At 73.0% G+C, this 54,810-nt stretch carries 59 protein-coding genes (1 of these 59 only partly in view); 30 read left to right on the forward strand and 29 right to left on the reverse strand.

The genetic code is table 11. The features are described from left to right. Nucleotides 1–22 precede the first annotated feature (22 nt). Nucleotides 23–709: an SRPBCC family protein gene (locus Pta02_RS31275; RefSeq protein WP_203878581.1), complete on the reverse strand. Its 687-nt coding sequence runs from the start codon at nt 707–709 to the stop codon at nt 23–25. A gap of 263 nt (nt 710–972) precedes the next feature. Here Pta02_RS31275 and Pta02_RS31280 point away from each other — a divergent pair, with 263 nt between their 5' ends. Further along, the gene (locus tag Pta02_RS31280) at nt 973–1,443 is read left to right on the forward strand and encodes a hypothetical protein (RefSeq protein WP_203878582.1); all 471 of its coding nucleotides are present in this window, start codon (nt 973–975) and stop codon (nt 1,441–1,443) included. A gap of 125 nt (nt 1,444–1,568) precedes the next feature. Here the strand turns inward: Pta02_RS31280 and Pta02_RS31285 are convergent, their stop codons facing one another. Continuing rightward, entirely contained in the window at nt 1,569–2,663 is a 1,095-nt protein-coding gene (locus Pta02_RS31285; protein WP_203878583.1) for a GRAS family protein, read from the reverse strand. A gap of 288 nt (nt 2,664–2,951) precedes the next feature. On the opposite strand from Pta02_RS31285, the gene Pta02_RS31290 reads away from it, so the two are divergent. From Pta02_RS31290 to Pta02_RS31315, 6 genes are all read left to right on the forward strand, one after another. After that, nucleotides 2,952–3,251, forward strand: coding sequence for a hypothetical protein (locus Pta02_RS31290; RefSeq protein ID WP_203878584.1), 300 nt, complete (start codon nt 2,952–2,954; stop codon nt 3,249–3,251). Between the two features lie 99 nt (nt 3,252–3,350). After that, nucleotides 3,351–3,881, forward strand: a complete 531-nt coding sequence (locus Pta02_RS31295; protein WP_203878585.1) for a MauE/DoxX family redox-associated membrane protein — start codon at nt 3,351–3,353, stop codon at nt 3,879–3,881. Nucleotides 3,882–3,933: 52 nt separating this feature from the next. Beyond that, nucleotides 3,934–4,512 carry a thioredoxin domain-containing protein gene (locus tag Pta02_RS31300; protein WP_203878586.1) on the forward strand — a complete coding sequence of 193 codons (579 nt, stop codon included), beginning with the start codon at nt 3,934–3,936 and terminating at the stop codon, nt 4,510–4,512. A 3-nt stretch (nt 4,513–4,515) separates the two neighbouring features. Further along, entirely contained in the window at nt 4,516–6,339 is a 1,824-nt protein-coding gene (locus Pta02_RS31305; RefSeq protein WP_203878587.1) for an ABC transporter ATP-binding protein, read from the forward strand. Then, the gene (locus Pta02_RS31310) at nt 6,336–6,818 is read left to right on the forward strand and encodes a S26 family signal peptidase (protein WP_203878588.1); all 483 of its coding nucleotides are present in this window, start codon (nt 6,336–6,338) and stop codon (nt 6,816–6,818) included. Before Pta02_RS31305 ends, Pta02_RS31310 begins: the two co-directional genes overlap by 4 nt. Nucleotides 6,819–7,005: 187 nt before the next feature. Beyond that, nucleotides 7,006–9,624, forward strand: coding sequence for a helix-turn-helix transcriptional regulator (locus tag Pta02_RS31315; protein WP_203878589.1), 2,619 nt, complete (start codon nt 7,006–7,008; stop codon nt 9,622–9,624). Here Pta02_RS31315 and Pta02_RS31320 read toward each other — a convergent pair. Beyond that, nucleotides 9,615–10,502, reverse strand: coding sequence for an AfsR/SARP family transcriptional regulator (locus Pta02_RS31320; RefSeq protein ID WP_203878590.1), 888 nt, complete (start codon nt 10,500–10,502; stop codon nt 9,615–9,617). The genes Pta02_RS31315 and Pta02_RS31320 overlap by 10 nt on opposite strands. A 151-nt stretch (nt 10,503–10,653) precedes the next feature. Further along, nucleotides 10,654–11,085: a DUF8744 domain-containing protein gene (locus Pta02_RS31325; protein ID WP_203878591.1), complete on the reverse strand. Its 432-nt coding sequence runs from the start codon at nt 11,083–11,085 to the stop codon at nt 10,654–10,656. A 274-nt stretch (nt 11,086–11,359) separates the two neighbouring features. Here Pta02_RS31325 and Pta02_RS31330 point away from each other — a divergent pair, with 274 nt between their 5' ends. Next, nucleotides 11,360–11,770 (forward strand): pyridoxamine 5'-phosphate oxidase family protein, encoded by a 411-nt coding sequence (locus tag Pta02_RS31330; protein WP_203878592.1) that lies wholly within the window; start codon nt 11,360–11,362, stop codon nt 11,768–11,770. Here Pta02_RS31330 and Pta02_RS31335 read toward each other — a convergent pair. From Pta02_RS31335 to Pta02_RS31345, 3 genes are all read right to left on the reverse strand, one after another. After that, nucleotides 11,757–13,130: a TIGR04053 family radical SAM/SPASM domain-containing protein gene (locus tag Pta02_RS31335; protein ID WP_203878593.1), complete on the reverse strand. Its 1,374-nt coding sequence runs from the start codon at nt 13,128–13,130 to the stop codon at nt 11,757–11,759. The two genes, Pta02_RS31330 and Pta02_RS31335, sit on opposite strands and share 14 nt — an antisense overlap. Beyond that, nucleotides 13,127–14,599, reverse strand: coding sequence for a nitronate monooxygenase (locus Pta02_RS31340; RefSeq protein WP_239131365.1), 1,473 nt, complete (start codon nt 14,597–14,599; stop codon nt 13,127–13,129). Before Pta02_RS31340 ends, Pta02_RS31335 begins: the two co-directional genes overlap by 4 nt. 240 nt (nt 14,600–14,839) lie before the next feature. Next, nucleotides 14,840–15,334 (reverse strand): hypothetical protein, encoded by a 495-nt coding sequence (locus tag Pta02_RS31345; RefSeq protein WP_203878594.1) that lies wholly within the window; start codon nt 15,332–15,334, stop codon nt 14,840–14,842. A 449-nt stretch (nt 15,335–15,783) separates the two neighbouring features. On the opposite strand from Pta02_RS31345, the gene Pta02_RS31350 reads away from it, so the two are divergent. The 6 genes from Pta02_RS31350 (at nt 15,784) to Pta02_RS31375 (ending at nt 20,460) form a co-directional block, all read left to right on the forward strand. Next, nucleotides 15,784–16,554, forward strand: coding sequence for a DsbA family protein (locus Pta02_RS31350; protein ID WP_203878595.1), 771 nt, complete (start codon nt 15,784–15,786; stop codon nt 16,552–16,554). Next, on the forward strand, nt 16,551–17,171 hold the full coding sequence (locus tag Pta02_RS31355) for a vitamin K epoxide reductase family protein (protein ID WP_239131366.1): 621 nt from the start codon (nt 16,551–16,553) through the stop codon (nt 17,169–17,171). The genes Pta02_RS31350 and Pta02_RS31355 overlap by 4 nt, the downstream gene beginning before the upstream one ends. A 102-nt stretch (nt 17,172–17,273) precedes the next feature. Next, nucleotides 17,274–17,720 (forward strand): hemerythrin domain-containing protein, encoded by a 447-nt coding sequence (locus Pta02_RS31360; protein WP_203878596.1) that lies wholly within the window; start codon nt 17,274–17,276, stop codon nt 17,718–17,720. Between the two features lie 312 nt (nt 17,721–18,032). Then, nucleotides 18,033–18,608, forward strand: coding sequence for a serine O-acetyltransferase EpsC (gene epsC / locus Pta02_RS31365; protein WP_203878597.1), 576 nt, complete (start codon nt 18,033–18,035; stop codon nt 18,606–18,608). A 5-nt stretch (nt 18,609–18,613) separates the two neighbouring features. Next, on the forward strand, nt 18,614–19,537 hold the full coding sequence (cysK, locus tag Pta02_RS31370) for a cysteine synthase A (RefSeq protein ID WP_203878598.1): 924 nt from the start codon (nt 18,614–18,616) through the stop codon (nt 19,535–19,537). A gap of 122 nt (nt 19,538–19,659) precedes the next feature. Beyond that, nucleotides 19,660–20,460 (forward strand): DUF2249 domain-containing protein, encoded by an 801-nt coding sequence (locus tag Pta02_RS31375; protein WP_203878599.1) that lies wholly within the window; start codon nt 19,660–19,662, stop codon nt 20,458–20,460. Nucleotides 20,461–20,668: 208 nt separating this feature from the next. Here the strand turns inward: Pta02_RS31375 and Pta02_RS31380 are convergent, their stop codons facing one another. The 3 genes from Pta02_RS31380 to Pta02_RS31390 form a co-directional block, all read right to left on the reverse strand. Continuing rightward, entirely contained in the window at nt 20,669–21,466 is a 798-nt protein-coding gene (locus Pta02_RS31380; protein WP_239131367.1) for a DUF305 domain-containing protein, read from the reverse strand. Between the two features lie 177 nt (nt 21,467–21,643). Next, a complete protein-coding gene (locus Pta02_RS41545) occupies nt 21,644–22,561 on the reverse strand; it encodes a hypothetical protein (RefSeq protein ID WP_307837510.1) in 918 nt (305 codons plus the stop codon). A 150-nt stretch (nt 22,562–22,711) separates the two neighbouring features. After that, a complete protein-coding gene (locus Pta02_RS31390) occupies nt 22,712–22,993 on the reverse strand; it encodes a metal-sensitive transcriptional regulator (protein WP_203878600.1) in 282 nt (93 codons plus the stop codon). Between the two features lie 151 nt (nt 22,994–23,144). On the opposite strand from Pta02_RS31390, the gene Pta02_RS31395 reads away from it, so the two are divergent. Both Pta02_RS31395 and Pta02_RS31400 read left to right on the forward strand, forming a co-directional pair. Continuing rightward, nucleotides 23,145–23,789: an MFS transporter gene (locus tag Pta02_RS31395; RefSeq protein ID WP_203878601.1), complete on the forward strand. Its 645-nt coding sequence runs from the start codon at nt 23,145–23,147 to the stop codon at nt 23,787–23,789. 66 nt (nt 23,790–23,855) lie between these two features. Continuing rightward, on the forward strand, nt 23,856–24,488 hold the full coding sequence (locus tag Pta02_RS31400; protein WP_203878602.1) for a TetR/AcrR family transcriptional regulator: 633 nt from the start codon (nt 23,856–23,858) through the stop codon (nt 24,486–24,488). A gap of 22 nt (nt 24,489–24,510) precedes the next feature. On the opposite strand, the gene Pta02_RS42385 is transcribed toward Pta02_RS31400, so the two are convergent. From Pta02_RS42385 to Pta02_RS31415, 3 genes are all read right to left on the reverse strand, one after another. Continuing rightward, nucleotides 24,511–24,663 (reverse strand): helix-turn-helix domain-containing protein, encoded by a 153-nt coding sequence (locus Pta02_RS42385; protein ID WP_203878663.1) that lies wholly within the window; start codon nt 24,661–24,663, stop codon nt 24,511–24,513. A gap of 19 nt (nt 24,664–24,682) precedes the next feature. Beyond that, a complete protein-coding gene (locus Pta02_RS31410; RefSeq protein WP_203878603.1) occupies nt 24,683–25,297 on the reverse strand; it encodes a DUF1707 SHOCT-like domain-containing protein in 615 nt (204 codons plus the stop codon). Between the two features lie 91 nt (nt 25,298–25,388). Next, nucleotides 25,389–25,988, reverse strand: a complete 600-nt coding sequence (locus Pta02_RS31415) for a TetR/AcrR family transcriptional regulator (protein WP_203878604.1) — start codon at nt 25,986–25,988, stop codon at nt 25,389–25,391. A gap of 112 nt (nt 25,989–26,100) precedes the next feature. On the opposite strand from Pta02_RS31415, the gene Pta02_RS31420 reads away from it, so the two are divergent. Next, entirely contained in the window at nt 26,101–26,763 is a 663-nt protein-coding gene (locus Pta02_RS31420) for a class I SAM-dependent methyltransferase (protein ID WP_203878605.1), read from the forward strand. A gap of 28 nt (nt 26,764–26,791) precedes the next feature. On the opposite strand, the gene Pta02_RS31425 is transcribed toward Pta02_RS31420, so the two are convergent. The 8 genes from Pta02_RS31425 to Pta02_RS31460 all read right to left on the reverse strand — a co-directional run bounded on the left by Pta02_RS31425 (nt 26,792) and on the right by Pta02_RS31460 (nt 35,650). Then, nucleotides 26,792–28,081 carry a YibE/F family protein gene (locus Pta02_RS31425; RefSeq protein WP_203878606.1) on the reverse strand — a complete coding sequence of 430 codons (1,290 nt, stop codon included), beginning with the start codon at nt 28,079–28,081 and terminating at the stop codon, nt 26,792–26,794. A gap of 203 nt (nt 28,082–28,284) precedes the next feature. Then, nucleotides 28,285–29,430 (reverse strand): alpha/beta hydrolase family protein, encoded by a 1,146-nt coding sequence (locus Pta02_RS31430; protein WP_203878607.1) that lies wholly within the window; start codon nt 29,428–29,430, stop codon nt 28,285–28,287. Between the two features lie 125 nt (nt 29,431–29,555). Continuing rightward, entirely contained in the window at nt 29,556–30,491 is a 936-nt protein-coding gene (locus Pta02_RS31435; protein ID WP_203878608.1) for a fumarylacetoacetate hydrolase family protein, read from the reverse strand. Between the two features lie 72 nt (nt 30,492–30,563). After that, nucleotides 30,564–31,502: a VOC family protein gene (locus Pta02_RS31440; RefSeq protein WP_203878609.1), complete on the reverse strand. Its 939-nt coding sequence runs from the start codon at nt 31,500–31,502 to the stop codon at nt 30,564–30,566. A 12-nt stretch (nt 31,503–31,514) separates the two neighbouring features. Continuing rightward, the gene (locus tag Pta02_RS31445) at nt 31,515–32,531 is read right to left on the reverse strand and encodes an amidohydrolase family protein (RefSeq protein WP_203878610.1); all 1,017 of its coding nucleotides are present in this window, start codon (nt 32,529–32,531) and stop codon (nt 31,515–31,517) included. 11 nt (nt 32,532–32,542) lie between these two features. Continuing rightward, complete coding sequence (locus Pta02_RS31450; protein ID WP_203878611.1) at nt 32,543–33,670, reverse strand: FAD-dependent monooxygenase; 1,128 nt, start codon at nt 33,668–33,670, stop codon at nt 32,543–32,545. Nucleotides 33,671–33,677: 7 nt separating this feature from the next. After that, nucleotides 33,678–34,637 (reverse strand): cyclase family protein, encoded by a 960-nt coding sequence (locus Pta02_RS31455; protein WP_203878612.1) that lies wholly within the window; start codon nt 34,635–34,637, stop codon nt 33,678–33,680. Further along, complete coding sequence (locus Pta02_RS31460; RefSeq protein ID WP_203878613.1) at nt 34,637–35,650, reverse strand: fumarylacetoacetate hydrolase family protein; 1,014 nt, start codon at nt 35,648–35,650, stop codon at nt 34,637–34,639. Before Pta02_RS31460 ends, Pta02_RS31455 begins: the two co-directional genes overlap by 1 nt. Nucleotides 35,651–35,765: 115 nt before the next feature. Between Pta02_RS31460 and Pta02_RS31465 the strand changes: the two genes are divergently transcribed. The 4 genes from Pta02_RS31465 to Pta02_RS31480 all read left to right on the forward strand — a co-directional run bounded on the left by Pta02_RS31465 (nt 35,766) and on the right by Pta02_RS31480 (nt 39,899). Then, entirely contained in the window at nt 35,766–36,695 is a 930-nt protein-coding gene (locus Pta02_RS31465) for a LysR family transcriptional regulator (RefSeq protein WP_203878614.1), read from the forward strand. A gap of 268 nt (nt 36,696–36,963) precedes the next feature. Continuing rightward, nucleotides 36,964–38,025: an MFS transporter gene (locus Pta02_RS31470; protein ID WP_203878615.1), complete on the forward strand. Its 1,062-nt coding sequence runs from the start codon at nt 36,964–36,966 to the stop codon at nt 38,023–38,025. A 144-nt stretch (nt 38,026–38,169) separates the two neighbouring features. Then, the gene (locus tag Pta02_RS31475; RefSeq protein WP_203878616.1) at nt 38,170–39,255 is read left to right on the forward strand and encodes an S-(hydroxymethyl)mycothiol dehydrogenase; all 1,086 of its coding nucleotides are present in this window, start codon (nt 38,170–38,172) and stop codon (nt 39,253–39,255) included. Further along, complete coding sequence (locus Pta02_RS31480; protein ID WP_239131368.1) at nt 39,252–39,899, forward strand: MBL fold metallo-hydrolase; 648 nt, start codon at nt 39,252–39,254, stop codon at nt 39,897–39,899. Before Pta02_RS31475 ends, Pta02_RS31480 begins: the two co-directional genes overlap by 4 nt. A gap of 62 nt (nt 39,900–39,961) precedes the next feature. Here the strand turns inward: Pta02_RS31480 and Pta02_RS31485 are convergent, their stop codons facing one another. Both Pta02_RS31485 and Pta02_RS31490 read right to left on the reverse strand, forming a co-directional pair. After that, entirely contained in the window at nt 39,962–40,435 is a 474-nt protein-coding gene (locus tag Pta02_RS31485) for a VOC family protein (protein WP_203878617.1), read from the reverse strand. Nucleotides 40,436–40,548: 113 nt separating this feature from the next. Continuing rightward, a complete protein-coding gene (locus tag Pta02_RS31490; RefSeq protein ID WP_203878618.1) occupies nt 40,549–41,469 on the reverse strand; it encodes an MBL fold metallo-hydrolase in 921 nt (306 codons plus the stop codon). 223 nt (nt 41,470–41,692) lie between these two features. Between Pta02_RS31490 and Pta02_RS31495 the strand changes: the two genes are divergently transcribed. Next, complete coding sequence (locus tag Pta02_RS31495) at nt 41,693–42,016, forward strand: STAS domain-containing protein (RefSeq protein ID WP_203878619.1); 324 nt, start codon at nt 41,693–41,695, stop codon at nt 42,014–42,016. A 129-nt stretch (nt 42,017–42,145) separates the two neighbouring features. Beyond that, nucleotides 42,146–42,997, forward strand: a complete 852-nt coding sequence (locus tag Pta02_RS31500) for a DUF72 domain-containing protein (protein ID WP_377237702.1) — start codon at nt 42,146–42,148, stop codon at nt 42,995–42,997. A 423-nt stretch (nt 42,998–43,420) separates the two neighbouring features. Here Pta02_RS31500 and Pta02_RS31505 read toward each other — a convergent pair whose 3' ends face one another. Continuing rightward, the gene (locus Pta02_RS31505) at nt 43,421–44,317 is read right to left on the reverse strand and encodes a polysaccharide deacetylase family protein (RefSeq protein WP_239131369.1); all 897 of its coding nucleotides are present in this window, start codon (nt 44,315–44,317) and stop codon (nt 43,421–43,423) included. A gap of 244 nt (nt 44,318–44,561) precedes the next feature. On the opposite strand from Pta02_RS31505, the gene Pta02_RS31510 reads away from it, so the two are divergent. Beyond that, nucleotides 44,562–46,538, forward strand: coding sequence for a C1 family peptidase (locus Pta02_RS31510; protein ID WP_203878621.1), 1,977 nt, complete (start codon nt 44,562–44,564; stop codon nt 46,536–46,538). Nucleotides 46,539–46,563: 25 nt separating this feature from the next. Here Pta02_RS31510 and Pta02_RS31515 read toward each other — a convergent pair whose 3' ends face one another. After that, nucleotides 46,564–47,430 carry a DUF4394 domain-containing protein gene (locus Pta02_RS31515; protein WP_239131370.1) on the reverse strand — a complete coding sequence of 289 codons (867 nt, stop codon included), beginning with the start codon at nt 47,428–47,430 and terminating at the stop codon, nt 46,564–46,566. A 214-nt stretch (nt 47,431–47,644) separates the two neighbouring features. Between Pta02_RS31515 and Pta02_RS31520 the strand changes: the two genes are divergently transcribed. From Pta02_RS31520 to Pta02_RS31530, 3 genes are all read left to right on the forward strand, one after another. After that, nucleotides 47,645–48,232, forward strand: coding sequence for a hypothetical protein (locus tag Pta02_RS31520; RefSeq protein WP_203878622.1), 588 nt, complete (start codon nt 47,645–47,647; stop codon nt 48,230–48,232). Between the two features lie 28 nt (nt 48,233–48,260). Further along, complete coding sequence (locus Pta02_RS31525; RefSeq protein WP_203878623.1) at nt 48,261–49,127, forward strand: ATP-grasp domain-containing protein; 867 nt, start codon at nt 48,261–48,263, stop codon at nt 49,125–49,127. Nucleotides 49,128–49,292: 165 nt separating this feature from the next. Continuing rightward, entirely contained in the window at nt 49,293–50,135 is an 843-nt protein-coding gene (locus Pta02_RS31530) for an alpha/beta fold hydrolase (protein ID WP_239131371.1), read from the forward strand. A gap of 65 nt (nt 50,136–50,200) precedes the next feature. Here the strand turns inward: Pta02_RS31530 and Pta02_RS42070 are convergent, their stop codons facing one another. The 4 genes from Pta02_RS42070 to Pta02_RS31545 all read right to left on the reverse strand — a co-directional run bounded on the left by Pta02_RS42070 (nt 50,201) and on the right by Pta02_RS31545 (nt 52,938). Next, complete coding sequence (locus Pta02_RS42070) at nt 50,201–50,470, reverse strand: SIR2 family protein (RefSeq protein ID WP_275423632.1); 270 nt, start codon at nt 50,468–50,470, stop codon at nt 50,201–50,203. Nucleotides 50,471–50,549: 79 nt separating this feature from the next. Continuing rightward, a complete protein-coding gene (locus Pta02_RS42075; RefSeq protein ID WP_275423633.1) occupies nt 50,550–51,152 on the reverse strand; it encodes a Sir2 family NAD-dependent protein deacetylase in 603 nt (200 codons plus the stop codon). A gap of 59 nt (nt 51,153–51,211) precedes the next feature. Next, the gene (locus tag Pta02_RS31540; protein WP_203878624.1) at nt 51,212–52,327 is read right to left on the reverse strand and encodes a cellulose binding domain-containing protein; all 1,116 of its coding nucleotides are present in this window, start codon (nt 52,325–52,327) and stop codon (nt 51,212–51,214) included. A 176-nt stretch (nt 52,328–52,503) separates the two neighbouring features. Beyond that, entirely contained in the window at nt 52,504–52,938 is a 435-nt protein-coding gene (locus Pta02_RS31545; protein ID WP_239131372.1) for a DUF4396 domain-containing protein, read from the reverse strand. Between the two features lie 467 nt (nt 52,939–53,405). Here Pta02_RS31545 and Pta02_RS31550 point away from each other — a divergent pair, with 467 nt between their 5' ends. The 3 genes from Pta02_RS31550 to Pta02_RS31560 all read left to right on the forward strand — a co-directional run. Continuing rightward, on the forward strand, nt 53,406–53,900 hold the full coding sequence (locus Pta02_RS31550; RefSeq protein WP_203878626.1) for a hypothetical protein: 495 nt from the start codon (nt 53,406–53,408) through the stop codon (nt 53,898–53,900). A 106-nt stretch (nt 53,901–54,006) separates the two neighbouring features. Continuing rightward, nucleotides 54,007–54,660, forward strand: coding sequence for a class I SAM-dependent methyltransferase (locus Pta02_RS31555; protein WP_203878627.1), 654 nt, complete (start codon nt 54,007–54,009; stop codon nt 54,658–54,660). A 39-nt stretch (nt 54,661–54,699) separates the two neighbouring features. After that, nucleotides 54,700–54,810, forward strand: the beginning of a protein-coding gene (locus tag Pta02_RS31560; protein ID WP_203878628.1) for a phosphotransferase family protein. 846 nt of this gene lie beyond the right edge of the window; 111 of the gene's 957 nt are visible here — the first part of the coding sequence; its start codon is at nt 54,700–54,702; its stop codon lies off the right edge, out of view.

A 54,810-nucleotide genomic window follows, 5' to 3' on the forward strand; every position in this document is an offset into this window, starting at 1 on the left:
TCCGCACGGCGGAGCCCCGCGGTCAGATCCGCGCGGTCGTCACGGTCCGCTCGGCGTGTGCCTTGATGGTCTTGAGCATCTTGCGTTCCATGATGAAGGAACCGGGGCCGGCGATGAGCGTCCAGAAGAGGGTGCCCACGGTGAGCGGCCAGTTCTGGCGGAAGCGGCACACCAGCCGGGTGCCGCCGTCCCGGGCCGGGTACAGCGCCCAGCAGTAGGTGCCGAGTTCCGCGTCCCCGGACAGGATCCACCGGTTCGGCTCGACGGCGCGGACCTCGGGGCCGTAGCCGGGCAGCATGAGGATCCGGTCGCCCACCTTGAGGTCCTGGAACTCCGGGACGATCCGGTCGGCGCTGGGACGGCCGTCGTTGTCGATCCAGTCATAGCTGTACCATCCCGCGCGGCCGTACCCGATCTGGACCAGCCACGGCCACACCTCGTGCGGCGCCGCGTGGATGGCGATCGCACGGGTGGGCCCCCTGCCGTCCGGGATCACCTTGTCACCGGGCATGGCCCGATCGACTTCGACGTCGGTGGATCCCCAACGGCGTATTCGCGGTTCGATCACCAGCACGTACCCCAGCAGGGCGGCCACCACGAAGGCGAGCGCCGTCCAGAGATCGACGGCCAGCGCCACGGCCGTCACGACGCCGACGGCGACCAGCGCCGCGGCCAGGACCAGCCCCATGACGGTCAGTTTGGTGCGCACGTCTCTCCACCTCCACGCGGGCTCCCCGGCGGGACCCTCCACCTCACCCTCCGCGCCGAGCGCCGGGCCGAGTAGGGGCGAAGGCCCCGCCCGCCGGTGCCTTTCGCCTCCGGCGGCCACGCCCCGCCCTCCGCAAATCGGGCCGGCGCTGCCTGGCCTTGAGTCAACTCTTGATCGCGCTGATGAGCTGATCGATGCTCCCAATGGGAAAGCCGAACGGCTTCGCGTGCTCAGCATCCCCGGCTGAAACCGAAAGAGGTCTCATGGGCGTACAGAGCTGGTGGGGCAACCTCTTGCAGGGTGGCCTCTCCGCGGTGATCGGCGGCATCGTGGCCGCGGTGACGGCATGGGCCGTGGTGACGGCGACGAAGAGGCACGATCGACGTATCGCGCTCGAGTCGGAGGCGCGAGGCTCCGGCATCAGCCTGATGCTCTATCTGGGCGCTGTCAGCGGTCATCTGGACAAGGCGTTGGAGAACGGGACTCCCGTTCCAGTGATCACGACAACGCCGGACTGGCTCACCAACGTCATAAGGGCCGAGATCGCGATGTTCTCGCTGGGCCGCGAGATCGGTAAGGAATTCTCCGGCGGCGTGGGCGATCTCCGACGATCTCTGGAGATCATCGAAGGCCGCACCCCCCATCCGGACCTCATCCAATCCGCCGCGTCTACGCTTGATCGCCTCATTCAACGCCTGTCCGATCGGCTCATGGAGGGCAGGCATCGGCAATGACCGCCGGCAGCTCTGACCTCAGACCGCCCGGCCGATCGCCTTGGAGCCGTACCGGAAGGTGAACCTGGCGGTGAACGAGCGTGGTGTGCTGAGCGCCGGGTCCGGCCTCGCCGCGAGTCTCCGCTTCAACAGCCGGGGACGGCCGCCATCATCGACACGAGGTGGGTCCGCCGGTAGCCGAGTCGCACGTGGTCGGGCCGGACGGAGATGGTGAAGTCCGGAGGGGCCGTCACCGTCCGCTCCACCTCGGGAGTGATCTCCGGGACGGTGGTGCGGAAACCGCACCGGCGGAGCCGCCGGAGCCAGGTGGCGGTGGGCTCGTGCCGTTCGTACCGGCTGCGCTCGTCGACGGCGCCGGTGATGTCGATGATCTCACGGCCGAAGAAGCCTTTCATGGCGTCGTGCTCGGCGCGGGTGAGCGGGGTGGCGTCGATGGCGTCGAAAAGCGCGCTGAACATCCGCCATGAGTTGGCGAAACGCTCCGGCAGGCTCACCCGGTGGTGGTCGGAGTCGGGTTCGCACAGTGTGAGAGCGGCCGGCTCCAGGGCGCGCAGGCGGCGCAGGAAGACCTCGCGCGCGTCCAGCCCCGGGCGGGGGTCGACCATGTGGTGCAGGGCGAACGAGGCCGTCGCCAGCAGCGGGCGGGGTGATCGGCCGATCAGTGCCCAGGCGTCCTGGCCCATCTCCTCGGTGGCGGCCGGTACGGCGTGGAAGGTCACGTCGATTCCGTGTCCGGCGCCGGCGCGCTTCAGGTTGAGTTCGGCGGCGGCCAGGCTGTCCGCGGCGGGATCGACGCCGATGACGACCAGATGGCGCAGGGGCAGACCGCGGGCGGCGGCCCGGGTCAGCAGGGCGCTCTCCTGGTGGCCCTGGCCGATGCCGATCGACAGCACGGTGGCGGCGGTGTGCCGCCGCAGAGCGTCCAGCAGGTGCTCGTTGGCCAGCATGCCCACACGCACGAAGGGCAGGTGCTCGGTGAGGGTGCGGAACAGGTCGATCTGCGGCTGCTCGTACCTCCTCAGATAGGGGTTCGCACTCCGCCGCCCCTCGACGCGGCTGGACAGGCCCGCCAGATAGTAGGCGGCCAGCATGTCCCGGGAGTCGGCGTCGGGATCGATCCCGGAACGCACCTGCGCGAGCAGCGTTCTCAACTCGTGTTCCCGGCCCTGTTCCGCGGCGGTCGCCGCCAGGTGAAGCAGGGTGAAAACGGATCCACTCATCGCGATCGCTCCTCGGCGGGCCGGGTTCTCCGAATGACGGAAAGCCGGAATCCGGCTCTCACGTCCTTCAGGATCTTCAACCGGCGCCGGGCCGGAGCAGAGTAATCACTACTCATTCAGCGTCTTCATCCTGATTCATCCCGAGCGGCGGTCGTCTCCGGCGGACCACACGCGCCTGTTCACGGTCCATGCCGCTTGCATGTCGTCTCCATGCGGGCGGTCCCTAGGTTGGCCTGGGTCGCAGCGTCCGGCTCCCGGCGGGAGCCGTCTAGAGAAAGAAGGCCAACAATGGTTCGAACCATCCGGTCGTTCGCCGACCGGCTGCTGGAGGGCCTGCTCCCCGGCACGCAGGCGCAGGCCATGGCGTGCTACGAGTACTGGCGGGAGGACTGGTGCCCCAACTACGCCAAGGGCAGGACCTTGATGCGGGTCTGCGACGGCCACGCGGTCGCGGTCCGGAGCGAGCCGTGCAGTTACGGGACGCCGACGTGCAACGGGGGCATGGGGCCCTACGGCCCGAACACCTATGGTCCCGCCTCCTCGGGTCCGTGCCCGCCGCCCACCTGCCCGCCGTTCATGATGTGCTGAGCCGGGTCAGCGGCCCGGCCGGATAACCGCCCGCAGGAGGACAACGGGGCGCCGCGGCGAGGGAAGAGCCGCGGCGCCCCTCCCGGAGTAGGGGGTGTCATGGAGTACGTTCTGATCGGCTGCCGGCTTCTGATCGGTGTGGTCTTCGCGGTCTCGGCGGCGGGCAAGATACGCAGCCGCGAGGCCTACGCCTCCTTCCGCGCCGCCGCCGGCGAGCTGGCGCCGCGGGTGCCGGTGGTGCCGGCGGCCCTCGTACCGCCCGCGGTCGTCGCCGGTGAGCTGGCCGCGGCCGTACTGCTCGCGGTTCCGGGCACGGCCGGCGCCGGGTTCGCGATCGCGGTGGCGCTGCTGGGCGTGTTCACGGCCGCGATCGCGATGGCCGTGCGCTCCCGCCGCCGGGTGGCCTGCAACTGCTTCGGCACCTCCGCCGCGCCGGTGGGACCGGCCCAGCTCATCCGCAACGGGGTGCTCCTGGCCGCCGGGCTGATCGGGACGGTGCTCACCGTCGCCGTCCCGCTCCCCGCAGCGGAAGGGGCCGGCGCCGTGACGGCGGCGCTCGTCGGCCTGGCGGGAGCCGCTCTGGTCCTGCTCACCGAAGACATCGCCGGGCTGTTCCGGCCGCTCGTCTGATCACCGTCGCGCGTGCCGCTGACGGTGCAACCATGGAAATCCAGGAGTTGTCGTGTCGAATATCGTGGTGGCGCTCATCGGTGTGCTCGGCGTGCTGGGCGCACTGAACCTCCTGTTCACCGTGGCGGTGGCCAGGCGGCTACGCGCCCAGGGTGAGCTGCTGGCCCGGCTGCCCGCCGCGGCGCCGGACGGTCACCCCCCGCCGGGCGGGTTCCCGCCGGTGATGCGCCGGGCCGGAGAACGGCTGGGGGCCTTCAGCTCCACCACCGTGGACGGCGCACCGATCGACGAGGGCTTCCTCGCCGGGACCGCCACGCTGGTGGCCGCTTTCTCCATAGGCTGCAGAGCCTGTGAAGAGCGACTGCCGGAGTTCGTCCGGTTCGCCGGGGACTTCCCCGGAGGACGGCAGCGGGTGCTGGCCCTCGTGGTCGGCACCGACGGTGTCGCCGACAAGCTCGCGCTGCTGGATCCGGTGGCCACCACGGTGGTGGAGGGCGCCCACGGCGGGCCGGTCTGCGCGTCGCTGGGCGTCACGGCGTATCCGGCACTGGGGATCATCGAGCCCGGCGGCGTGGTACGCGCCTCGGGTTCCCTCCTCCAGGACGTGGCAGTGGCCCTGGAGAAGGTCTGAGCGATGCGGAAGGTCATCATCGCCCTGCGGCTGAGCCGGCAGGCCAGCCCGCTGTTCACCGCGGTGTTCGTCACGCTCACGTTGCTGACCGCGCCGATGCCGGTCGTGACGGCCTGGCTGACCAAGGTGGTGCTGGACGACATCACCGCCGGAGCGGGACCGGGAGAGGTGCTCGGGAAGGGCGTCGCGCTCGCCGCCGCAGGCGTGGTCACCGGGCTGATACCGCACATCAGCCAGTACGCCTCCCGCGAGACCGAACGCCGCGTCGGGCTCCTGGCCCAGGAGCGCCTGTTCCTCGCGACCGAGCGGTTCGTGGGCATGGCCCGTTTCGAGGACCCCGTCTTCCTCAACCGGATGCAGATGGCCCTGCGGCACGGCGGCACCACCCCGGGGGTGGTGGTCTCGGCCGCTCTGTCGATCGTCGGCTCCGTCGTCGGCGGGCTGGGCTTCCTGGGGGCCCTGACGGTGATCTCGCCCTGGATGCCGGTTGTGATCACGGCGTCGGTCCTGCCTGTGCTGGCCGTCGAGCTGTGGCTGGCCCGCGGCCGTGCCGGCCTGTCGTGGCGGCTGAGTCCCGTCGAACGCCGGGAGATGTTCTTCCGCGACCTGCTGACCAGCACCCAGGCCGCCAAGGAGATCCGCCTGTTCGGCATCGGCGCCCACCTGCGCGAGCGGATGACGGAGCAGCGGCGCCTGTCCAACAAGGAGAACCGCCGCCTTGACCACCGCCAGGTCGGCGCCCAGTCCCTGATCGGCGTGGGCGGCACCGCGGTGGCGGGCGGGGCGCTGCTGTGGGCGGTGCTGGCCGCCGCGGGCGGCCGGATCGGCATCGGCGACGTCTCACTGATGGTGGCCTCGGTGGCCGGGGTGCAGAACGCGGGCGTGTCGCTGGTTCACACCATCGCCCAGTGCCACCAGCAACTGCTGCTGTTCGAGCACTACCTGCAGGTGGTCACCGCCGGGCCCGACCTGCCCGTCGCCCGCTCTCCCAGAGCGATCGCGCCGCTGGCGGGCGGGATCGTCTTCCGGGACGTGTGGTTCCGTTACTCCCCCGACCATCCCTGGGCGCTGCGCGGCCTGGACCTGACCATCCCGCACGGCCGGACGGTGGGCCTGGTCGGCCGCAACGGCGCCGGCAAGAGCACCCTGATCAAGCTGCTGTGCCGGATGTACGATCCGGAGCGCGGCGCGATCCTGTGGGACGGCGTCGATCTGCGCGAGCTGGACCCGGCCGCTCTGCGCGCTCGCATCGGCGTGGTCTTCCAGGACTACATGGAGTACGACCTCAGCGCCGCCGAGAACATCGGTCTGGGAGCTCTGGAGCACCTCCATGATCGCGAGCGCGTCACCGTCGCGGCCGCCGGCGCCGGAGCCCACGGATTCGTCGGCCGTCTGCCCCGCTCCTACGACACTTTGCTGTCCCGGCTGTTCTTCCAGGGGGACGACGCCGTCGAGGGCGGCGCCGACGCCGTCGGCGTGACCCTGTCGGGAGGCCAGTGGCAGCGCCTGGCCCTGGCCCGCGCGCACCTGCGGGCCGAGCGCGACCTGATGATCCTGGACGAGCCCAGCTCCGGCCTGGACGCCGAGGCCGAGCACGAGATCCACCGGGGGCTGCGGCGACGCCGCGCGGGCCGTACCAACGTGCTGATCTCCCACCGGCTCAACACCGTGCGCGAGGCCGACCTGCTGGTCGTGCTCGACGAGGGCACCGCCGTCGAGCAGGGCACCCACGAGGAGCTGACGGCCCGCGGCGGCCTGTACGCCGACCTGTTCTCCATGCAGGCCGAAGGCTATGCGGAGGCCGTCGCCGAGCAGGTCCGCCGATGACCGGCCTCCTGGCCCTCGTGCCGCTCGTGGCCGGCGCCGCAACCGTGCTCTGGGCGCGCGGGAATTTCCTGGTGGCGCACGTCCGGGGCGCGAGCATGTCACCCGCCCACCGGCCGGGTGACAAGGTGCTGGTACGGCGGCTGCCGCCCGGCCGGATACGCCCGGGAGACGTCGTCGTGGCCGACGTCGTGGTCACGGGTCTGTGGCCCGGCGCGCCCGGCTCCGTTCCCGGGCGGACCGGCGCACTCGGTTCCGTCCGCGAGCGGGTCGTCAAAAGGGTCGCCGCCGTCCCCGGAGATCCCGTCCCCGCCGCGGTGCCCCGCCGGGCGGATGAGACTTCGATCCCCGATGGGTGTTTCATCCTTTTAGGGGATAATTCCCGATTTAGCATAGATTCCCGCCATTTCGGTTATGTTCCTGCAGCCGCCATGATCGGCAAAGTCGTCCGTCCTCTCGCATCGGCCTCCCGTCCGATATGACATTTGTCTTTTTCGTGTGATGTTTTCGTAGTAAATCGGTCGACTTTCGAATCCTCTTTGACATAACCTCTCACCCTGGTTCCTGAGCACGAATCGCCATGCTGCGGCGTCGGCATGGCGGTATGTCGGCGTCGGCGAAGGTCGGGTGGGGATGGGCCGGGGATATGCGCTGGGACGATGGCCGCTGGTGGGGCGCGGATTCCAGCTTCAGGTGTTCGACGAGCTCTTGCGGGACCCGGCGAGCAAGGGCTTTTTCATCTTCGGCCCCGCGGGAGTGGGAAAGTCCCGCCTGGGTGAGGAATGCCTGAAACGAGCGCAGGAGAGCGGCCGGCGCGTCGGCCGCGCGACGGCCACCGTCGCCTCCGCCTCGGTGCCCCTGGGGGCGGTGGCCCATCTGCTGCCCGCCGGGGTCGACCTGAGGGACCCCGTCTCGGGGTTCTCCGCCGTCACCCGGATCATGTCGCGATCCGCCTCGCGCTCGTCCCCGATGGTGGTCTTCATCGACGACCTGCACCTGCTCGACGCGACCTCGGCGGTGCTGCTGAGACAGTTGATGGACACCGATGCGATCTTCCTGATCGCCTCGGTGCGCTCGGGTGAGCCGCCGAGCACCGCCGTGGCCGCCCTGACCGGTGGCGACGCCGTCCATGATGTCGACCTGGCCCCCCTCGACCGGCCGGAGGTCGAAACGCTGCTGGAACGGGTCCTCGGCGGGCCCGTCGGGAGCAACACGGTCAGCCAGCTGTTCACCGTCAGCGGCGGCAACGTCCTGTACCTGCGTGAGCTGGTGATGGGGATGACGGCGGACGGCAGCCTCGACAGCGACGGTGAGCTGTGGGAGACGGCTCCGGGCCGTGTGTCGGGAACCCGGCGCCTGCGGGACCTCATCATCCGTCGCCGGCTGTCGGCCGCGCCTCCCGCGAGCCGGCGCGTGCTCGACCTGCTGGCGCTGTGCGAGCCGTTGTCGATGGCCCGGCTGGCCAGGGAGGTCTCCCCGCACACACTGCACCGGCTGGAGGAGCAGGGACTGATCGTCGTCAGCCGTGACGGGCGCCGTACCGCGGTCCGGCTGGCCCATCCCCTGTACGGCGAGGTCCTGCGCGACGACATGACCGCGGTGCGCCACCGGGAGACGCTGCTGGGCCACATCGCCGCGCTGAACGACAGCGGAGCCCGCCGGCGCGAGGACGCGATCCACCTGGCCACCTACCAGCTGGCGGCCACGGGCACGGCGGATCCCGCGCTCCTCGTCCAGGCCGCCTCCCTGGCCACCCACACGCGCCAGTACGCGTGCGCGCTCTCGCTCCTGCGGGCCGTCCCCGAGGAGCGACACGACCTCCAGGTCCGGTTGCTGCTGGGCAAGACGCTCTACGAGGCGGGTGAATTCGAGGAGGCGGAGGCCGTGCTGGCCGAGGCCGACGCGCTGGCCCGCGGGGAGCAGGAGGTCCTGGCCGTGGTGTCCCAGCGGGTTCAGAACCTCAGCTGGGGCCTGGGGACCACCTACCGGAACCTTCTCGACGTGATCGCCGAGGCCCGCCGCCGTCTCGTCAGCCCTCCCGCCCACCACGTCCTCGCGGTCGCCGAAGCCGCGGGTTCCTTCGCCGTGGGGGAGCTGGAGCGCAGCCTCGCGCTGCTCGAACCCCTGCCCCTGGAGCGGGGGGACCGGCCGGACGTGATGACGTGGCTGGTCGCCGTGACGACCAGATCGATAAATCTGGCGTTCCTGGGACGGGGGGAGGAGGCGGTCGACTGGGCACGGCGCGCCGTCGCCGTCGGCGCGGCCGTCGACGCCGAAGCCTACTCGCTGACCACGCACGAGGCGGCGCAGCAGTCCGTCCTGGTCCTGGCCCTGGCGGAGAGCGGCGACCTGGTCCAGGCCCGGTCGGTGGGCAGGCGGGCCCACGAGGCGATCGCCCAGGGGCTGGTGAGCGTCGAGCACAAGCTGCTGGCCTTCCACCTGGGGCGCGTGGCGTGGCTGGCGGGTCACCCCGCGCAGGCCCGCCGCTGGTACGCCGAGGTCGTCCGGGCCTCGCGGCCCCACACCGCGGTCCTGCTGCCCATGGCGCTGGCCGGGCTGGCGGCGGCCGCCGCCGTGCAAGGTGACGTCGAGGCGGCCGAGGCCGCCCTGGCCGAGCACGGCAGGCTGGCGTGCGCCGTACGTTTTCCCGAGGAGTACCTGGGAGAGGCCTGGCTGCACGCCGCCCGGGGCGAGCTCTCCCGTGCCCGTGCCGTACTCGCGGCGGCCGCGCAGGACGCCAGAAGCCGCGGTCACGTCGCCTTCGAGTCCATCCTGCTGACCGACATCGTCCGGCTCGGAGGGGCCGGCGAGGTCGCGGAGCGGCTGGCGGAGATCGGTGAGGCGAGCGGCGGCCGATTCCACCGGGCCCGCGCGCGGCTGGCCGCCGCGTGGAGCACGCAGTCCCCCGACCTCCTGCTTTCGGCGTCCGAGGAGATGGAGGCCATCGGCGCCGACCTGCTGGCGGCCGAGGCCGCCGGCACCGCGGCCGCGATCCTCAAGCGGACCGGTCACTCCCGCCGCAGCCAGGCCGCGGCGGTCCGCGCGCAGGCTCTGTCGGCCCGCTGCGAGGAGGCCAGGACGCCGGCTCTCACGACCGGCCGGACCACTGCGGAGCTGACGACGAGGGAGCGGGAGATCGCGCTGCTGGCGTCAGCGGGCATCTCCAGCAAGGACATCGCCGCGAAACTAAGCATCTCCGCCCGTACCGTCGACAATCATCTGCGACACGTCTACATGAAGCTCGGCATCACCACCCGCCGGGAACTGTCCGCCCGGCTCTACGACTGAAGACCACCGCGCGACGCGGTCCGCGGCAGCCCGCGGCCGCGGCCGACGGCCCGCTGAGAGTGCACGGTCGCGGAATGCCCCCGGCCCGAAGGCTCGCCCGGGGGCGGAACCAACGAGCCGCGAACGGCGTGATCATCTCGGCGGAGCACGGAAAGATGCAGGTCGCACAGTTCGGCGGACAGGTCCAGGCCGAGCCGGTCGCCGAGCGTCGCGGTGGCCCGGTCCCAGGCCGAGATCGCCCCCGCCACGTCGCCGCCCAGATAGTAGGCGCGCATCAGATGCGCCCAGGAGGTCTCCCGGAAGGGCGCGGCGGCCAGTATGTCGAGGATCTCCGGGATGAGATCGATCGTACGGCCGCGGCACAGACGGGCCTCCACCAGCCGTTCCCGCGCCGTCAGGTGCAGTTCGTCGAGGGCGACGAATCGGGACCTCAGCCGTTCGGAGGCGGTGCAGTCCTGCCCGATGGGCCCCTGCCACAGCTGGAGGGCCCGGGCGAGGGTCGTCTCCGCCGCGCCGGCGCACCGCGCGAGCAACTCGGTGAAGCCCCGGGCGGTCAGCCGTTTGAACTGCACCGCGTCGACCTCCTCGGGGGCGGCCAGCAGGCGATAGCCGCCTCCGCCTCCTCTCAGGGTGCTCAGGCGCTCGCGCAGGCCCAGGGGCGCCAGCTGGCCGCGTAGGCGGGCCACGTGCAACCGCAGGTTCTTGCGAGCCGAGTCGGGCGGGTCGTCCCACAGGGACCCCATCAGCTGCTCCACCGAAACGAAGCGTCCCTCCTCGAGGAGGAGCGCGGCGAGCAGGCCCCTGATCGGGGCCGAGGCGATGACGCAAGAGGTGTCACCGGTCTCGACCTGGACGCGCCCCAGCAGGCGGAAGAGCATTGCGTGACCTTTCTCCGGCACTCGATCGAACGGTCCTCGAAGCGATCGGCGGCCGGTCGCGCCCGGCCGCCTCTCCGCGCGCCTCGACGATCGGCGCGCATGCGTGCTCCTCAAGGATGCGGAGGCGGCCGGCGACGGTCCTGAGTGATGTCTACTCAACTTGCGTCAGGGGGCGGTCGCCTCTCGGCCGGTACGGCAGCCGGACGCGCAGCACCGCGGGCAGGATCACCGGCGCGTGCCCGAACACCATGGACATCACGAAGCCGAGGAACAACGCGTGCAGCGCCGCGTCGTAGAGGTACGGCCCGGCCGCCAGACCGCTCGCCGCCCACAGGATCCCGGCCGTCGCGAGCCAGCCGTACCCGGCCAGCAGGGGGAGCCGCGCGAGGGCGGGACGGGCCTCGGGCGTGGCTCCGGGCTTCGCGGGGGAGGCGGCGGGACGGGCCCCGGGTTCCGCCGGAGACGCGGCGGGGAGACGGGCCTCGGGCGTGGCGTCGGGTTCCGCCGGGGAGGTGGCGGCCGGAGCGTTCTGCGGGGGCCGGCGACGCCCGCGTGGGGGCGCCGCCGTCGGTTCTGTGGCCACGGCCGGGCTCTCTCCGCTGATCATCGCGTGGAACTGACGCGGTCAAGCCTAGGTTCCGACATCCCGCCGGGGATCGGGCGTAAAGGCCGTTACCGCGGGGACCAAAGTCCCGCATCACCCGTCCCGCCGGGACGCTTCGCGGCCGAGACGCCCTGCGACTGCCGGGAATCCCGGGGGCCCCGGTCCCCGGACGACGGCATGCTCGTTCCGGCGCGGACAGGAGAGGACTTTGGTCCCTGACCTCGCACGCAGGCGATCGGCGATGCTGGAAGGTATGAAACTCGACTCTGCCGGTCTGCGGGTGCTCTCCCATGAGGAGTGCATGAATCTGCTGGCGACGGCGCCGATCGGGCGGATCGTCTTCACCGATCGGGCCCTCCCGGCGGTGCAGCCGGTCAACTTCGTGCTGGACGGCGCCGACATCGTCATCCGCACGACGGTCGGCTCCAAGCTGGCCGCGGCGACCCGCCGGGCCATCGTGGCCTTCGAGGCCGACGCCTTCGACTCGGAGGGCCGGACCGGCTGGTCGGTGACGGTGGTGGGGCACGCGCGGGCGGTGGACGACCCGGCGGAGGCCGAGCGGCTGGCGGGGCTGCCGCTGACGCCGTGGGCGCCGGGCAGCCGGGACCATTTCATCGTCATCGCGGCCGAACAGGTGTCCGGCCGCGAGATCACCGGCGGCTGATCCCGCCGTCCGCGCCGAGACAGCGCGCCAGCTCGTCCCGGTAGGGGAAGCTCCCGGGCACGTACGAGCACCAGGGCTCCTCGGCGAGGGCGTCGCCGCCGACGGCGTAGGCGCGGGAGCGGGAGCCGCCGCACACGGTGCGGAACTCGCAGGCGCCGCACCGCCCGGCCAGCCGGTCGGGGTCGCGCAGCGCGGTGAACACCGGGGAGGTCCGGTAGATCTCGGCCAGCGGCCGGTCCCGGAGGTTGCCGGCGGACAGCGGCAGGAATCCCGACGGGGAGACCTCCCCTGTGTGGGAGACGAACACCAGGCCGCGGCCGGCACCGACGTCGATCGGCGGGCGGCGGGTGCGGGTGGCGCGGACCAGGCCTGAGTGTACGGCGCGCCGCCGCAGGCTCTCATAGAGCGGTCCCAGGCCGAGTGCGGCGACGTGGTCGGCGCCGTGCTCGTGCAGGATGTGCCGCTGGATGGCGACCCGGCGGAAATGATGGGCCTCGGTGGCCTTGACCGGGACGGCGGCTCCGACGTCGTAGGCGAAGTTCAGGACGTCCTCGGTCTCGGCGGCGCTCAGCGAGGTCAGACTGCGGCCCCGGCCGGTGGGGACGAGCAGGAACAGGCTCCACAGCAGCGCTCCCCGGTCGCGCACCAGGCGGGCGATGTCGGGCAGGTCCATCAGGTTGGTACGGGTGACGGTGGTGTTGACCTGCACTTTGAGCCCGGCCTCGCGGGCCTGCCGCCAGGCGGCGAGGGTCCGGCCGAACACGCCGCCGAAGCCGCGGAAGTCATCGTGCCGGGCGGCGGTGGCGCCGTCGAGGCTGAGGGAGATCACCGAGGCGCCGGCGTCGCGCAGGCGGGTGAGGGCGGCGGGGGTCAGGGCGGGGGTGGCCGAGGGGGAGACGGAGGGGGAAAGGCCGAGTTCGCGGGCGCGGCGGACCAGGTCGTACAGGTCGGGCCGTTCGAAGGGGTCGCCGCCGGTGATGACGAACAGCGGGGCGGGACGGCCGAATGCGGCGATCTGCCGCATCAGGCCGGTGGCCTCGGCGGTGGTCAGCTCGGCGGGGTCGCGGTCGGGGCGGGCCTCGGCCCGGCAGTGCAGGCAGGCCAGCGGGCAGGCGCGGGTGGCCTCCCAGATGACGATGAACGGGGCGGTGGCGACATCGCGGTGGACGTACCGTACCGGGCGCGGGCGCCGCTCTCCCGCGCCCGGCGTCTCCGCCGCGACGGATGCGGCGGAGTCGTCCGCCGCGACCGCCGTACCCGGGGCGCCCGCCGCGACCGCCGTACCCGGGGCGCCCGCCGCGACCGCCGTACCCGGGGCGCCCGTCGCGACGGGCGTGCCCGGGGCGGCCGGGGGGTTCATGATGTGCTCCCTTCTCCGTGGCCGGTGCCGAGCAGATAGCCGACGACGTCGGCGGCGGTGTGGTCGTCGGGCAGGTCGCCGAGGAAGGCCAGGTCGGTGCCGAGGGTGAGCAGCGGCGGTTCGGCGTAGCCGTCGGAGCGGTGCTGGCCCAGGCCGATGGCGCCGACCAGACCGTTGCACAGGCAGCGGCGCCCGTCGGTGTCGGCGAGGGCGCGGCCCTTGCGGAGGTGGGCGTCGACGGGTTCGGCCGGGCAGCGGTAGCCGAGTGCGCCGCCGGGTTTGAGGTACGGCGTGCGCAGATGTCCCAGGTCGCACAGGCGAGGCCGGTCGGCGTAGACGGAGGCGTCGGAAAGGGTGCCGGGGACGTCGGCGACCTTGAAGGGGAACCCGGCCGGTGAGGCGTGCGGGTCGTTGCGGACGGTCAGGGTGCCGTCGGCGGCGCGGCGCAGCAGTGCGCGTCTGAGGGCGTCGTCCAGGCCGGACTCGCGGCACAGCGCGAAGGCGGTGCCGACCTGGACGCCGGAGGCGCCGGTCAGCAGCGCCCGGGCCAGGCCGCGGGGACCGGCGTGGCCGCCGGCCAGCCAGAACGGCAGGCCGAGCGCGGCGACCTTGGCCGTGTCGGGGTGGTCGCGGGGCCCGTACACGGGTTCTCCGGCCTCGTCGAGCCGCATGCGGCCGCGCGGGGGAGCGCTGTGGCCGCCGGCGGAGGGGCCTTCCAGGACGAAGCCGTCGGGCCGGGTCTCGGGCCTGCGCGCCAGGTAGGCGGCCAGGACGTCGGAGGAGACGATGGCCAGCAGCCGGGGCCGTTTCAGGCCGGGCAGCCGGGTGCCGGCGAGCAGATCGGCCGGGTCGAGGCCGGTGGTGTGGCGGTCGTCGGAGGTGGCTCCGGCGACGGTGACCGACACCTCGGCGGGGCGATGGGCGGCGAGGGCGTCGAGCAGCCGGGGGATCTCCGAGGGGATGCCCGCACCCATGAGCACGTAGTCGGCTCCGGCCAGCAGCGCGCCGTAGGCCGCGGCGGGCGTGGCCATCTGGATCTTCTCCAGATAGTTGACGCCGACGGGGCCGTCGTGTCCTTCGCGGGCGAGGAACACCTCGGCGAAGTTGGCGGCGACGGTGAGCTCGGTGCGGTCGCGGTTCGGGCGCAGGCCGAGCCGGGGCACGGGCCGGTACGGCGTGCCGGGGGCGATGCCGCCGGGGACGTGGTAGCGGGCCAGGACGCGGTCGGCGACGCCGGGCAGGGGCAGGGCGGTCAGGGCGCGGCGCAGGTCGCCTCCGGGGTCGCCCTGCTGGAGGCGGCGGGCGAGCATGACGTCCAAGGCGACGCCGGAGACCACACCGAGTTGCCCGGTGCGGGCGACGGCCCGGGCGAGCCGCCACCCGGACACGCCCACCCCCATGCCGCCCTGGATGATCCGGGGAAGCCTGTCCGGGGGTGCGGCGCCGGTGGACGGTTCGGCGATCGTCACGGGGGAGACCTCCTGCTCGGCGGCGGTTCGGCTGGCGCGGTACCGGCCGGGTACGGGCGCGGGAGAGATTCAACCGGGCCGGTGCGGGGGCGGCGTAGTGACCAAAGTCCCGAAGGCGGAGGTCGCCGGTCACCTGCGGGCGCCTGCCGCGGCGGAGGGCTCCGGGCCGGCAGCCGGCAGGCCCCGCCCCGAGTCGGCCCCCTCGCGGACCTCCTCGCCGGGCCGGGAAGCAGGACCGTCCTACTGGACCGAGAACAGGACGGTGCCCACTGCGACGAACGCCGCACCCGTGCCCATGAGCACCGCGCCCAGGCCGATCGCCAGGGAGGTGACCTGCCAGGCCTGGTAGGCGCTCATCAACGAGGCGCGCAGGGTCTCGCCCATGAAGGCCGTCTGGCGCAGCGTGGCCAGCGCGGAGTCCTCGCCTCCGGCGGCGTGCAGGTCGGCGCTGATCTCCGAATAGCTCCGCCCCCCGGTGGCCTTGCGCACGTTGTCGCCGATCATCTCGGAGAAGACACGGGCGTGGGTGCCGTTCTCCACCCGGCGTCCGGCGTAACGGCTGCGCTCGGCGGACAGGCCCTTCTCCGGAAAGGTGATCTTCTGGCGGATGAGCTCGTCGCGGATCTCCTCCTTTCCGCGCATGCCGCGCACCGTCATCACGGCACCCGCCGTCAGCATGGCGACACCCACGCCGCCCAGCAGCAGCATCACCGTCAGTCCTCGCACGTTGTTCACCGGTTCTTCTCCTTGCCGACTCCGGCTCCGGCTCACGATGAGAGGAGCTCCACGGGATGGGGCGGCCGGCCTGTGACCGGTCCGAGGCGGGACCTTTCTCCGCCAGGTCCGCAAAGGGAGGTCCGCAAAGAGAAGAGTCGGCCGCGGCACGGGGATCGGACAGAGCCACCGGTCCCCGATATCCGGGCTGAAAGTCCCATCGGCGAGCCCGGACGGGGACGGTGTCACTCCCGCCCGGCGGGAACTACGGGGCCCGGATGCCCGATCCGGGACGGAGGTCGCCGCCGTAAGGGACCTTCGGCCCCGGCGCATCCGGGCGGTCCTGCGGCAAGGTGGACGGCGGGTACTGACACCGCGTGCATCCCGCACGCCGGAGCGTGACCGTGAGGCGGGCGACGACGCGGCACGCCGTACCCGATCTCCCATCTCCCGCAGGAGCGAGGACGAGCATGAGCACGCAGGCACGCATCAGATCCCGGGAACTACGCGACGCCCGGGCCGCCGCCGAGCGCCGCAGCAAGAAGCGCAACCGCGCGATCGCCGCGGGCGGCGGGGTGATCATCGTCTGTCTCCTGGTGGCCATCGTGGTCGGCCTGGTCAACGCGGCGGGGGGTGGGGAGTCCGGGACCGTCGCGGCGCCGCGGGGCAAGGCCGTCGCCCCGGCGATCGCCACGCCCGGTGGGGCCCTGGCCGTCGGCGACGCCGCCGCACCGGTGAAGCTTGAGGTCTATCTCGACTACATGTGCCCGTTCTGCGGGCGTTTCGAGCGGGCCAACAGCGGTGAGCTGGACCGGATGGTCGCCGACGGCACGGTGCGCCTGGAGCTGTACCCGCTGTCGTTCCTGGACCGGATGTCCGACGGCTCGGAGTACTCGACCCGGGCCGCGAACGCGGTCGCCACCGTCGCCGACCGGGCGCCCGGCAAGTTGCCGGCCTTCAACACGGCACTGTTCGCCCGCCAGCCCGCCGAGGGCACCAAGGGCCTGTCCGACGGCGAGATCGCCGACCTGGCCCGAGGCGCAGGCGTGCCCGAGGACGTCGTGGACGCCTTCGGCGACCGGATCTTCCAGCCGTGGGTCACGACGTCCACGGCCGCGGCGTTCGAGACGGGCATCGAGGGCACGCCCACCGTGAAGATCAACGGCGAGGTCTTCGCCGGTGACCTTTACACCGCCGGGCCGCTGACGTCGGCCGTCGCCGCCGCCGAGGACGCGCGGTGACCACCGTCCTGGCGCGCCTGCACGGCATCAGGCACACCGACGGCTGGATCTTCGGAACCATGCTGCTGTCGGCGTGCCTGAGCCTGACCGCGTCCTTCGTGCTGTCCGTCGACGCGCTGCGCCTGGCGGCCGACCCCGGCACCAGCCTGTCGTGCAACATCAACGACGTCATCAGCTGCGGGACGGTCGCCACCTCCTGGCAGGCGCAGCTGTTCGGCTTCCCCAACGCGTTCCTGGGGCTGGTGGCCGAACCCGTCGTGATCACCATCGCGGTCGCGAGCCTGGCGGGGGTGCGCTTCCCGCGCCGGTTCATGCTCGCCGCCCAGGTGGTCTACGCCCTGGGTCTCGTCTTCGCCTACTGGCTGTTCTCCCAGTCGATGTTCGTCATCGGCGCACTGTGCCCGTGGTGCCTGCTGGTGACCGTCTCCACGACGCTGGTGTTCGCCACGCTGACCCACGTCAACATCCGCGACGGCAACCTGTTCCTGCCGCCCCGCGCGCAGGCGGCGGCCACGAGGTTCGTCGACGCCGACCTCGACCTCGTCGCCGTCACCATCTGGATCCTGGTCCTCGTCCTGGCGATCGTCCTCAAGTACGGCCCCGCGCTGCTGGCCTGAGGCCGGGACGAAAGGCCCTGTCCGAGGGGACGCTCTCCCCTGTCCCCGATGAGCCGCCACCGGACACCCTGGAGTCACTGAAGGAAATCGAGGGATCACATCATGTGCAACTACTGCGGCTGCCGGGACTTCCCGCTGATCGGCCGGCTCTCCGAGGAGCACTGGCAGATCGAGGAGACCGCCGGGGCGCTGCGCCGGGCCGTCAACGAGAGCCGGTACGGCGACGCCGCGTCCCTCCTCGACGAGCTGCTCGGCCGGCTCGTGCCGCACACCGCCACCGAGGAGAACGGCCTGTTCGCCGAGCTGCGCGCCGAGGGGTCGCTGACCGAGGCCGTCGACGGGCTCTGCGCCGAGCACGACGAGATCCACGGGGTGTTCGGCGCGATCGACCGCACTGCGCCGGACTGGCCCGCCGTACTGGAGGCGATCGGGAAGCTGCACCGGCACATCGACAGCGAGGAGCACGGCCTGTTCCCCGCCTCGGTGATCATGCTGCCGATCGCCGCCTGGGACCGCATCACCCCGGAGCCGTCCGCCGCCGGGGAGTAGGCCGAGAGCGCAAGGCCGTCGCCGGGAGCCGAAGGTCCCCGCTTTCCAGGGGCCAAGGTCCCGTCCCGAAGTGACCTGAGCCGGTGACGCCACGCGGAGATCAGGTCCTAGCGTTCCAGCCATGTCCGATGCGTACCCGTTCCGCCGCCTGGCCGGCTCGCGGTTCGCCACTCCCATGACCGGCCTCCACATCCGCCGGGTCTTCGACGAGCGCTGTCCCGCGGTCTGACGCCCGCCCGGGCCTTTTCCGGCCGTTTTCCGCGGTCTGAGGCGCCCGCCCTCACCGCCGCAACCTCGCCGAGGACACCTCTCATGCTCGAAGACCTCCGCGCCGCCTGCCGTCGCGATCCCGCCCTGTACGGCTCCCGCGCGCTCGAAGCCGTGCTGTATCCGGGGCTGTGGGCGGTGTGGGCCCATCGCCTGGCCCACCGGCTGCACCTGCGGGGCGTGCCGTTCGCACCCCGCCTGATCTCCCAGCTCACCCGGGCCCTGACCGGCGTCGAGATCCATCCCGGCGCCCGCCTCGGCCGCCGGCTGTTCATCGACCACGGGGCCGGTGTCGTCATCGGCGAGACCGCCGTCGTCGGCGACGACGTCACGCTTTACCACCACGTCACCCTCGGCGGCCGGGGCTTCCGGGCCGACGGCAAGGGCGCCGCCCGTCACCCGGTCCTCGGCGACCGGGTCACCGTCGGCGTGGGCGCCTCGGTCCTCGGGCGCGTGTACGTCGGCGACGACGCCTCCATCGGCGCCCACGCCCTGGTCCTGACCGACGTGCCCGCCGGGGCCCGGGTCTCGGCCCCGCCCTCCACCGTCACCTCCGTCACCACCGCGACCGCCGCCGCTGCCGCCTCGAACGTCCGCCCGCTCCCGATCACCAGGAGATAGCCGCCGTGTCCGCGATCCACCCCGACGTCCTGTCCCTCATCGGCCGCACCCCGCTGGTCCGGCTGTCACGCTTCGGCGCGGACCTGCCCGGCGACCTCGTCGCCAAGCTGGAGTCCGCCAACCCGGGCGGCAGCGTCAAGGACCGTATCGCCCGTGCGATGATCGAGGCGGCCGAGGACGAGGGCCGCCTCGTCCCCGGGGCGCACATCATCGAGCCCACCAGCGGCAACACCGGGATCGGCCTGGCCATGGTGGCCGCGGCCAGGGGCTACCGGCTGACGCTCACCATGCCGGAGAGCATGAGCCTCGAGCGCCGGGCCCTGCTCGCCGCCTACGGTGCCGAGATCGTCCTCACCCCGGCCGCCGCGGGCATGAAGGGCGCGATCGCCGCGGCTGCCGAACTGGCCGGCGAGCACGGCTGGTTCATGCCCCAGCAGTTCGCCAACCCCGCCAACCCCGACGTGCACCTGCGCACCACGGCCCAGGAGATCTGGGACGACACCGACGGCGCGGTCGACGTCCTCGTCTCCGGCGTCGGCACCGGCGGCACCGTCACCGGGGTGGGCCGGTTCCTGCGGGAGAAGAAGCCGGAGGTGCACGTGGTCGCGGTCGAACCCGCCGAGTCCCCGGTGCTCTCCGGCGGCGAGCCGGGACCGCACGGCATCCAGGGCATCGGGGCGGGCTTCGTCCCCGAGGTGCTGGACGCCGGTGTCTACGACGAGATCCTCCGGACCGACGTGGACGGCGCCCGGGACGCCGCCCGGCGGCTGGCCCGCACCGAGGGCATCCTCGCGGGCGTCTCCGGCGGCGCCGCCCTGCACGCCGCCGCCGTCGTCGCGGCGCGGCCGGAGAACGAGGGCAGGCTCGTCGTCGTGGTCCTCCCCGACACCGGCGAGCGTTACCTCAGCACCCCCCTGTTCGCGGCGTAGCAGGGGTGCCGCATGAGGTCCCGGCCCGCCGTACGGACGACCGGCGGATCACCGGCCGTGAAGAACCCGCCGGCCCCGAAGAACCCACCGGCTCACCGGCCGGAGAACGACAAGGAGTCCCCATGACCGCGCAGACGACAACGGACCCGCAGGACGCCGTCCTGGCGGCGATCCGCGCCCACCACGACCAGCTGGGCCGGACGGTAGCCGATCACACCGTGACCATCGCGCGCTCCATCGACAAGCTGATCTCGCCGTCCGCCCGTCAGGCGGTGCTGGTCGCGTTCTGCACCGAGGAGGTGCTCCCGCACGCGACGGCCGAGGAGGAGACGCTGTACCGCGTCGCCGACGCGCTGCCCGCCGCCCGGCTGCTCGTGCGGGCCATGCGCGAAGAGCACGTCCTGCTGCGCGAGCGGGTCGGCGAGCTGGAGCGGGCGGGCACGTGGGGAGAGATCGTCGCGGCCGCCGCCGCGCTGAACGCCCTGTTCCAGTCGCACCTGGACAAGGAGAACACGCTCCTGCTGCCTGCGCTCGCCGGTGCCGGCTTCGATCTGGCCGCCCTGATCGAGGGGATGCACGAGATCCTCGGCACCCCGGCCGAGCCCGCGGGCTGCGGCTGCGGCGGCTGCGGGTGCGGCGCGGGGGAGGCGGCCGAGGGCTCGGCGGGCGCGGGAGGCGCGGCCGGGGCTCCGGGGCCCGTCGTCGGCGAGCTCGACGTACGCTGCCTGGTCCCGGCGCAGCGGCACGCGCAGATCTTCGCCGCGTTCGGGGAACTGCCCGCGGGCGCGGCGTTCGTTCTCGTCAACGACCACGACCCCAAGCCCCTGTACTACCAGTTCGCCGCCGAGCACCCCGGCGAGTTCGTCTGGGAGTACGCCGAGTCCGGCCCGGAGGTCTGGCGGGTCCGCATCGGCCGCCCCTGACCGCCGGCGGGGCCGGGCGGACACGAGCGCTCGACGCCGGTGACGGCACGTGGTCCCTCTCCGGGGGCACCCCGGTTCCACTACCGCCGTCCCGGCGCGAGCTCGTTTCCGGCCCGCCGCCGACGAGGCTTCCGCGGGCCCCGACCGGGCGATGACGGGCCATCAGCGGTGACGGGCCGTCAGCGGACGGGTCGGATGGGGATGAGCCTCAGAGGCGGTCGAGAAGCCGGCGCATCTGCTCGATCTCGGCCTGCTGGGCGGTGGCGACGGTCGCGGCCAGCCGCCTGGCCTCCGGGTCGGAACCCTGGGCCCGCTCGGTCTCGGCCATCTCGACCGCGCCCTCGTGATGGGCGATCATCCGCTCGGCGAACATGCGGTCGAAGGCCGCGCCTCTGGCCTCCTCGAGCGCGGTCATGTCCTGCCCGGTCATCATGCCGGGCATGTCGTGACCGCCGTGCCCGCCCTCGGGCTCGACCGGTGCGCCCCAGGAGGTCAGCCAGCCGGTCATGGTGGCGATCTCCGGATCCTGGGCGGCCTTGATCTTCGCCGCGAGTTCTCTGATCTCCGGGTCGGCGGCCCGGGTCTCGGCCAGCTCTGCCATCTCCACGGCCTGCCGGTGGTGCGGGATCATCATCTGCGCGAAGGCCACGTCGGCGTCGTTGAAGGCCGCCGAGGACCGCGCGCCTCGCGCTCCCGGCCGGGCTCCGATGACACCGGTGTTCCTCCGGTGCCGCGTGCGCAGCAGCACCGCCGCCATCAGGAGCAGCAGGAGCGAGGGGAGGACGGCCAGGCAGACCGAGGTCGGATCGAGGCGCGGGAGCGCGCCTCCGAGGCCGGACGCCTCCTGCTCGATGCCGGCCGCGACGGTGGGCGGGGGAGCGGGCGGCGCGTGCACCCCCTCATGCCCCGGGGCGGCGCCGTACCCCTGGTGATGATCGAGATGCCCCAGCGTGTGCATGGCCGCCACACCCAGGACCAGCGCGACGAGCATGAGCAGACGAGGCACCCACGCGGTGAACCGCCGGGCCCGCCCGTCCATCGTCCCCCCGCGTTCCGGCGACCGACTGCATCTGTGTTCCCATCCTACGATCCACCCTCGCAGGTCACTCGGCACACCCGTCGCGGACCGGCACCCGGCCGGCGGGCGGCCTCCCGCCGTCGCCCGTCGGGCGAGGCGGCCCGTTCAGCGAGGGCGGGCGTGGCGGCCGCCCGTACGGCGGTGCCGGCCGCGCGTTCGCCTGTGCGCGGGGTGCCTCGGCGGCGGTGAGCCGTTCCGGCCGACGGGGTGCCGGCCCAGGAGCCGCCTGCCGGTGACCGCTCCTCCGACGGCCGCGCCGAGAGCCGTCAGGAGGATCCCGGTGTAGATCCCGCCGGAGTCGTCGACGGCCGAGGAGGCGGCGGCGGTTCCGGCGGCCTGCTTCGGAGTGGGAGAGGCCTGTCCCGGAGAGGGCGGGGCCGCCGGAGTCCGCATCCCTGCCTGAGCGCCGCCGGCCGGAGGGGGAGCGGTCGTCGCCGGTTCGGTTCCGGCGTCGTCCGGGACGGCCACGGGCTCGGCGGGGTCGGTGTCCTTGACCTTGTAGGCGCCGCTGGAGAAGGGCACCGGGTGGTTCTTCCTGCCCGCGCCCGGGCCCCACTCGGTGATGACGTAGGTGACCTTGATGTGGCCCTTGCCGCCGTTGTCGTCCACGTTCAGGGTGTCGGCGTTGAAGGTGCCGCCGGTCAGTTCGGCGAAGGTCTTGGCGTCCAGGTCCAGCATGACGCCGCGGTCGGAGGGCTCGCCGGGGCCGCGGTCGCCCACGAAGAACGGGGCCTTCCTGCCGTTGTAGAGCACGTAGCCCTCGGTCAGCAGCGGCCAGGAGGGCGAGGCGGCCAGGCCCTTCTGCATGGGCTTGCCCGAGGCCGGCAGGCCGGTGTCACCGGCGCGGCCGGAACCGTCGTCCCAGAAGTAGGAGGCGGTGGTGGAGCCCTTGAGCATGACCTGTCGCTCGTCGCCCGCCCGCGCGGCGGCGCCGGTGACCGGACCGGCTCCGGTGGCGAGGACCAGCCCCATCGCGGCGGTCAGCACGCGGGGAGTGCCGGTACGGCGGACGGCGGGCACCATGGGGAAAGAAGACCCTCCACGGGGAGACGGGGACGTCTTCGACCGCGGCGGCACCTGGGCCGGTGCCGTCGTCGAGCGGTCGTCTTCTCCACTGGACCCGGCGAACGTAGCGGGAACGGGAGCGCGGAGGGTGCCGAAGGGGTGCGGAGCTCAGGAGCGCACCAGCCGGGCGATGGCCTCGGAGGCCTCCTTGACCTTGGCCTCGGCCTCGGCGCCGCCCTTGGCGGTGGCGTCGGCCACACAGTGCGCCATGTGCTCCTCCAGCAGCGCCAGGGCGAAGGACTGCAGGGCACGGTTGGCCGCCGAGACCTGCGTCAGGATGTCGATGCAGTATTTGTCCTCGTCGACCATGCGCTGCAGGCCGCGCACCTGTCCCTCGATGCGGCGCAGCCGCTTGAGGTGGTCCTGCTTGTCGTGGCTGTATCCGGCCATGTGCCCGCCTCCGGTCGTCTCCGCGTCACCTGTCTTAACACTATACCCCCGTACGGTATTTCGGAAGTGGACGGGAAAGCAACCCGAACATCGGTGTTCGGTTTGTGCTGCCTTAATCCGAACACGGATGTTCGATTTAAGGCAGGCTCCCATGGCTCACCCGGCAGCCCACCCCCACGCGGTCCCGCATTCCGCGCCGCCCGACCCCCGCCGCCGGCGGGCTCTGGTCGTCCTGTGCCTGGCGCAGTTCATGGTGATCCTCGACATCACCGTGGTGAACATCGCCCTGCCCGCCATCGGCGCCGACCTCGCCCTCGACCGGTCCGCCGTGACCTGGGTCGTCACCGCCTACACGCTCTGCTTCGGCGGTCTGATGCTGCTCGGCGGCCGGCTGTCGGACCTGTACGGCCGCCGCCGCGTCTTCCTGACCGGCCTGGTCGTGTTCACGCTGGCCTCGCTGCTGTCGCCGTCGGCGCTGTCGATCGTGACCACCACCTTCCACGGACCCGAGCGGCACCGCGCGCTCGGCGTGTGGGCGGCGATCGGCGGCGGTGGCGCCGCTGCGGGCGTCCTGCTCGGCGGGGTGCTCACCTCCGGGCCCGAGCTCGGCGCCGGTCTCGGTGTCGCCCTCATCTCGACCCTCGCCGCGACCGGCATCGGCGCCGCGCAGCTCGGTGGTTTCGGGGACGCCTACCGGGCGGCGGCGATCGGTGCGGCCGTCGTCGCGGTGACCGTCGCCTTCGTCCTGCCCAAGGGACGCCCTCCGGTGACCGACGGCCCGATCTTCGCCCACTGAGCGGGATCGTACGCTTGCCCCATCGGTCCGGACTTCGCCCATCGAGCGGGATCGTACGCTTGCCCCATGGCCACCGACTCCACCGGCACCGCTCCCGGCGCCGGCCCCCGCACCAGGCGCCGGGCCGACGCCGAGCGGAGCATCGCCTCCATCGTCGAGGCCGCGCTCGCCGCCTTCCGCCGGGACACCGACGCCACCATGGCCGACATCGCCCGTACCGCCGGGGTCGGCCGGGTCACCCTCTACAGCCACTTCCCCTCCCGGGAGGACCTGCTCGACGAGGTGATGAGACGCGCCATCGACGATGCCCGCGCCGTCCTGACCGCGGTCCCGGCGGAGGGCCTGCCCGCCCGGGAGGCGCTGGCGGGGGTGATCCGCTCGTGCTGGCAGGTCCTGGACCGCTACCGCAGCCTGCACGCCGCGGCCACCCGCGTTCTCGGCCCCGAGCGCATGCGCGACCACCACGACGAGCCCATGGCCACGATCGGTGCGCTGGTCGACCGCGGGCGGGAAGAAGGCAGCATACGCGCCGACCTCCCGCGTGACTGGCTGCTCGCCACGGTCTACAGCCTCCTGCACGCGGCCGCCTCCGAAGTCGAGGCGGGGCGGCTCCCGGCGGGGGAGGCCGCCGCCGCCTTGGAGGCGACCGTGGACTCCGCGCTCTCCCCGGTCCGCCAACCGGCCGCCGATTCCCGGTGACGCTCCGGCGCCGGAGGGTGGGTCAGGTGCGGCCGGTGGCCGGGCCGGCGGCCTGCAGGTCCCGGTGCGCCCGTTCCGGCCGGGCTCTGCGCAGATAGCCGGTCGGAGTGGTGCCCAGGTGGCGGCGGAAGGCGTACTGGACCGCCCGCGGGCTGGTGCCGACGGCTCGGGCGATCTCGGCGACGGGCGTCCGATCAGGGGTGCGGGCGGCGGCGCAGCCAGTCCCAGAAGCTGCGGCGCGGCCGCCGGACGACGACGGATCCGCTCTTCACCGAGCCCGACACGGTGACCAGCAGCTTGACCGGTGCACCGGGTTCGAGTCGCGCGCGCTGCCGGATGCTGCCGCTGCGGACCGTGACGCTGTCGACGTCCGCCGCCACGCCGGGCGGCACGATCAGCAACAGCCGGCCGCTGCCGATCGCGACCGAGAGATCCATGGCCGGGTGCGTGAGGACGGCCTGGGTGAAGTCGAGGATCGCATGCCCGCTGCCGATCTCCACCTCCATGCGGCGGGGCACCGCCCACACCCCGTCCCGCCGGATCTGGCCGCTGCCCGTCTTCAGGTGGATGAGCTCCTTGGAGACCGGAGCGGGGGTCCGGGCCGCACCGGGAGCGGCGGGCAGGTCACGCAGGACCGCTTCGAGCTCGCCGTACGTGCGCGCCGCCAGCGCCACCTCGAGCCGCTGGTCGAGCTCCTCCAGCGTGAGGCGGCCGTCGCCCGCGGCGACCCTGAGCTTCTCCGCGACCTCGTCGCGCTCCTCGTGTGAGACACGTAGGTCACGGCGCTCCGGCACCAGATCACCCGACATATCGCGAAGTATAGTGCGCCCGCATCGAGAATTGCGATCTTGGAGGTCGCCTGTGGCCGACTGCGCGGGCGACGGCCGGCCGGGGATGCGCTCACTCCGCGGGTGAGGGCCGCCGGCCGGAGTCCCGCTCCAGCAGCGTCCGCACGCCGGGGATGACGGTCGCGCGGAACGCCGTGTCCAGCTCGGCCGGGGTGGCTGTGATCTCGTCGTCGGCCCAGGCGCGCGTCAGGGCCATGAACGCCCCGACGGCGCAGGTGACCACCAGGTCGAGGTGGGGGGAGGGGGCCGCGCCCCGGGCGAGCAGCTCGTCGCGGACGGCGGCGGTCAGCAGGCGCTCCCCGTGCGCCACCACCTCCCGGCCGCCACGCCGTCCGAGCAGCGCGCGCACCAGCCTGCGCTGCTCCTGCACGTGCTCGAACATCGCCAGGCTGAAGGCGAACAGCGGGCCGCCGGCGTCCGGGGACGGGCGCAGGAAGTCCAGCTCCTCCAGGGAGCCGAACAGCACCGCCTGCTTGTCGGTGAAGTGGGCGTAGAAGGTCGAGCGGCCGACGTCCGCGCGGTTGATGAGATCGGTGACGGTCACCGGCTCATACCCCTTCTCCAGGATCAACTCCATCAGCGCGTGCCGGATCGCCGCGCGGGTGCGCCGTACCCGCCTGTCGGGGTTCCCGGGCGCTGCGTTTCCGGGCACTTCACCGCTCCCTGTCCAGTACGGCACACCACGCCGGAAGTGATGATTGACCCGTCCACGCTAGCGAACAGATCATCCATAAGTGAACAGGTTGTTCGAGAGGAGAGAACCGATGGGTCTGGGAAAACTGCTGCACGACCACACCGGCCACACCGAACACGCCGATGAGGGGGGAACGATCGACCACCCGCGCGCCTACGAGCTCGTGGCCGAGATCGGCTTCCTCGGGCGGCGGCGCGAGATCTTCACCCGGCTGGCCGCCCTGTCCGGAGTGCGCCCGGGCGACCGGGTACTCGACGTGGGCTGCGGCACCGGCTACCTGACCCGGATCCTGGCCCCGGTCGCCGGCCCGTCCGGGCAGGTGACCGGCGTCGACCCGGCCGAATCCATGATCGGGCACGCCCGCCGCCGCGCCCCGGGCAACTGCTCCTACCAGGTGGGCGTGGGCCAGGCGCTGCCGGTGCCCGACGCCTCCGTCGACGTGGTGGTCTCCAGCCTGGCCGTGCACCACATGCCGGTCGACGCGCGCGGCACCGCCGTACGGGAGATGTTCCGGGTGCTGAAGCCGGGCGGGCGTCTGCTGATCGCGGAGTTCCGCCCGCCCTCCAACCATCTGCTCGCCCACCTGGCCGGCGCCCTGACCGGCCCCGAGATGCGGCACAACCCGAAGGACCTGCTCGCCGGCCTGATCCCGGAGGCCGGGTTCCACGTCCAGGACGAGGGCGACCTGCCGGTCATGCTCGCCTACGTCCGGGCCGTACGGCCGGCGGCCTGACGCGCCCCGGCACCCGCCGGGCGGACGGTCAGCGGACGGGGTCGGGCAGGACGTCCGGGGGACGGCGGTGGCGGGCCCCGGACGCCGGGTGGTCGGGGTGATCGTGGTCGGGGTGGTCGTGGCCGGAGTGGGTACGGCGGGCGCCGGCCAGCGCGGCCAGGGCGGTGGTGATCGGGACGGCCGAGATCAGCCCTAGGGTGCCCGCGACGCTGCGGACGATCTCCTGGGCCAGGACGGGGTTGGTCACGACCTGGCCGACGGGCTCCTCGCCGACGCTGATGAGCAGCAGCAGAGGCAGGGAGGCGCCGGCGTAGGCCAGGACGATCGTGTTGATCACCGAGGCGATGTGCATGCGGCCGACCCGGGAGGCGGCCCGGTACAGCTGGGCGAAGCCGTAGCCGGGATTGGCGTGGGCCAGCTCGGCGACGGTGGCGGCCTGGGTGACGGTGACGTCGTCGAGCACGCCGAGTGAGCCGATGATGATGCTGGCCAGCAGCAGGCCCTGGGTGTTGATGCGGTAGCTGCTGTCCAGGTAGAAGGAGCTCTCGTCGGTGATGCCGTTGAGGTCGACCAGGCCGATGGCGGCATACGACAGCAGGCCGGTCAGGCTGAGGCTGATCACGGTGCCCACGATCGCCGTGGAGGTGGTGACGTTGAAGCCGTGGGTGAGGTACAGCACCGTGAGCATGATCGCGGCGGAGCCGACGATCCCCACCAGCAGCGGCGGCTGGCCGGCCAGGATCCCCGGGATGACGAACATCAGCAGCAGGACGAAGGTGATGGCCAGCCCGACCAGCGCCGACACCCCGCGCCAGCGGCCGAAGGCGATCACGGCCAGCGAGAACGCGGCGCCGACCAGCCACAGCGGGGTGGACCGGTCGTGGTCGGAGATCTGGTACGGCGGCACGTCGAGCGTGGTGTCGGTGGTGTGGATCAGCACCACGTCGTCGCCCTCGGCGAACCGCTGCGCGCCGGGGCCGCTGGGCAGCGGGCTGGTGACGCGCTGCCCGGAGTCCTCGCCGCTGGTGAGCAGGACCCTGGCGTCACCGCAGGTGGCGGGGTCCGCAGGCACCGTCGCGGCCTGGGCCTGCCCCTCGATGGGAGGCTCCTGGGGGCAGGGGGTCAAGGTGATGCCGGCGATCGTCCCGGTGACCCGCTCCAGTTTCGCCTGCTCGGCGGTGGAGACGGGCTCGGTCGGCCACATCCACACCAGCGCCGCGAGGGTGGCGACCGCCAGGGGGACGATGACGGCCAGGGTCGCCCACACCGTCGCCCGTGATCGGGGGACGGACGGGCCGTGCGAGTGGTTGGCACCCATGGCGTCGGAGCTCTCCTTGCGGGCGGGTTCGCGGGAACGGGCGGTGCCGCCACGGGGTCCGGCCGGCGCGGTCCGGGCCCCGTGGGGCGATTCATACCGTCCTAGGGTAGGAGTACGGCGCACCGCTCTCGTTCGGCTTCGGCGGACCGGCCACCCCGCCGGAGCCCGAACCCCCGGTTTTCACGGACGACCTGCGGCGGGGCTCACCTCCAGAACGCGATCTCGGGGAAGGCCGGGGAGGGCCCGTCCAGCAGCTCCCGCCCGCGCCCGCGCAGGTGCCGGTCCATGAAGGCGGTCACGTAGGCCCGGGTGACCTCCAGCTCCCTGGCCGTCCGCCCGGCCAGCAGCGGATAGTCGGTGAAGGAGACGTGGTCGCCGCCCTTCACCGACAACCAGCGCTTCCAGCCCGTCATCAGCGCCCAGTCGCGGCCCCAGGTGAAGTCCTGGCCGCCCGGCTCGTGGATCCCGCCCGCCCCCATCAGCATGAACGGCCGAGCCAGGCCCCCGGCCGGGACGGGCGCGAAGAAGGTGCCGTCCATGTTGACCCCGGCGCGCACCCGCCCGTCCTTCAGCATCGTCCAGGACGTGCTCGAACCGCCCAGCGAGTGCCCGGCCATGCCGACACGCGAGCGGTCGACGAGCCGGGCGCCCTTCCACACCGGGTGCCGGCCGAGCAGCTCGTCGAGTACGAACGACACGTCCGCCTGCCGTCCCGCGACCGCCTTGGCGCCGAACGCCCACGGGTCGGCCTCCTGCTGCGCGCAGGCCGCGCAACGGGCCAGCCGGCCGCCGGGCAGGCTGGTGCCGTACGACTCGTGCACGTGATCGATGCCGGCGACCACGTACCCCCGGCTGGCCAGCTCCTCCGCCAGAGCGGTCAGCGACGAGCGCGGCATCGTGAACCCGGGCGAGAGCACCACCAGCGGCAGCGTGCCCGGGCGCCCGGCCGGGCGGGCCCCGGCCACGGCGTGGGTCGCGGCGCCGCTGACCGCCCGGCTCGGGACACCGGTGACCCCCTGGCCCTCCAGCAGGGCCGCGGCCTCCTCGTCGGTCATGTACGGCGCGGGCCGGCCGCCGCCCTTCCCGGCGGGGTACCACAGCGAGACCATGAGCTGCCTGGCCTCCTCGGCGGGCACCCAGGGGTCGGGGCGGGTGCGGTCGACCAGGTGCAGGCTGACGGTCCCCACCGGCCGGGGCCCGGTCGGCGCGGGAAGCGCCAGGCTCACGTCCTGCGCGGGTCCGACTCCTGCGGGATCGGCGGCGTGGGCGGGGACGGCCGCCAGAAGGGCGAGCAGGCCCGCCGTGACGGCGCCCGCGACGCCGGCGCCGCGCGTGATCTTGATTTTCATGCCGCCCATGATTTTCGATCACGCGCGGGTCCGGCTTCGTCCGAACGTCCGCCTTCACCTGCCACTTCGGGCGAAGACCCGGTGCCGTGTGCGACTCCGGGATGACCCGGCCACGGGGGCCGGGGTCAGGGCCGGTCGCGCGGGCGCCTGCGGGCGGGCGGGACCGGTTCGGGGACGGCGCCGGGGACGACGGTGTTGGAGACGGTGCCGATGCCCTCGACGGTGAGGGTGACGACGTCTCCGGGCTTCAGCGGGGGCGGGTCCTGCTCGCCGCGCAGGCCCCACAGCTCGGCCAGGCAGCCGCCGTTGCCGCAGGTGCCCGAACCCAGCACGTCGCCGGGCCGTACCCACGCGCCCCGGGAGGCGTAGGCGAGGAGCTCCTCGAACGGCCAGCCCATGTTCGACAGCAGGTCCCGGCCCACTTCGACCCCGTTGACCTCGGCCGTCAGCGCCAGGCGCAGGAAGCCGTCGGCGTCGCGGTACGGCTCCAGCTCGTCGGCCGTGACCAGCCACGGGCCGAGGGTGGTGGCGGAGTCCTTGCCCTTGCAGGGACCGAGCCCGACCTGCATCTCCCGCGACTGCAGGTCGCGGGCCGACCAGTCGTTGAAGATCGTGTAGCCGAAGATGTGGTCGCGGGCCCGCTCGGGGGAGAGATCGCGGCCCTCGCGGCCGATGACCGCGGCCACCTCCAGCTCGAAGTCCAGGGCGCGGCAGCCCGGCGGCACCGGGACGTCGTCGTGGGCGCCGATCATCGCGTGGGGGTTGGTGAAGTAGAACGTCGGCGCGTCGTACCAGGCGTCAGGGACGCCCGCCGCGCCGCTCACGCTGCGGCGCACGCCCTCGACGTGCTCCTCGAAGGTGACGAAGTCGCGGACCGAGGGCGGCTCGACCGGCGGGAGCAGCCGCACCTCGGCCAGCGGCACGGCCGCCCCGGTTCCCGGGACGGAGCCGGTACGGACGACGTCGAGCAGGTCGGTCCCCTCGGGGAAGGGCAGGACCGCCTCGCCGTCGACGACGCCGCTGCGGCGCAGGCCCTGGTGGTGGTAGGTGGCCAGACGCATGGTGCTCTCCGGATAGCCAGGTGGGGATCAGGCGGGTGGGGATCGGACCGGCGGGGCTCAGACAGGCGGGGCTCAGACAGGCGGGGCGACGAAGACGCCGCGGTCGACGTCGTTGAAGGACTCCTTGGCGACCAGCTCGTTCATCGGGTTGGCGGTGCCCCACTGGTCGGTGACCTCCGGCTGGGAGAAGTCGTAGACGTGCGGGTGCCAGGCGTCCTCGTCCAGCTCCTCCAGCTCGGTGGTGTACTCCACGGTGTTGCCGTGCGGGTCCATGAAGTAGGAGAAGGTGTTGTCGCCCGCCAGGTGGCGGCCCGGCCCCCAGATCATGCGCACGCCCGCGCGCAGCAGCCGGCCGGTGCCGTACATGTACTCGTCCAGGCCGCGCAGCTCGAAGCTGATGTGGTGCAGCGAGGCGTGCGGGCCGCGGGCGATGGCCATGCTGTGGTGCCGGGGGTTGCAGCGCATGAAGTGCATGACCTTGCCCATGCGCGGGTGGGCAAGGGTGTCCGACAGCGCGAAGTCCAGGTGGGTCTCGTACCAGGCGCGGGTGGCGTCGATGTCGGGGGCGTTGAGCACCACGTGCGAGAGCCGGACCGGTACCGCCTCCTTGGCCTCCAGCCTGCGGTGGGCGCGCACGGCGACGTCGGCGGAGACCTCGACGGTGCGGCCGTCGATGTCGAAGAGGCGGAGGCCGTACCCGCCGCCGGGGGTGTCGATCTTCCCGGGCTCGGAGACCAGCCGGACGCCCGCGGCGCTCAGCCGCTCGGCGAGGGCGTCGACGTCGGCCGGGGTGGCGGCGCCGAAGGCGATGAGGTCGAGGCGCTTCTCCTCGGCCTGGCGCAGCCGGATGATGTACTGCTCGGGCGAGCCCTCGGCGGCCAGGAAGCTGATCCCGGAGTCGTCGGCGACCTCGGTCAGGCCCCAGACGCCGGCGTAGAACTCGCGCTGCCTGTCGTAGTCGGGCACGGCCAGGTCGACGTGGCGCAGGTGAGTGATGAGGCGGTCGGACATGGTGGTTGTTCCTTAGAGATCGAAGAGAGCGGCGGCGTTGCCGCCGCGGATCGCGTCGCAGGTCTCCCGGTCGAACCCGGCGGCGCACAGCCGGTCCACGGGGTCCTCGACGCCCATGTCGAAGGGGTAGTCGGAGCCGAGCACCACCCGGGACGCCCCGGCGGCGCCGACGAGGGCGCGCAGGGCGGCGGGCTCGTAGACGAGCGAGTCGAACCAGATCCGCCCCAGGTAGGAGCCGGGCGGCTCGGCGCAGCCGCGCGCCTCGGGCCGCACCCGCCGGCCGTGGTCGGCCCGGCCCAGGTACGTGGGCAGGTAGCCGCCGCCGTGCGCCGCGAGGACCTTCAGCCCCGGGTGCCGGTCCAGCACCCCGGAGAAGATCAGATGGGAGAGCGCGACGGCGTTCTCGACCGGCTGGCCGACGATGTTGGACAGGTAGAAGCGGTCCAGCCGCTCATCCAGCGTGCACCCGAACGGATGCAGGAAGACCACCGCCCCGCTGTCCGCCGCCCGTGCCCAGAACTCCTCATACGCCGGATCCGACAACTCCCGGCCGGGAGCGTGGGAGGAGATCTCCACGCCCTTCAATCCCAGGCCGAGGGCGTGTTCCAGGAGTTTCACCGTCAGTGAGGGGTGCTGGAGCGGGACCAGGCCCAGGCCGTACAGCCGGTCGGGGGCCTGCGCGCAGTGCTCGGCGACACCCTCGCCGGCCAGGCGGCAGACCCGCTCGGCGAGATCCTCGCCGGCCCAGTAGTGGTAGTGCGACGGGGACGGGCTGACGATCTGCACGTCCACTCCGGCGGCGTCCATGTCGGCCAGCCGTACCGGCACCTGCGTGAGCCGGGCGATCCGCTCGCCGACCATCCGGCCCGAGACCGCGAGGGACTCCGGGCCGTTGCGGCGGGCGTCCAGCTCACGGTGCGCCGCCAGCCCCGGCTGCCCGGCCACGGCCTGCTCGACCTGCGGCAGGATCACATGCGCGTGCACATCGACGGTCTTCACGGGTGTGGCGTTGGAGGAAGCGATGTCCATGGGAGCGGTGTTCACGGGCGCCGCGTCACCGTCGCGGAGATCCGCCCCATCAGGCCCGGCACGTCCGCGTCCGGCGCGGGGTCCAGCTGCCAGTCGGCCAGCTGCACGGACGCCTCGACCACGGCCTTCACCCGCTCGAAGCGGCGCTCCATGAAGGCGTCGAACAGCGACTGGTCCAGCCGGTCGGCGGCCAGCAGCAGCTCGGCCAGGACGGCGGCGTCCTCCAGGCACTGGGCGGCGCCCTGGGCGAGGGTGGGCGGGCAGGCGTGCGCGGCGTCGCCGATCAGGACGACGCGCCCGCGGTTCCAGGGCCGCTCCACCAGCAGCGACTCGAACCAGGTGTAGTTGATGCGGTCCGGATCGGTGATGTCGGCGCGGATCTCGTCCCAGGCGCCGCCGTACCCCTCGGCCAGGGCCCGCATGTGAGCCGGCTTGTCGGCGTCGGCGACCGACTCGCGCGGCCGGGCCTTCTCCACCAGGTAGGCGTACATGGTGTCCTCGCCGGTCGGGCAGTATCCGGCGATGAAGCACGGGCCGCCGTAGATCAGGTCGGTGCGCTCGACCCCCTCGGGGCGCCGGGTGTGGATGCGCCAGATGCCCATGCCGGTCGGCCGGGGGGCGGTGCCGACGCCGATGAGCCCGCGGACCGCGGAGCGGATGCCGTCGGCGCCCACGACCAGGTCGTAGGTCGCCGTGGTCCCGTCGGACAGCTCCGCCCGCACGCCGTCCCCGGTCTCGGTCAGGGAGGTCACGGTCAGGCCCGGCCGCAGCCGCGCCCCGGCCTCGCGTACGGCCTTGGTGAGGATCGCGGCCAGCTCGGGGCGGTTCATGCCGAGTGTGGCCGGCAGGTCGGGGCCGCCGGTGCGGGCGTCGGGGATCTCGGCGATCAGGTCCCCGCCGGGGGTCCGCAGCCCGAGGGAGTCGAAGGCGAAGCCCGCGGCGCCGACCTGGTCCCAGACGCCGAGGTCGCGCAGCACCCGCAGCGCGTTGCCCTGCAGCGTGATGCCCGAGCCCAGCGCGGCAGGCTCCGAATTGATCTCCGCGACGTCCACGGCGACGCCGCCGCGGGCGAGCAGGATCGCCAGGGCCGATCCGGCGGTGCCGCCGCCGACGATGAGGACGTTCCCTGCTGCTGTCATGGAGGCCTCACTTGATGGCGATGGGGTTGACGGGGGAGCCCACCGCGCCGGTGACGGGCAGCGGGGCGGCGACGAGGAAGAACTCGTGGACGCCGTCGGCCGCGCAGTGCGCCGCGAGGGCGTCCAGGTCCCACATCTCGCCGACGAGCAGCCCGATGTGGGGGATGACGACCTGGTGCAGGGGCTGGAAGGCGTGGTCGAACTCGTTCGGCCGCACCTCGAAGCCCCAGGTGTCGGTGGCGATCGCGGCGATCTCGGTGCGGTGCAGCCAGCCGGCGGTGGTGAACGACAGCCCCGGCGCGGGACCGCCGGCGTAGTCGCCCCAGCCGTCGCGGCGGGCCCGGGTGAGCTGCCCGGTGCGCACGCACACGATGTCGCCGCGGCCGACCGCGACGCCGTGCGCCCCGGCGGTGGCGGTCAGGTGCTCCTCGGTGATCGCGAAGCCGTCCGGCAGCTCGCCGTCGTCGCCGAACACGCGGCCGACGTCGAGCAGGACGCCGCGGCCCGCGACGGGGGCGGCCAGGTGCTCGATGCCGGTGACCAGGTCGCCCTCGCTGGTGACGACCTTGTCGGCGGGGCGGCCGTTCCAGGCCCTGCCGTGGTCGAAGATGTGGCCCAGGCCGTCCCACTGGGTGGAGCACTGCAACGGCATGGCGATGACGTCGTCGGCGCCGCCGAACCCGTGCGGGAAGCCCTGGTCGCCGTGGACGGCCTCCATGCCGGTGTCGGTCATGGTGTGCACCGGGTTGGTACGGCGCCGCCAGCCCTTCTGCGGGCCGTCGGTGTCGAAGCGCTGGGACAGGGAGAGGGAAACGCCGTGCCGTACGAGCGCGGCGGCCTCGCGGCGCCCGGCCTCGTCGATGAAGTTGACGGTGCCCAGGACGTCGTCGTCCCCCCAGCGGCCCCAGTTGGAGTACTTCGCGGCGGCCTCGGCGATGGCGCCCTCGGGGTCGGTCCGGCCGGGCATCACGCGTCGTCTCCGGTGGACTCGTCGTCTCCGGTGGACTCGGCCACGCACCGGTTGCGCTGCACGCCCAGGCCGGTGATCGTCCCCTCCATCACGTCGCCCGGACGCAGCAGCCGGCCCCAGTGCATGCCGTTGCCGGCCGGGCTGCCGGTGAGCACCAGGTCGCCGGGGAGCAGCTCCACGGTCTGCGAGACGTAGGAGACCAGCCGCGCCACGTCGAAGATCATGTCCTCGGTGGACTCGTCCTGCATGACCTCGCCGTTGAGCCGCAGCGTCACCTGCAGGTCGCCGGGGTCGCCGACGAAGGCGGACGGCACCAGATAGGGGCCGAGCGGGGTGAACGTCGGGGCGTTCTTGGCCCGCAGCCAGTCGGTGCCGATCTCCGGCATGTCGCGGCGGAACACCAGCTCGCGGGCCGTGAGGTCGTTGGCGAGGGTGTAGGCGGCCACGTGCTCCGGTGCTTCCTCCGGAGTCACCCGGTAGGCCGGGCGGCCGATCACCGCGGCCAGCTCCAGTTCCCAGTCCGGCTTCGCGCACCAGGACGGGATGACCACGTCGTCGTACGGGCCGGTGATCGAGGACGGCAGGCCGATGAACACATACGGCCGGTCCTCGGCGGCGCGGCGGTCCATCATCGCGGCGACCTCGGCCCGCACCTGCTCGGCGGGGCGGCCGTCCGCGGGTTCGTGGGCCACCGCCAGGTCGATGACGTGGGTGCGGTAGTTGGCGCCGGACTGCAGGATCTGCCGGGGCTCGACCGGAGCGTGCACCCGCAGGTCCGGCAGCGGCAGCCACGTTCCCTCCGGCGATCCGGCGGCGGCGTGCAGCAGCGGCAGGACGTCGTCCCAGCGTTCCAGCAGGGCCCGCGTGGTCAGGTCCGGCACGCCGAGCACGGGGACGGTGCGCAGGTCCAGGACCCGGTCGTCGGTGACCAGGCCGGGGAAGGCGGGGCCGCCGCCTGCGGAGAAGGTGCCGAGCGCGAACGGGCCGGCAAGGGGCGGGTGTGTTTCCACGGTGTTTCCTCCCGGTGCGGTGCCCCCAACCTTGGGCTAACGTGGCGAATCTGGGAAATCGATTCCCCGGATCGGATCAATCCGTCAGACGAATAACCGCGGGGAAGGAGGAGCTGTGAACCTCGCCAGCCTGGACCTGAACCTCGTGGTCGCCCTGCACGCTCTGCTGGAGGAGCGCAGCGTCACCCGGGCCGGCAGGCGGATCGGGCTCAGCCAGCCGGCGGCCAGCGCCGCCCTGGCCAGGCTCCGCCGCCACTTCTCCGACGACCTGCTGGCCAGGAAGGGCAACAGCTACGAGCTGACCCCGCTGGGCGCCGCGCTGCGGGAACCCGCGGCGAACGCCTGCGGCGTGCTGGAGCGGTTGTTCACCAGCCGGGCGGACTTCCGGCCGGGCACCGAGCAGCGCGACTTCACCCTGCTCTCCTCCGACTACGCGATCGCGGTCTTCGGCGCCGAGCTCGCCCGCGTCCTGCACGCCGAGGCGCCCGGCGTCCGGCTGCACTTCCAGAACATGGACTCCCGGATCGTGGAGGCCACCGACACCGTGCTCGGCGGCGTCGACGGCGTGCTGGTCCCGCACGGGGTGATCAGCGGCTTCCCCGCCGTGGAGCTGTACCGTGACGAGTGGGTGTGCCTGATCTCCGCCGACCATCCCGACATCGGCGAGCGCATCACCATGGAGGACCTGGTCCGCCTGCCCTGGGCGGTCTACCGGCGCTTCTTCGACGCACCGGTCACCCGGCAGCTGGGCGCGCTGGGGCTGGAACCCCATGTGGAGGTCTCCGTGCAGTACTTCTCCCTGCTGCCCAACCTCGTGGCCGGGACCCGCCGGGTCACCCTGGTCCAGCGGCGCCTGGCCCGGATGCTGCAGGGGATCGCGCCGGTACGGGTGCTGCCCTGCCCCTTCGAGGCGGTGCCCCTGCAGGAGGCCCTGTGGTGGCATCCCGTGCACGGCCAGGACGCGGCGCACATCTGGCTGCGCGAGGCCGCCGCCCGGGTGGCCGCCGGCCTCGACGACCGGCCCGGACCCTCCGGCGCGACGTAGGCGCCCGGCCCTTCCGGCGTGGCGCACGGGCGGATTCCTCCGGCGTGGCGCATGGGCCGGATTCCTCCGGTGCGATGCAGGGGTCTGATCTCCGTTGTGATGCGGGGGCCTGATCTCCGTTGTGATGCGGGGGCCTGATCTCTGCTGTGATGCGGGGCCGGGCCATCCACCGCGTGGATGCGGGGTATCAGGATTTCCGTCTTCCGTGGACCGCGCCCCGTGCCGGACAGTGCTGTGCACCATCCCCGCGACTTCTAGCGAGGCCCGCATGTCCCAGCCGGCCACCGCGAAGCAGGCTGGTGCGCCCCAGCTCGTCCTGCTGCTCATCGGCAGCTGCATGCCCGTGCTCGGCGCCGTCCTGCTCTCCCCGGTCCTGCCCCGCATCAGTGAACACTTCGCCTCCACACCGGGCGTCGACGTCCTGGTCCCGGTGATCCTGACCATCCCGGCGCTGTTCGTCGCGCTCGGCGCCCCCTTCGCCGGCGCCGTCGCCGACCGGTTCGACCGCAAGCGCCTGCTGATCGTCACCATGGTCGGCTACGCGATCGCCGGCACCGCGACCGCCTTCTTCGCGCTCGGCGGGCTGCTCGGTGCCGACGGCTGGCGCACGCCGTTCTGGCTGTACGCCGCCGCCGCGCTCGCCGCGATCCCCATGGCGCTCCTCCTGCGGCAGCCCGCCGCGCATCAGGAAGACGCGCACCAGCAGGACGCGCGTCAGGAAGAGGCGCGTGACGGAGACCGGCAGCCCTGGCCCTGGCGGCCCCTGCTCGTCCCCTCCCTGGTCACCGTCGGCGGAGGCGTCGTCTTCTACACGCTGATCGTCCAGCTCGCCTACGTCCTGGACGGTGTGGGGATCTCCGATCCGGCGGTCATCGGAGGCGTCACCGCGCTCATGTCGCTGGCCACCGCCGTCGGGGCCGGCCTGTTCGCCAAGATCTCCGGCCGCGGGGCGCGCGTGCTGCTCATCGCGGAGTTCGCCCTGTCCGGTCTCGGCCTGCTCCTGATCGCCGCGACCGAGGCCGTCCCCGTGATCGTCGCGGGCGCCGTGCTGACCGGCTTCGCCACGGGACTGCTCCTGCCGACCCTGCTCACCTGGGCGGTCAACCGGCTGCCGTTCGCGCAGCGCGGCCGCGGCACCGGCCTGTGGACCGGAGCCCTGTTCCTGGGAGAGTTCCTCTCGCCCCTGCTCATCGGCGCCCTGGCCGCGGTGACCGGAGGGCTCGGCCCGTCCCTGGGGGTGATCGGCGTCGCGTCCCTGGTGCTGGCCGCCCTGGTGGCCACCGTACTGACCGTCCCCGCCGCGCCGCTCAACACCGTCCCGGCCGAATAGGGTCGAACAGGTACGGAGCCGTAGCGGGAACAGGCACGTCCGAACACGCGCCCGGCGGTCCCTTCCCGTCCGGGCGCGTCTCGCGTGATCATGCCTCCACCCTCCCTATCGTGGGTTCCCGGAACGAAGGAAAGGCAGTAGGCGATGGCATACGAAGTACGCGGCGTGATCGCGCGGGGCAAGGGCCAGGCCGTCTCACTGGAGACGGTCCACGTGCCCGACCCCGGTCCCGGGGAGGCGGTGGTCAACGTCCAGGCCTGCGGGGTGTGCCACACCGACCTGCACTACCGCGAGGGCGGCATCAACGACGACTTCCCGTTCCTGCTCGGCCACGAGGCCGCCGGCGTGGTCGAGGCCGTCGGCGAGGGCGTGAGCGGTCTGGCCCCGGGCGACTACGTGATCCTCAACTGGCGGGCGGTCTGCGGCCAGTGCCGGGCGTGTCTGCGCGGCCGTCCGTGGTACTGCTTCAACACCCACAACGCGACGCAGAAGATGACCCTGGAGGACGGGACGGAGCTGTCCCCGGCGCTGGGCATCGGGGCGTTCGCGGACAAGACCCTGGTGGCGGCCGGGCAGTGCACCAAGGTGGACCCGGCGGCGTCGGCGGCCGTGGCCGGTCTGCTGGGCTGCGGCGTGATGGCGGGCCTCGGCGCGGCCATCAACACCGGCGGCGTCACCCGCGGCGACAGCGTGGCCGTCATCGGCTGCGGCGGCGTCGGCGGCGCGGCCGTCCTGGGCTCGTCGCTGGCCGGAGCCGCGAAGATCATCGCGGTGGACGTCGACGACCGCAAGCTGGAGTGGGCCAAGAGCTTCGGCGCGACCCACACGGTCAACTCCCGCACCACCGACGCGGTCGAGGCGATCAGGGAGCTGACCGGCGGCTTCGGCGCGGACGTCGTGATCGAGGCGGTCGGCCGCCCGGAGACCTACAAGCAGGCCTTCTACGCCCGCGACCTGGCCGGGACCGTGGTGCTGGTGGGCGTGCCCACCCCGGACATGACGCTGGAGCTGCCGCTGCTGGACGTCTTCGGGCGCGGCGGTGCACTGAAGTCCTCCTGGTACGGCGACTGCCTGCCCAGCCGCGACTTCCCCATGCTCATCGACCTGTACCTGCAGGGGCGGCTGAACCTCGACGGCTTCGTCACCGAGACCATCGCGCTGGACGGGGTCGAGCAGGCGTTCGCCAAGATGCACCACGGTGAGGTCCTGCGTTCGGTGGTGACCCTGTGACGGGCGGCGTGACGGGCGGCGCGCGCATCGGCCACGCCGTCACCTCCGGCACCTTCAGCCTCGACGGCCAGACCTTCGACGTCGACAACAACGTCTGGGTGCTCGGGGACGACGCCGAGTGCGTGGTCTTCGACGCCCCCCACGACGTGGACGCCATCACCGGCCTGGTGGGGGAGCGGCGGGTGGTGGCCGTCATCGCCACCCACGCCCACGACGACCACATCAGGGTCGCGCCCGATCTGGCCCGCGCCACCTCGGCGCCCGTCCTGCTGCACCCCGACGACCTGCCGCTGTGGCGGATGACCCACCCCGACCGCGACCCGGACGGCTCCCTGACGGACGGCCAGGTCATCAAGGTCGCGGGCACCCGCCTGGAGGTCCTGCACACCCCCGGCCACGCCCCCGGCGCCGTCTGCCTGCACGCCCCCGACCTGGGCGCGGTCTTCACCGGCGACACCCTCTTCCAGGGCGGCCCGGGCGCCACCGGCCGGTCGTTCTCGGACTTCGGCACCATCGTCGCCTCGATCCGCGAACGCCTGCTGACCCTGCCCGGGGAAACGGCCGTGCACACCGGCCACGGCCCGTCCACGACGATCGGCGCCGAGAAACCCCACCTGGAGGAGTGGATCCGCCGGGGCCACTGAGCCGTCGGCCCGGAGGTGAGGGCGGGCATGGCAAGCACCTCGCAGGCGTTCCGGCCGCGGGCTCAGAAGAAGTCGGCGGTCTGGACGTACTCCATCGCCTTGGCGAAGACCGGGTCGCTCAGGCGGCGTTCCATCTCGTCGGGGGAGACGTCCTCGACGCGGGTCTGGATCCACCACAGGTTGCCGAACGGGTCCCTGACCCGGCCGACGCGGTCGCCGAAGTACAGGTGCGTGACCTCCGTGACCGACGTGCCGCCCGCCTCGACGGCCTGGTGGTGGGCGGCGTCGGCGTCGGGGACGTACAGGCGCAGGAAGGCCGGGGTGCGCGGCCAGCCCGGTCTGGAGTCGAACATCATCACCACCGCGTTCCCGATGCGCATCTCCGCGTGGCCTATGCGCCCCTCGTCGCCGACCACCCGGGCCAGCTCCACGGCGTCGAAGGCCCGGGTGAGGTAGGACATGAGCCCGGCCGTGTCGTAGGAGATGATCCACGGTGTGACGGTGGTGTAGCCCTCGGGGATCGGCTTGACGGTCATGGTTCCTCCGGGAATGTGAAGGTCGTCGATGCGACGCTATTCCGGAAGTAGGCCGGGTTCCGTCCTACAAGGGCCGGGGAATCATCCGCTGCCCGCCTCCGCGGCCGGCCGGGTCAGGGGAGTCCGGCCCAGGGGTCCTCGCGCCGCCACAGAGTGGGGAAGTGCACCCGGACGCCCTGCTCGGCGGCGAGCCGGTCGATGACGCGCATGGTGGCGTCGAGGTCGTCGCCGAGGTACGGCAGGGCGCGCAGGGGCCTGTCCAGGGGGCGGAAGAAGTCGTCCCAGTGGATGAGGACGACCCGGCGCGCGCCCACCGTCTCGACCGTCTCCCTCCAGTAGGCCCGGATGTAGTCCTCGTCCTGGACGCCCAGCTGGCCCACGCCGAGGTAGGCCACCTCGGCCGACCACCCGCTCAGGGCGCCCGGGACGAAGCCGGCGCTGCCCTGGATCAACGCGGTACGGCCGCTCGCGTGCCGGAGCAGCAGGGACCAGGCCTCGCCGCAGCGGTAGGCCGACGCCTTGACCGGCGGCACCACGGGACGGCCGATGGTCCCGGGATAGCGGTCGGGCGGGCAGTGGTGGGACTCGGCGAGCGTCAGCGCGAAGGCGCCGAACTCGACCCGTTCACCCGACGCGACCTGCACGATCCTGTCGCCGGGCAGGCCGCCGCCGCGCCCGACGTTGGCCGCGGACGCGCCGCCGACCAGCCGGGCTCCGGTGCGGGCCGCGACCGCCGCCGCGTCCATGGCGTGGTCGAAGTGGGTGTGCACGGGGATGAGCGCGTCGAGCGAGGTCACCCCGGCCCGTGTCAGGGCGGCGTCGATGCGCGCCCGGTCCGGGGCGATGCGCCGTACGCCCACCGACAGGAGCGAGGGGCGGGAGAAGAATCCGTCGGTCATGACGGCCGAGGCGCCGTCCTCCACGAGGAGGGTGGCCACGCCCAGGAAGGTGACGGACAGACCGGGACCGGCCTCGGGCAGGTCGAAGCGGTCCGCGTAACGGGAGATGTCTGGACGACCGAACCGGATTCTCATCGGGCGACCCTAGCCGAGGGCCGTCTCCCGCCGGAAGTTCCCGGCCGGCCCCGTGCCCGAGTGCCCGAAAGCCCTTTCCCTGCATGGGGTGCGGGCTGTTAGGCTGCGCGCAGGTGTGCCGGGAAGCCTGGTCGGCTCCGTTCCCGCATGTCTTCCAGGAGAACCGAAGCATGGTCAATACCGTCGTTCACGCTCCGTCCCCGCACCGCTCCGGGGCCGCGCTGTGAGCGAGGGCGAGCACTCCTCCGCCGGTCTGCACGCGGAGGTCGAGCCGTACGACGACCTGACCGTCCTCCACCTGACCGGGCACCTGAGCGGAGTGACCGCCCCGATGCTCCACGTGCTGCTGGCCAGGGAACTGGCCGCCCGGGTCCCGCCGGTCGTGATCGTGGACGTCAGGGCGCTGGACGCGATCGACTCCTCGGGCTGGGCCATCCTCGACGCCGCCGACCGGCACGCGCGCGACTCCGGTGGCCGGGTGATCGTCACCGGAGCCGACGGGGCGGCGTCCGGGCGCAGGCGGCCTCCGGGAACCGTGCTCCGGTGAAGGCCCGGGGCCGGGTCCGCTCACGCCCCGCGGAGATCGTCAGGAGAGCGGCGGCACCGTGCCGCAGGCCGGGCGGCCGGCGATCACCCGGATGGCACGCCCTCGCCGGACTCCGATAACGTCGAGGTCATGCGGCTTCACGTGGGATGCGCGATGTGGACTCACAAGCCATGGCAGGGGCGTTTCCTGCCCCATCCGCTTCCCGCCGGGGAGCGCCTGAGGGCCTACGCGACCTGGTGCAACGCCGTCGAGGGCAACACCACGTTCTACGCCACACCGGCCAGGAGCAGCGCGGAGTCGTGGGCGCGGCAGACTCCGCCCGACTTCCGCTTCGTGGTCAAGCTGCCCCGGACGATCACGCACGAGCGCCGTCTCACCGGCGCCGAGGAGGAGCTCCGGGCCTTCCTGGAGGCGATCGAGCCGCTGGGCCCGCGGGCCCACGCCCTGTGGGTGCAGCTGCCGGGGTCGTTCGGCCCGGCCGACCTGGCCGTCCTGGCCGGGTTCCTGCGCGCCCTGCCCGCCTCCCACCGGTACGCCGTCGAGGTCCGCCACCGCGCGTTCTTCGACGACCCGCAGTCCGGGCGCCTGCTGGAGCGGGTGCTCGCCGGTGCGAACGCCGAGTGGGTCCCCTTCGACACCACCGCCCTGTTCCGGAGTCCTCCGGCAAGTGACGCCGAGCGCGAGGCCTGGGCGAAGAAGCCGCGCCTGCCGCGCCGGTCGCTCGCCCTGACCGACCGCCCGATCGTGCGCTACATCGGCCGGGACGACGAGGCCGCCACGGTCGAGGGCTGGCAGCACTGGGTCGGCACGGTCGCCGAGTGGCTGCGCGAGGGCCGCTCGCCGACGGTGTTCGTCCACACCCCCGACAACGCCGACGCCCTCGCGCTCGCCCGCCGCTTCCACGACGAGGTGCGGGCCCGCCTGCCCGAGGTCGAGCCGCTGCCCGAGCCGCTCCCGGCCGAGCCGCTGACCCTCTTCTGACCTCCTTGCGGCCTCCGGTGCCCGCCCCTCAGCGGGGTACGGCCAGCACCCACTCGCGGTACCACCTCGAAGGTCCGCCCCAGGTCCAAATCCTGGATGGGGGAGCAGACCGTCTCGGCGCCGGAGATGCGGGCGAGCATGTCGGGGGACTCGTCGACCGCGACGACCGGATGGCCGAGGCCGACCAGGGGACGGGTGATGCGCCCGGTGCCCGCGCCGAGTTCCAGGATGCCCGCACCGCGCGGGATCGCGGAGTGGATGATCTCGGGTTCGCCGTTCGCGGTGAGGGTGGCGTAGTAGTCCACCGCGCAGCCGTCGGGAGTGATCGGGCCCGGGCCCGTGCCGTGGTAGAGGCGTCGTGAGGTCACCCTCCCCATTCTGCGCGGACCTGTCCCGTACGGCGCGGGCCCGGTCGGAGCGCCGTCAGAGCGCCACGGCGGGCCGCGGGGAGCCGCCGTAGACGAGCTTCGGCGCTTTCCCGCCGTACAGCTCGCTGACGGTGACGAACTTGTAGCCCCGCGCGGACAGGCTCTCCAGCACCTTCGGGATCGCCTTCACCGTCGTGGGATGGATGTCGTGGAACAGGATGATGCCCCCCGGGGAAGCCGATTTGACGGCCTTGCGCGCCACCGCGGCGCTGTCGCGGTATCTCCAGTCCTCGGTGTCCACGCTCCACAGGACCACGGGGCGCGTCGTCTGCCTGCGGACGGTCTCGTTGAAGGCCCCGTACGGCGGGCGGACGAGCTTCGGCGTGACGCCCGCGGCGGCCTTGACGGCCCGGTCGGTGCGGGCCAGGTCGGAGCGGATCTCGGCGCCCGACAGCGTGGTCAGGTTCCGGTGGGACCACGAGTGGTTGCCGATCTCGTGGCCCGCCTCGACGGCCTGCCGTACCGGCCCGGGGTCCGCGGCGACGTTCCGCCCCACCACGAAGAAGGTGGCGTGGGCCCGGTGGTCCGCCAGGTGGCGCAGGAGCGTGCCGGTGTACCGGCCGGGGCCGTCGTCGAAGGTGAGGGCGATGCACTTGGCCCGGCGACAGCCGGCCGACTGGCCGGCGGCGCGCACGGAGAGCGCCGGCCCGGACGACATCCCGGGCGGCATCCCGGACTCCCCGCCGGCCCGTACGGCGTGCCACGCCTGGGAGCCGGAGCCCGCCGCCGGTGCCCGCACGGCCTCGGCGGCCGGCGCGGACCGGGACGCGGCCGGATCGGCCGCCCGGCCGGTGCCGCACGCCGCCGTCAGAGCGGCCACGGCGAGCAGCGTCGCCGCCCATCGCCTCGTCCCCGGCCGCACCGTCGGGCGCGACCCCCCCTTGCTCTTCATCAAGCCCCCCGTCCACCGCACGTTCAGTCGTGCGAAGACGCTCTGTATCGTGGCGAAATATGGATCGTTCCAACGATTTCGACAACCGGGCGACGCGATTGGTTCGCGCCGGACGCGCTTTCGGATGGGGACTTCCACTTCCGCCGCGGCGGCCGGACCGGGGAAATCCCCGGTGCCGTCCCCGGCGCGGTGCCGGGGGCGGCGGCCGTACGGTCGCGGGATCAGGACCCGAACGGAGAGCACCATGATCAAGACCGCACCGCCAGGAGAGATCGAGGTCCCCGGGGCGGGCTCCTTCGCCCTCAACGTCCTGCCCGACGTGTTCGACGAGCGGGACCTGCCGTACCGGCCGAGCCTGGCGCCGCTGGAGCCGGTCGTCGACACCCGTACCGGCCGGTACGTGATGAAGCAGGAAGGCGAGTCCTGCACGGGCCACGCCCTGGCGGCGCTGATCAACAACCTGCTTCGCGAGACCGGCGCGCCGGTCAGCCCGTACATGCTCTACGACCTGGCCCGCCGCTACGACGAGTTCGAGGGGGCCGCCGACATCGGCTCCTCGCTGCGCGGCGCGCTGAAGGGGTGGTACCACCACGGCGTGCTGCCCGAGGAGGACTGGAGGTTCCCCGACCCGGACCCGCTGCCCGACCTGTCCGACCCCAAGATCCGGACCGAGTGCCTGCGGCGGCCGATGGGCGCCTACTACCGGGTCGACCTCACGCGCTTCGACGACCTGCAGTCGGCCATCCGGGAGATCGGCTCGGTCTGCGTGTCCGCCGTCCTGCACGACGGCTGGATCCGGCCCGAACGGGAGCGGCACGACGGCGAGACCATGCACGTGATCAGGCGGCCGTCCCGCCCGTCGGCGCTCGGCGGGCACGCCTTCGTCCTGGTCGGCTACAACGCGGTCGGGTTCCTGGTGCAGAACTCCTGGGGCAGGCAGTGGGGACGCGGGGGGTACGCGACCCTCCCGTACGACGAGCTGGACCTGCTGGACGCCTGGGTGGCGCGGCTGGGCGTGCCGGGCACCCCGCCCGCCGGGCGCGCCGGCCGGGTCACCGGCGGTTCCCTCATCCGCGCCGTCCCCGCGCCCGACCCGGCCGAGCTGCGGGAGTACGTCGTCAACATCGGCAACGACGGGAAGCTCTCACGCGAGGGGCCGCTCGACAGCTCGCCCGCGCAGATCGACGGGATCTTCACGCGGATGAGGGCGGCCCACGAGACCTGGGCGCGGGACGGAGGCGGCGGCGCCAGGCACGTCGTGCTGTACGCCCACGGCGGGCTGACCGGCGTCTCCGACGGCCTGCGGATCGCCCAGGCGAACCTCCAGTGGTGGCGCAACAACCGGGTCTACCCGGTGTTCTTCTCCTGGCAGACCGGGCCGTGGGACACCCTGATCGACCAGGTCCTCGACCTGCTCCGCACGCGGGTGCCCGTCGGGGCGGGACTGGGCTTCTTCGAAGGCGTCGACCGGCTGGCCGAGGCCCTGGCCAGGACCAGGCTCGCGTGGGCGTGGAAGCAGATGAAGGACAACGCCGGCCTGGCCTCGGCGCCCGTGACCCGGGAGGTCGAGTGGAGGTCGACCGCCGCGGAGGGGCCCGGGGCGACGCTCACCGCGCTGCGCCTGCGCAAGTACGTCACCGAGAACCCGGGTGTGAAGGTGCACCTGGTGAGCCACAGCGCCGGAGCGATCTTCCTGGCCGGGCTGCTGGAACGGCTGGCGGCCCTGCGCGTGCCGGTCGAGACGCTGAGCTTCACGGCGCCCGCGATCCGGGTGGACGCCTTCCTGGAGCGTGTGCTCCCGCACCTGGTGAACGGGCAGGTGCGCTCCTTCGCCACCTTCGCGCTGAGCGACCGGCTGGAGCTGGACGACGTGTGCGGCGTGGGTTCTCTGGCCCTGTACCACAAGTCGATCCTGTACCTGGTCTCGCGCGGCTTCGAAGGGCCCAGCAACGGCGCGGAGGTTCCGCTGCTGGGCATGGAGAAGTTCTTCGACAGGCCGGACAGGGACGGCGGCACCCTGCGCAAGAAGATCGCCGATGTCGGGGGGACGGCGATCTTCTCCCACTCCTTCGCGCAGCCGCTCGGCCGTTGCGACGCGACGTCCCACTCCGACTTCGACTCCAACACGCTGACGATGACCTCGATCGTCGCCCGCGTCCTCGGCCTGAGGGAACCGGGACCCGGCAACGGGTACCGTTCGTACGCCCCGAGGCAGCGCTGAGGCGCACGGCCGGCGGCCCCGCGCCTCAGCCCTGACCGTCGAGCTGGACGGCGATATCGGTGACCTGGCGGTTCCTGGGGAAGGCGCCGATCTGGGAGGCCGTGCCGGTCAGCAGGTCGACGGAGTGGAAGCGATAGCCGTCGGGGGCCTTCAGGGTGGCGTAGGCGGCGTTGGAGACGGTCACACCCTCGCGCAGGGTGCTGAAGACGTCGAAGCCGGCGCCCTCGGCCGCGTCCACGCCCAGCTTGCCGGTGGGGGCGAGGTTCCCGGCGTTCGCGGGGGACTGGACCGACACCTGGTCGGCCGTGGTGTCCACGTCGAACAGCGTGGTCGCGGTGGCGGGGCTGAGGTCGTTGTTGGTGTATCCGGCGCCGGAGACGCCGGTCGCGGTCGCACCGGTCGTGGCCGGCGGGACCGGCGGGTTGGTGAGGGTGCCGTCGGTCGCCGTCGCCCCCCGGGCGGGCGCGCCCATCGGGTCGTCGATGTTGTGCCGCAGGTTCTGCCCGGTGTCGCTGACCACCCGCAGGCGGTTGGCCGCCGGGTTGAAGTCGACACCGAAGTCACGGCCGTTGAGCGCCACGGTGAGCTGGGAGACCTTCGTCGCCCTCGTGCCGGCGACGGTGTAGACGCCGCCCTTGTCGCCCACGGCGTACAGCTTGCCGTCCTGGACGCGGAAGTCGATGCCGACGACCTTGACGTCGCCGCTCAGCCCGCTGATCCGGCCGAGCCGGGTGACCCGCTGCGGGGCGTCGGCCCGGAAGGTGACCAGGGTGTCGTCGCCGACCAGGCCGACGACCTTGGGCGCCGCCGCGTCCCCCGCGTGGGCGGGGACGGCGGCTCCCAGACAGGCGCAGGCCGCCGCCGCGGCGGCGAGGGCCAGTGTCATACGCATCGTTCATCTCCTCTGACTGGAAGCGAATCCGGAAGGACCCGGTTGCGAGCGGATCCGGCCGGAAGCGAATGACCTCCATTCGCCCGGGACCGGGGCCCGGATGAACCCCGCCGCCCGCCGCGGAAAACCGGTTGTGCGGGCCGTACGGCGGGCGCTTCCATGAACGGGACGGCTGGATGTGACGGTGAACAGGGGAGAGGGATGACGGTGGGACGTGCCGGGCGGTAAGCGGCCGAGGCCGGCGAACGCGCACGAGACCGGGGACAGGCTGAAGCTGCACCGCAGGACCCTGCGGGCGGACGGCCGCGAGTATCATGTGATCACGCTGCGGCCCGGCACCGCGGCCGGGTTCTCCACCAACCACCACCACGGCACCTGGCACATCCTGTCCGACGTGCACGGCGCCCGGCTGCTGGGACGGCTGCTGTGGGGGCTGTCCTTCCAGCGCAGGCCGGGCACCCTGGTCCTCATCGACCGGCCGCACCTGGACACCAACCCGTTCGACGCCGAACCGGCCGATCCGATCCTGCTGGCCCCCTCGCACCTGACGACCCTGACTCCGCAGGCGATCCGGCAGCTGCGCCGCCTGCTCGCCGGCCCCCCGCCCTCCCAGGGCACCGTGCGCTGGCACACCTGGGGCCTGGACACCGAGGCCGCCCGCGTCCGCGAGGACCTGGCCCGGCGGCGCGAGGTCCTGGCGGCCCTGCCAGGCGGGTCGGACCCCGCCCGGGTCAATCCCCTCATCTGGCGTCACAACGCCACGGTCCGCGCCCGCCGTCTCCCGGCGGCCGTGGCCGGGTGAGGACGGAGAGGGCCGTATCCTGCCGATCATGACCGTGGGTGTGCTGTTCTGCTCCGATCCGCTGCGGCCCAGGCGGGCCGACCCGCACTTCGCCGCGCAGGCGTCGGCCGTACGCGACCGGGACGGGCGGGTGGCGCTGGTGGACCACGACGCGCTGGAGGCCGGGCGGGCCGGGGAGGCGGTGGCGCGGGTGCCGGACGGGTTCGGCCCGGCCTGGTACCGCGGCTGGATGCTGCGCGCCGAACGGTACGCGGAGCTGGAGGAGGCGCTGGCGGCCAGGGGCTGCCGCCTGCTCACCGGCGCCGCGGACTACCGGCGCGCCCACGAGCTGCCCGGCTGGCTGCCCTGTTTCCGGGAGCTGACGCCGCGCACGGCCGTACTGCCGATGGAACCGGGCGAGCCCGCGCCCGACGGGCGTCGGCTGGCGCTGTCGGCGGCCGGGCTGGGAGAGGGCGGCCTCGTCGTCAAGGACTACGTCAAGTCGCGCAAGCACGAGTGGCTCGAGGCGTGCTACGCGCCGGATCCGGAGGCCCTGACGCGGGTCGCGGCCCGCTTCGTCGAACTGCAGGGCGAGGACCTGACCGGCGGGCTGGTGGTCCGGGAGTTCGAGCACTTCACCGGGGCGCAGCTGCGGGTGTGGTGGCTGGACGGCGAGCCGGTCCTCACCGGGCCGCACCCCGACAGCCCCGATGAGACGACCGAGGGTCCCGGCGACCTGGGAGGGGTGCGCGCGGCGGTGCGGGCGCTGGGCGTCCGGTTCGTCACGACCGATCTCGTACGGCGGGCCGACGGGGTCTGGCGGGTCGTCGAGGTGGGCGACGGCCAGGTGAGCGACTGGCCCTCGACGGCCGATCCGGGGGTGCTGGCCGGAGCACTGCTCGCCGCCGGGGGATAGCGCCGCGAGCGACGCGCCCGGCCACGGTCCGGAGACCCTGGCCAGGATCCCGATATATCTGGGTATGGCGATGGACGGCATATCCGGTCACGCTCCCGGGGCGTCCGGTTGACGGTCTCGCCGACGTGTCTGGTGCGGGGGGGCCGTGGTCGTTAGGCTCGCCGGGTGATCAAGGAAAGCGATCTGCGGCTGGGCGACGGCCGTACGCTCCACGTCTACGACACGGGGGCGGACGGCGACGACCGCCTGGTCGTCTTCTGGCACCACGGCACCCCGAACATCGGCTCGCCCCCGAGACCGCTGTTCCCGGCCGCCGAGCGGCTCGGCATCCGCTGGGTGTCGTACGACCGGCCCGGATACGGCGGCTCGACCCCCCTGCCGGGCCGGGACGTGGCGTCGGCGGCCGCCTGCGCCTCCGCGGTGGCCGACGCGCTCGGCATCGGCCGCTTCGCGGTCATGGGGCATTCCGGAGGCGGGCCGCACGCCCTGGCCTGCGGCGCGCTGCTGCCCGGACGCGTGCTCGGCGTCGTGAGCGTGGCCGGACCCGCCCCGTCCGGCGCCGAAGGGCTCGACTGGTTCGCGGGCATGACGGCCTCCGGCGCGGCGTCCCTGCGCGCCGCCGCCGAGGGGCGCGCGGCGAAGGAGGAGTACGAGGCCTCGGCCGAGTACGACCCGGAGATGTTCACCCCGCACGACCACGCCGCGCTCTCCGGGGAGTGGTCGTGGTTCGGCGACGTCGTCGGCCCGGCCGCAGCGGCCGGCCCCGGCGGGCTCATCGACGACGACCTCGCCTACGTCGCCCCCTGGGGGTTCGACCCGGCCGGGGTGAGCGCGCCGGTGCTGATCCTGCACGGCGGCCGGGACCGGGTCGTTCCTGCTTCGCACGGCGAGTGGCTCGCCCGCCGCTGCCCCTCGGCCGAGCTGCGGCTGTCCCCGGACGACGGGCACCTGTCGATCATGAACTCCGCCGGGCCGGCTCTGGACTGGCTGCGGGCGCGCGCGGAGTAGGGCCCGGCTTCCGGGAGGGCGCCGGAGCGGTGGCGCGGGGTGCGGCGGCCCGGGTGCGGGCGGGCTCACCCGGCCGGGGCGGACTCCGCCAGGAGCGTGGTGAGGGCCGGGCCGAGAGGGGCGTCCAGGGTCAGCAGGGCGTCGGCGTCGCCCCGTGTCGGGCCCCGGTTGACGATGGCGACGGGGATGGCGCGTTGCGCGGCGTGGCGGACGAACCGGTAGCCGGACATCACGGTCAGCGAGGAGCCGAGGACCAGCAGCAGGCCGGCGCGCTCGGTCAGCGCGTAGCACTCCTCGACGCGGGGCTTGGGCACGTTCTCCCCGAAGAACACCACGTCCGGCTTGAGCAGCCCGCCGCAGCCCGGGCAGTCGACGACGCGGAAGGAGTCGACCTGGTCGTCGTCCAGGACGGCGTCACCGTCGGGGTTGATCGTGTCGGTCCGGGCGTGCCAGCCGGGGTTGGCCGCGCGCAGACGCCGGTCGAGCAGCTCGCGAGGATCGTTCGCCGCACCCCAGGCAGCGCACGCGGTCCAGGCCGCCGTGCAGTTCGATCACCTGCCGTGCCCCGGCGGCCTGGTGCAGGCCGTCGACGTTCTGGGTGATGATCCCGGAGATCAGTCCCCGGTCCTGCAGTTCGGCGACCGCGCGGTGACCGGCGTTGGGGGCGGCGCGGGCGATGTGGCGCCATCCCAGGTGGCTGCGCGCCCAGTAGCGCCTGCGGGCCGCGGCGCTGCCGACGAACTTCTGGTAGGTCATCGGCTCGGCCCGCCGCCTGCGGCCGGTCTCCCCGCGGTAGTCCGGGATGCCGGACTCGGTCGACAGGCCGGCCCCGCTCAGGACCACCACCTCGCCGTCCGCGACGAGATCGGCCAGCATCCGCAACCGGTGGCCGGTGCCCGTGCCCGCCGGGCCTGGCCCGGGGGGCGGAGCCGCGGAGACGGGGCCGGAGGACACGACCGCCGAGCCGTACGGCGTGCCGGACACGCCGCCGGGATCCCCGCCCACCACCTGAGCCACATGTCCATGGTGCCCGATGCCCGCGCGTGCCCGAGCCGCGGCGCCGGCGCCGGGGCGCCTCACATGGGCGAGCAGGCGAGGACGGGTGCGCCGTCGCCGCCGTTCCAGGAGGCCAGGAAGCCGAAGGTGGCCGAGGCCCCGGGGGAGAGGGATCCGTTCCAGCCGACGTTGCGCACGCTCACGTCGGCGCCGTTCACGGTCAGCGTGCCGTTCCAGATCTGGTTGATCCGCTGACCGTCGGCGAAGGTCCACCGGACCGTCCAGGCGCTCGTCGCGGCGGTGCCGGTGTTCTTGACCGTGACCTCGCCCTGGAAGCCGCCGGGCCACTGGCCGGCGTTCTTGAACGTGGCGGTGCAACCGCCGGCCGGCGTGACGGTGGGCGTCACCGTGGGCGTGACGGTCGGGGTGACGGTCGGGGTCGCCGTGGGGGTGACGGTGGGCGTCGCCGTGGGGGTGACGGTGGGTGTCGGGGAGGACCCGGACAGCAGGTTCACCAGCGCCGGGTACCACCGGTCGGCGATCTTCTGGTCGCCCGCCGCGTTCGGGTGCACGCCGTCGTAGGTGTCGGTGCCCGTGTTGAAGCCCGTCCACTGGTCGACGACGACCACCGGCGACTGCGAGGTGGAGGTGGCCGAGGCCCATGCCGGGATCGCGTTGTCGAAGTTGACGGCGCGCTGCGCGCACTCGGAACAGGTGGGCGGGTTCAACGGGATGATCTTCGCCACCAGGATCTTCATGCCGGGGTTGCTCGCGCGCATCTGGTTCACCAGCGTGGTGTAGGCGCCGAGGATCGTCGCGGGAGGGATGTTGCTCCACACGTCGTTGGTGCCGAAGTGCATCATCACGACGTCGGGCCGGGTGGCCGCCAGCCAGGCGGGCAACTGGTTCTGGGCGGCCACGTTGGTGGCCAGGAAGCCCCCGTGGCCCTCGTTGTCGCCGTCGTGGGCGACCCCGCAGCCCTGCGGCGGCAGGGTGCCGACGAAGTCGATGTTGGTGTGCCCGGTGCTCTGGAGCCTGTTCCACAGCAGGGCCCGCCAGCAGCCGGGGGACCCGGTGATCGAGTCGCCCAACGGCATGATCTTGACGGGGGCGGCGCTGGCCGGTGTGGCGGTCAGCACCAGGATCCCCGCGGCCATCGTGACAAGCGCCGCCAGTAAGGCGCTGATCCTCGACATCTCTGCTCCCGTCGTCGGCTGCGCAGATCGTAAGGACGGCCGCGGGCGACGGAACAGATCACCGGCCCCGGCGAGCGCCTGACCTGGGGCGTCGCCGGGGCCGGTGTGTAAGTTTCAGGATCGGGCGAGGGCGGGGCCGGCGTCCGGGGTGATGACGGCCGGGCCCCGGCGGGCGGTCAGTGATGGTAGGCGTGGACCACCGCGTGGCCCCTGCCCCGGCCTATGATCCACTTGTTGACCGGAGTGGTGACCAGGAAGGCCACCAGCAGGGCGAAGGCCAGCGCCCCCCAGAACAGGCCGTTGGTGAGCCCGGCGTCCATGGCCCCGGGGATCACGAGCATGACGCCGTTGTCGACGATCTCCATCACGATGATGGACACGGTGTCGGCGGCCAGCGCGAGCTTGATCGCGGTGCCCCAGGACACCCCGGCCCGGCGCAGCGGGATCAGGGTGAGCAGATAGCCGAAGAAGAAGGCCAGCGCGACGGCCGCGACGATGGTGGGCGCGGTGGACCAGCCCAGCGCGGTGCCGATCACCAGGCCGAGGATCTCGCCGATGGCGCAGCCGGTGAGGCAGTGCGGGGTGGCCGAGGCCGCCGTCCGCCAGGTCACCTTGGCCGGATGGCCCCCGTGCGCCCCGTGGGCCTCGTGCCCGTGCTCCCCTTGGCCTTGCGTCCCGTGTGCGTGTGCCTCATGCGCGTGGTGCCGGGCGCCGTGCCGGTGCTCTTCGTGGCCGGCATGGTCGCGGTGGTCTTCGTGTCCGGTGTGGTTCGTGTGCTGTGCGGGTCCGGACATCGTGTGCTCCTTGCTCGCCGGTGAGGGTCGACGCATCCGAATATATACCCCTAGGGGGTATAGCGCAATCGGCCCTCCGTGCATGCCCGGGTCTCGGGTGCCCACCGGGGGTATCTCCGGACCCCCTGACGCCGGGGCGCCGATCGTGTCGCCAACAGGTTGCTTCGTCGAACTATCTGGTTGTACGGTCGAACCATGTCATCCATGCTGCCTGAATCCCGCTGCTCCGGGACCGGTGTGTCGCGACGGAGACCGCGATCCCGTACGGCCTGCGGAATCCACCGATGAGCGGCCGGAACCGCGTCGCGGTCATCGCGGCCGCAGCCCTCGTCGTCGCGGCCGGCTTGACCGCCCTGGGCGTCACGGCGGGCGACGCCCGGCAGCGGGAGGTCGCGGACCGGGGGCGGACCGTCATGCCGTTCGACCTCGACCGCACCACGCACCGGTTCACCAAGGCCGGTGACGGCGGGGTGCAGACCGTCGTCGCCGACGACCCCTCCGACGCCGGGCAGATCCGCCTGATCCGCGAGCACCTCACCGAGGAGACCGCCCGCTTCGGGCGCGGCGACTTCGGCGATCCGGCCTCCATCCACGGCTCCTCCATGCCGGGCCTGCGCGAGCTGTCGGCCGGCTACCGGGACATCGAGGTCGCCTACGCCGAGCTTCCCGGCGGCGCCGAGCTCACCTACACCACCTCCGACCCCGCCCTGGTGACGGCGCTGCACTCCTGGTTCGACGCCCAGGTGGACGACCACGGCGAACACGCCGAGCACGGCTGACGGGCACCGCGGTCATCGCGCGCGGCGCCGCCGGCAGCCCGGGGCAAGGGGCACGGACGCCCCCGGACGCCGCGGATCTGTCGGTGGGGGTTGCCATGATGCCGTCATGGCAACGACGTCATCCATCGCCGGATACTGGGACGCTGCGGCCGGGCGCTTCGACGAGGAGGCCGACCACGGGCTGCGCGACGTGCGGGTGCGGGCCGCGTGGGGACGGCGGCTGCGGGAGTGGCTGCCACCGGCCCCCTCGCGGGTGCTCGACCTGGGCTGCGGCACGGGCTCGCTGATGCTCCTGCTGGCCGAGCAGGGGCACCGGCCGGTCGGCGTCGACCTGTCGCCGCGGATGATCGCGCACGCCCGGGCCAAGCTCGCCGGAGCCGGGATCGGCACCGGGGGAGAGGCGCTGGTGGGCGACGCCGGAGACCCGCCGGTGGGGCTCCGCCGCTTCGACGTCGTGCTGGCCCGGCACCTGCTGTGGACCCTCCCCGACCCCCGGGCCGCGCTGCGCCGCTGGGCGGACCTGCTGCGGCCGGGCGGCCGGCTGGTGCTGGTCGAGGGCCGGTGGAACATGCCGGCGGACGGGGCCGGCTACGTCGCCGGGGCCGAGGCCATGCCGTGGATGGGCGGGGTGGGCGCCGCGGTCCTCACCGGGGCCCTGCGCGAGCTGGTGACCGAACTCCGGGTGGAGCCGCTGACCGACCCGATGCTGTGGGGACGGGAGATCGACGACGAGCGCTACGCCGTGATCGCCACGATTTAATGAAGTGCCGGCGAAGGCGGCCTTCGCCATCATGGCGTGATGAACGCCCCCGCGAGCGGAGTGCGTCTGCCGTGGCAGGACGTGCCCGAGCAGATCCGTCGGGCCGTCGAGGCGCGTCTCGGCGCGCCGGTCGTCGACGCGGTGACCCAG

The organism is Paraplanobispora takensis, from assembly GCF_016863195.1.
In the GTDB taxonomy this organism is placed as follows: Bacteria; Actinomycetota; Actinomycetes; order Streptosporangiales; family Streptosporangiaceae; genus Planobispora; species Planobispora takensis.

Excerpts from the sequence above, each read along its gene's own strand:
- Pta02_RS31505 (WP_239131369.1), bottom strand. The coding sequence starts at position 44,317 with ATGAAGAGCAAGGGGGGGTCGCGCCCGACGGTGCGGCCGGGGACGAGG.
- Pta02_RS31290 (WP_203878584.1), top strand. The coding sequence starts at position 2,952 with ATGGTTCGAACCATCCGGTCGTTCGCCGACCGGCTGCTGGAGGGCCTG.
- Pta02_RS31470 (WP_203878615.1), top strand. The coding sequence starts at position 36,964 with ATGTCCCAGCCGGCCACCGCGAAGCAGGCTGGTGCGCCCCAGCTCGTC.
- Pta02_RS31555 (WP_203878627.1), top strand. The coding sequence starts at position 54,007 with ATGGCAACGACGTCATCCATCGCCGGATACTGGGACGCTGCGGCCGGG.
- epsC (WP_203878597.1), top strand. The coding sequence starts at position 18,033 with ATGCTCGAAGACCTCCGCGCCGCCTGCCGTCGCGATCCCGCCCTGTAC.
- Pta02_RS31475 (WP_203878616.1), top strand. The coding sequence starts at position 38,170 with ATGGCATACGAAGTACGCGGCGTGATCGCGCGGGGCAAGGGCCAGGCC.
- Pta02_RS31450 (WP_203878611.1), bottom strand. The coding sequence starts at position 33,670 with ATGACAGCAGCAGGGAACGTCCTCATCGTCGGCGGCGGCACCGCCGGA.
- Pta02_RS31395 (WP_203878601.1), top strand. The coding sequence starts at position 23,145 with ATGGCTCACCCGGCAGCCCACCCCCACGCGGTCCCGCATTCCGCGCCG.
- Pta02_RS31500 (WP_377237702.1), top strand. The coding sequence starts at position 42,146 with ATGCGGCTTCACGTGGGATGCGCGATGTGGACTCACAAGCCATGGCAG.
- Pta02_RS41545 (WP_307837510.1), bottom strand. The coding sequence starts at position 22,561 with ATGGTGCCCGCCGTCCGCCGTACCGGCACTCCCCGCGTGCTGACCGCC.
- Pta02_RS31515 (WP_239131370.1), bottom strand. The coding sequence starts at position 47,430 with ATGCGTATGACACTGGCCCTCGCCGCCGCGGCGGCGGCCTGCGCCTGT.
- Pta02_RS31540 (WP_203878624.1), bottom strand. The coding sequence starts at position 52,327 with ATGTCGAGGATCAGCGCCTTACTGGCGGCGCTTGTCACGATGGCCGCG.
- Pta02_RS31310 (WP_203878588.1), top strand. The coding sequence starts at position 6,336 with ATGACCGGCCTCCTGGCCCTCGTGCCGCTCGTGGCCGGCGCCGCAACC.
- Pta02_RS31335 (WP_203878593.1), bottom strand. The coding sequence starts at position 13,130 with ATGAACCCCCCGGCCGCCCCGGGCACGCCCGTCGCGACGGGCGCCCCG.
- Pta02_RS31305 (WP_203878587.1), top strand. The coding sequence starts at position 4,516 with ATGCGGAAGGTCATCATCGCCCTGCGGCTGAGCCGGCAGGCCAGCCCG.
- Pta02_RS31295 (WP_203878585.1), top strand. The coding sequence starts at position 3,351 with ATGGAGTACGTTCTGATCGGCTGCCGGCTTCTGATCGGTGTGGTCTTC.
- Pta02_RS31510 (WP_203878621.1), top strand. The coding sequence starts at position 44,562 with ATGATCAAGACCGCACCGCCAGGAGAGATCGAGGTCCCCGGGGCGGGC.
- Pta02_RS31455 (WP_203878612.1), bottom strand. The coding sequence starts at position 34,637 with ATGCCCGGCCGGACCGACCCCGAGGGCGCCATCGCCGAGGCCGCCGCG.
- Pta02_RS31330 (WP_203878592.1), top strand. The coding sequence starts at position 11,360 with ATGAAACTCGACTCTGCCGGTCTGCGGGTGCTCTCCCATGAGGAGTGC.
- Pta02_RS31490 (WP_203878618.1), bottom strand. The coding sequence starts at position 41,469 with ATGAGAATCCGGTTCGGTCGTCCAGACATCTCCCGTTACGCGGACCGC.
- Pta02_RS31360 (WP_203878596.1), top strand. The coding sequence starts at position 17,274 with ATGTGCAACTACTGCGGCTGCCGGGACTTCCCGCTGATCGGCCGGCTC.
- Pta02_RS31285 (WP_203878583.1), bottom strand. The coding sequence starts at position 2,663 with ATGAGTGGATCCGTTTTCACCCTGCTTCACCTGGCGGCGACCGCCGCG.
- Pta02_RS31400 (WP_203878602.1), top strand. The coding sequence starts at position 23,856 with ATGGCCACCGACTCCACCGGCACCGCTCCCGGCGCCGGCCCCCGCACC.
- Pta02_RS31445 (WP_203878610.1), bottom strand. The coding sequence starts at position 32,531 with ATGGACATCGCTTCCTCCAACGCCACACCCGTGAAGACCGTCGATGTG.
- Pta02_RS31320 (WP_203878590.1), bottom strand. The coding sequence starts at position 10,502 with ATGCTCTTCCGCCTGCTGGGGCGCGTCCAGGTCGAGACCGGTGACACC.
- Pta02_RS31485 (WP_203878617.1), bottom strand. The coding sequence starts at position 40,435 with ATGACCGTCAAGCCGATCCCCGAGGGCTACACCACCGTCACACCGTGG.
- Pta02_RS31350 (WP_203878595.1), top strand. The coding sequence starts at position 15,784 with ATGAGCACGCAGGCACGCATCAGATCCCGGGAACTACGCGACGCCCGG.
- Pta02_RS31435 (WP_203878608.1), bottom strand. The coding sequence starts at position 30,491 with ATGCGTCTGGCCACCTACCACCACCAGGGCCTGCGCCGCAGCGGCGTC.
- Pta02_RS31410 (WP_203878603.1), bottom strand. The coding sequence starts at position 25,297 with ATGTCGGGTGATCTGGTGCCGGAGCGCCGTGACCTACGTGTCTCACAC.
- Pta02_RS31280 (WP_203878582.1), top strand. The coding sequence starts at position 973 with ATGGGCGTACAGAGCTGGTGGGGCAACCTCTTGCAGGGTGGCCTCTCC.
- Pta02_RS31420 (WP_203878605.1), top strand. The coding sequence starts at position 26,101 with ATGGGTCTGGGAAAACTGCTGCACGACCACACCGGCCACACCGAACAC.
- Pta02_RS31390 (WP_203878600.1), bottom strand. The coding sequence starts at position 22,993 with ATGGCCGGATACAGCCACGACAAGCAGGACCACCTCAAGCGGCTGCGC.
- Pta02_RS31425 (WP_203878606.1), bottom strand. The coding sequence starts at position 28,081 with ATGGGTGCCAACCACTCGCACGGCCCGTCCGTCCCCCGATCACGGGCG.
- Pta02_RS31430 (WP_203878607.1), bottom strand. The coding sequence starts at position 29,430 with ATGAAAATCAAGATCACGCGCGGCGCCGGCGTCGCGGGCGCCGTCACG.
- Pta02_RS31440 (WP_203878609.1), bottom strand. The coding sequence starts at position 31,502 with ATGTCCGACCGCCTCATCACTCACCTGCGCCACGTCGACCTGGCCGTG.
- Pta02_RS31550 (WP_203878626.1), top strand. The coding sequence starts at position 53,406 with ATGAGCGGCCGGAACCGCGTCGCGGTCATCGCGGCCGCAGCCCTCGTC.
- Pta02_RS31375 (WP_203878599.1), top strand. The coding sequence starts at position 19,660 with ATGACCGCGCAGACGACAACGGACCCGCAGGACGCCGTCCTGGCGGCG.
- Pta02_RS31525 (WP_203878623.1), top strand. The coding sequence starts at position 48,261 with ATGACCGTGGGTGTGCTGTTCTGCTCCGATCCGCTGCGGCCCAGGCGG.